The 55,164-nt window shown below is 72.4% G+C and carries 54 protein-coding genes (1 of these 54 only partly in view); 32 read left to right on the top strand and 22 right to left on the bottom strand.

All coding sequences use genetic code 11. The annotated features are described in order from the left end of the window. Positions 1 to 62 carry the 5' portion of a lysozyme gene (locus ACZ6WH_RS09595; RefSeq protein ID WP_469727288.1) on the bottom strand. The gene continues 757 nt to the left of window position 1, outside the view, so the window shows 62 of its 819 coding nt (coding positions 1–62); it begins with the start codon at positions 60 to 62; the stop codon falls past the left edge of the window. Between the two features lie 216 nt (positions 63 to 278). On the opposite strand from ACZ6WH_RS09595, the gene ACZ6WH_RS09590 reads away from it, so the two are divergent. From ACZ6WH_RS09590 to ACZ6WH_RS09580, 3 genes are all read left to right on the top strand, one after another. Next, on the top strand, positions 279 to 950 hold the full coding sequence (locus tag ACZ6WH_RS09590; protein WP_469727286.1) for a class II aldolase/adducin family protein: 672 nt from the start codon (positions 279 to 281) through the stop codon (positions 948 to 950). A 114-nt stretch (positions 951 to 1,064) separates the two neighbouring features. Beyond that, positions 1,065 to 2,192, top strand: coding sequence for an alpha/beta hydrolase (locus ACZ6WH_RS09585; protein WP_432852648.1), 1,128 nt, complete (start codon positions 1,065 to 1,067; stop codon positions 2,190 to 2,192). Between the two features lie 410 nt (positions 2,193 to 2,602). Further along, positions 2,603 to 4,243 (top strand): hypothetical protein, encoded by a 1,641-nt coding sequence (locus ACZ6WH_RS09580; RefSeq protein ID WP_469727285.1) that lies wholly within the window; start codon positions 2,603 to 2,605, stop codon positions 4,241 to 4,243. A gap of 29 nt (positions 4,244 to 4,272) precedes the next feature. Here ACZ6WH_RS09580 and ACZ6WH_RS09575 read toward each other — a convergent pair whose 3' ends face one another. Continuing rightward, positions 4,273 to 4,698, bottom strand: coding sequence for a VOC family protein (locus tag ACZ6WH_RS09575; RefSeq protein ID WP_469727283.1), 426 nt, complete (start codon positions 4,696 to 4,698; stop codon positions 4,273 to 4,275). Between the two features lie 294 nt (positions 4,699 to 4,992). Here ACZ6WH_RS09575 and abc-f point away from each other — a divergent pair, with 294 nt between their 5' ends. The 8 genes from abc-f (at position 4,993) to amaP (ending at position 10,961) form a co-directional block, all read left to right on the top strand. Next, a complete protein-coding gene (gene abc-f, locus ACZ6WH_RS09570; RefSeq protein WP_432852639.1) occupies positions 4,993 to 6,591 on the top strand; it encodes a ribosomal protection-like ABC-F family protein in 1,599 nt (532 codons plus the stop codon). A gap of 385 nt (positions 6,592 to 6,976) precedes the next feature. Continuing rightward, positions 6,977 to 7,198, top strand: coding sequence for a helix-turn-helix domain-containing protein (locus ACZ6WH_RS09565; protein ID WP_006606369.1), 222 nt, complete (start codon positions 6,977 to 6,979; stop codon positions 7,196 to 7,198). Positions 7,199 to 7,327: 129 nt separating this feature from the next. Continuing rightward, on the top strand, positions 7,328 to 8,107 hold the full coding sequence (locus ACZ6WH_RS09560; RefSeq protein WP_469727281.1) for an enoyl-CoA hydratase/isomerase family protein: 780 nt from the start codon (positions 7,328 to 7,330) through the stop codon (positions 8,105 to 8,107). Positions 8,108 to 8,314: 207 nt separating this feature from the next. Next, positions 8,315 to 8,785: an Asp23/Gls24 family envelope stress response protein gene (locus ACZ6WH_RS09555; protein WP_432852632.1), complete on the top strand. Its 471-nt coding sequence runs from the start codon at positions 8,315 to 8,317 to the stop codon at positions 8,783 to 8,785. A 117-nt stretch (positions 8,786 to 8,902) separates the two neighbouring features. Beyond that, positions 8,903 to 9,103, top strand: coding sequence for a hypothetical protein (locus ACZ6WH_RS09550; protein ID WP_469727280.1), 201 nt, complete (start codon positions 8,903 to 8,905; stop codon positions 9,101 to 9,103). Positions 9,104 to 9,106: 3 nt separating this feature from the next. Next, positions 9,107 to 9,658: an Asp23/Gls24 family envelope stress response protein gene (locus ACZ6WH_RS09545; RefSeq protein ID WP_469727278.1), complete on the top strand. Its 552-nt coding sequence runs from the start codon at positions 9,107 to 9,109 to the stop codon at positions 9,656 to 9,658. A 34-nt stretch (positions 9,659 to 9,692) separates the two neighbouring features. Then, positions 9,693 to 10,346 carry a DUF6286 domain-containing protein gene (locus ACZ6WH_RS09540; protein WP_469727277.1) on the top strand — a complete coding sequence of 218 codons (654 nt, stop codon included), beginning with the start codon at positions 9,693 to 9,695 and terminating at the stop codon, positions 10,344 to 10,346. A gap of 9 nt (positions 10,347 to 10,355) precedes the next feature. Beyond that, positions 10,356 to 10,961, top strand: a complete 606-nt coding sequence (amaP, locus tag ACZ6WH_RS09535; RefSeq protein WP_469727987.1) for an alkaline shock response membrane anchor protein AmaP — start codon at positions 10,356 to 10,358, stop codon at positions 10,959 to 10,961. Positions 10,962 to 11,063: 102 nt separating this feature from the next. Here the strand turns inward: amaP and ACZ6WH_RS09530 are convergent, their stop codons facing one another. The 5 genes from ACZ6WH_RS09530 to ACZ6WH_RS09510 all read right to left on the bottom strand — a co-directional run bounded on the left by ACZ6WH_RS09530 (position 11,064) and on the right by ACZ6WH_RS09510 (position 16,112). Beyond that, the gene (locus ACZ6WH_RS09530) at positions 11,064 to 11,831 is read right to left on the bottom strand and encodes an SDR family oxidoreductase (protein ID WP_469727275.1); all 768 of its coding nucleotides are present in this window, start codon (positions 11,829 to 11,831) and stop codon (positions 11,064 to 11,066) included. A gap of 4 nt (positions 11,832 to 11,835) precedes the next feature. Next, positions 11,836 to 13,665 carry a glycoside hydrolase family 15 protein gene (locus tag ACZ6WH_RS09525; protein ID WP_469727273.1) on the bottom strand — a complete coding sequence of 610 codons (1,830 nt, stop codon included), beginning with the start codon at positions 13,663 to 13,665 and terminating at the stop codon, positions 11,836 to 11,838. A gap of 104 nt (positions 13,666 to 13,769) precedes the next feature. Further along, positions 13,770 to 14,603, bottom strand: a complete 834-nt coding sequence (locus ACZ6WH_RS09520) for an SURF1 family cytochrome oxidase biogenesis protein (RefSeq protein WP_469727271.1) — start codon at positions 14,601 to 14,603, stop codon at positions 13,770 to 13,772. Positions 14,604 to 14,683: 80 nt separating this feature from the next. Beyond that, positions 14,684 to 14,917 carry a hypothetical protein gene (locus tag ACZ6WH_RS09515; RefSeq protein ID WP_399707715.1) on the bottom strand — a complete coding sequence of 78 codons (234 nt, stop codon included), beginning with the start codon at positions 14,915 to 14,917 and terminating at the stop codon, positions 14,684 to 14,686. A gap of 169 nt (positions 14,918 to 15,086) precedes the next feature. Then, on the bottom strand, positions 15,087 to 16,112 hold the full coding sequence (locus ACZ6WH_RS09510) for a DEDDh family exonuclease (RefSeq protein WP_469727270.1): 1,026 nt from the start codon (positions 16,110 to 16,112) through the stop codon (positions 15,087 to 15,089). A 445-nt stretch (positions 16,113 to 16,557) separates the two neighbouring features. Here ACZ6WH_RS09510 and ACZ6WH_RS09505 point away from each other — a divergent pair, with 445 nt between their 5' ends. The 3 genes from ACZ6WH_RS09505 (at position 16,558) to ACZ6WH_RS09495 (ending at position 19,588) form a co-directional block, all read left to right on the top strand. After that, a complete protein-coding gene (locus ACZ6WH_RS09505) occupies positions 16,558 to 17,844 on the top strand; it encodes an amidohydrolase family protein (RefSeq protein ID WP_469727268.1) in 1,287 nt (428 codons plus the stop codon). Between the two features lie 137 nt (positions 17,845 to 17,981). After that, positions 17,982 to 18,872, top strand: coding sequence for a sterol desaturase family protein (locus ACZ6WH_RS09500; RefSeq protein ID WP_469727266.1), 891 nt, complete (start codon positions 17,982 to 17,984; stop codon positions 18,870 to 18,872). Then, positions 18,869 to 19,588, top strand: coding sequence for a lysoplasmalogenase (locus ACZ6WH_RS09495; RefSeq protein ID WP_469727265.1), 720 nt, complete (start codon positions 18,869 to 18,871; stop codon positions 19,586 to 19,588). The genes ACZ6WH_RS09500 and ACZ6WH_RS09495 overlap by 4 nt, the downstream gene beginning before the upstream one ends. Positions 19,589 to 19,743: 155 nt before the next feature. On the opposite strand, the gene ACZ6WH_RS09490 is transcribed toward ACZ6WH_RS09495, so the two are convergent. Then, positions 19,744 to 21,255: a S8 family serine peptidase gene (locus ACZ6WH_RS09490; protein ID WP_469727263.1), complete on the bottom strand. Its 1,512-nt coding sequence runs from the start codon at positions 21,253 to 21,255 to the stop codon at positions 19,744 to 19,746. A gap of 541 nt (positions 21,256 to 21,796) precedes the next feature. On the opposite strand from ACZ6WH_RS09490, the gene ACZ6WH_RS09485 reads away from it, so the two are divergent. From ACZ6WH_RS09485 to moaA, 3 genes are all read left to right on the top strand, one after another. After that, positions 21,797 to 22,201: a DUF485 domain-containing protein gene (locus tag ACZ6WH_RS09485; protein ID WP_469727262.1), complete on the top strand. Its 405-nt coding sequence runs from the start codon at positions 21,797 to 21,799 to the stop codon at positions 22,199 to 22,201. Then, complete coding sequence (locus ACZ6WH_RS09480; protein ID WP_469727260.1) at positions 22,198 to 23,841, top strand: solute symporter family protein; 1,644 nt, start codon at positions 22,198 to 22,200, stop codon at positions 23,839 to 23,841. Before ACZ6WH_RS09485 ends, ACZ6WH_RS09480 begins: the two co-directional genes overlap by 4 nt. A gap of 149 nt (positions 23,842 to 23,990) precedes the next feature. Further along, a complete protein-coding gene (moaA, locus tag ACZ6WH_RS09475; protein WP_469727259.1) occupies positions 23,991 to 24,980 on the top strand; it encodes a GTP 3',8-cyclase MoaA in 990 nt (329 codons plus the stop codon). Positions 24,981 to 25,048: 68 nt separating this feature from the next. On the opposite strand, the gene ACZ6WH_RS09470 is transcribed toward moaA, so the two are convergent. Then, positions 25,049 to 25,318: a hypothetical protein gene (locus ACZ6WH_RS09470; protein ID WP_432852594.1), complete on the bottom strand. Its 270-nt coding sequence runs from the start codon at positions 25,316 to 25,318 to the stop codon at positions 25,049 to 25,051. Between the two features lie 197 nt (positions 25,319 to 25,515). Continuing rightward, positions 25,516 to 25,890, bottom strand: coding sequence for a DUF3099 domain-containing protein (locus ACZ6WH_RS09465; protein ID WP_469727257.1), 375 nt, complete (start codon positions 25,888 to 25,890; stop codon positions 25,516 to 25,518). Positions 25,891 to 26,107: 217 nt separating this feature from the next. Between ACZ6WH_RS09465 and ACZ6WH_RS09460 the strand changes: the two genes are divergently transcribed. After that, the gene (locus tag ACZ6WH_RS09460; protein WP_030618968.1) at positions 26,108 to 26,392 is read left to right on the top strand and encodes a GlsB/YeaQ/YmgE family stress response membrane protein; all 285 of its coding nucleotides are present in this window, start codon (positions 26,108 to 26,110) and stop codon (positions 26,390 to 26,392) included. A 124-nt stretch (positions 26,393 to 26,516) separates the two neighbouring features. Here the strand turns inward: ACZ6WH_RS09460 and tyrS are convergent, their stop codons facing one another. The 3 genes from tyrS to ACZ6WH_RS09445 all read right to left on the bottom strand — a co-directional run bounded on the left by tyrS (position 26,517) and on the right by ACZ6WH_RS09445 (position 31,031). Then, positions 26,517 to 27,923 carry a tyrosine--tRNA ligase gene (gene tyrS / locus ACZ6WH_RS09455; RefSeq protein ID WP_469727255.1) on the bottom strand — a complete coding sequence of 469 codons (1,407 nt, stop codon included), beginning with the start codon at positions 27,921 to 27,923 and terminating at the stop codon, positions 26,517 to 26,519. 145 nt (positions 27,924 to 28,068) lie between these two features. Further along, positions 28,069 to 29,472: a metallopeptidase TldD-related protein gene (locus ACZ6WH_RS09450; RefSeq protein ID WP_432852586.1), complete on the bottom strand. Its 1,404-nt coding sequence runs from the start codon at positions 29,470 to 29,472 to the stop codon at positions 28,069 to 28,071. Next, a complete protein-coding gene (locus ACZ6WH_RS09445; RefSeq protein ID WP_432864221.1) occupies positions 29,469 to 31,031 on the bottom strand; it encodes a TldD/PmbA family protein in 1,563 nt (520 codons plus the stop codon). Before ACZ6WH_RS09445 ends, ACZ6WH_RS09450 begins: the two co-directional genes overlap by 4 nt. Positions 31,032 to 31,232: 201 nt before the next feature. On the opposite strand from ACZ6WH_RS09445, the gene fabG reads away from it, so the two are divergent. Together fabG and fabI are read left to right on the top strand one after the other, a co-directional pair. Beyond that, positions 31,233 to 31,937 (top strand): 3-oxoacyl-[acyl-carrier-protein] reductase, encoded by a 705-nt coding sequence (gene fabG, locus ACZ6WH_RS09440; protein ID WP_030618957.1) that lies wholly within the window; start codon positions 31,233 to 31,235, stop codon positions 31,935 to 31,937. A gap of 5 nt (positions 31,938 to 31,942) precedes the next feature. After that, positions 31,943 to 32,713, top strand: a complete 771-nt coding sequence (gene fabI / locus ACZ6WH_RS09435; protein WP_361560023.1) for an enoyl-ACP reductase FabI — start codon at positions 31,943 to 31,945, stop codon at positions 32,711 to 32,713. A 405-nt stretch (positions 32,714 to 33,118) separates the two neighbouring features. On the opposite strand, the gene ACZ6WH_RS09430 is transcribed toward fabI, so the two are convergent. Beyond that, positions 33,119 to 33,793: a FadR/GntR family transcriptional regulator gene (locus ACZ6WH_RS09430; protein ID WP_469727253.1), complete on the bottom strand. Its 675-nt coding sequence runs from the start codon at positions 33,791 to 33,793 to the stop codon at positions 33,119 to 33,121. Positions 33,794 to 33,916: 123 nt separating this feature from the next. Here ACZ6WH_RS09430 and ACZ6WH_RS09425 point away from each other — a divergent pair, with 123 nt between their 5' ends. From ACZ6WH_RS09425 to ACZ6WH_RS09410, 4 genes are all read left to right on the top strand, one after another. Further along, on the top strand, positions 33,917 to 35,209 hold the full coding sequence (locus ACZ6WH_RS09425; protein WP_432852578.1) for a CynX/NimT family MFS transporter: 1,293 nt from the start codon (positions 33,917 to 33,919) through the stop codon (positions 35,207 to 35,209). Between the two features lie 102 nt (positions 35,210 to 35,311). Beyond that, positions 35,312 to 35,428: an SGM_5486 family transporter-associated protein gene (locus ACZ6WH_RS09420; protein WP_267881145.1), complete on the top strand. Its 117-nt coding sequence runs from the start codon at positions 35,312 to 35,314 to the stop codon at positions 35,426 to 35,428. Positions 35,429 to 35,671: 243 nt separating this feature from the next. Further along, entirely contained in the window at positions 35,672 to 35,875 is a 204-nt protein-coding gene (locus ACZ6WH_RS09415) for a hypothetical protein (RefSeq protein WP_469727251.1), read from the top strand. A gap of 83 nt (positions 35,876 to 35,958) precedes the next feature. Next, positions 35,959 to 36,477, top strand: a complete 519-nt coding sequence (locus ACZ6WH_RS09410) for a SixA phosphatase family protein (protein ID WP_469727249.1) — start codon at positions 35,959 to 35,961, stop codon at positions 36,475 to 36,477. Between the two features lie 218 nt (positions 36,478 to 36,695). Here the strand turns inward: ACZ6WH_RS09410 and serB are convergent, their stop codons facing one another. Both serB and ACZ6WH_RS09400 read right to left on the bottom strand, forming a co-directional pair. Further along, positions 36,696 to 37,940 (bottom strand): phosphoserine phosphatase SerB, encoded by a 1,245-nt coding sequence (serB, locus tag ACZ6WH_RS09405; protein WP_469727248.1) that lies wholly within the window; start codon positions 37,938 to 37,940, stop codon positions 36,696 to 36,698. 216 nt (positions 37,941 to 38,156) lie between these two features. Continuing rightward, complete coding sequence (locus tag ACZ6WH_RS09400; RefSeq protein WP_469727246.1) at positions 38,157 to 39,959, bottom strand: streptophobe family protein; 1,803 nt, start codon at positions 39,957 to 39,959, stop codon at positions 38,157 to 38,159. Positions 39,960 to 40,192: 233 nt separating this feature from the next. On the opposite strand from ACZ6WH_RS09400, the gene ACZ6WH_RS09395 reads away from it, so the two are divergent. Continuing rightward, entirely contained in the window at positions 40,193 to 42,760 is a 2,568-nt protein-coding gene (locus tag ACZ6WH_RS09395; RefSeq protein ID WP_469727245.1) for an ABC transporter ATP-binding protein/permease, read from the top strand. A 107-nt stretch (positions 42,761 to 42,867) separates the two neighbouring features. Here the strand turns inward: ACZ6WH_RS09395 and ACZ6WH_RS09390 are convergent, their stop codons facing one another. Both ACZ6WH_RS09390 and ACZ6WH_RS09385 read right to left on the bottom strand, forming a co-directional pair. Next, positions 42,868 to 43,653 (bottom strand): transglycosylase SLT domain-containing protein, encoded by a 786-nt coding sequence (locus tag ACZ6WH_RS09390; RefSeq protein WP_432852563.1) that lies wholly within the window; start codon positions 43,651 to 43,653, stop codon positions 42,868 to 42,870. A 339-nt stretch (positions 43,654 to 43,992) separates the two neighbouring features. Further along, positions 43,993 to 44,694, bottom strand: coding sequence for a nitroreductase family protein (locus ACZ6WH_RS09385; RefSeq protein ID WP_469727244.1), 702 nt, complete (start codon positions 44,692 to 44,694; stop codon positions 43,993 to 43,995). A 327-nt stretch (positions 44,695 to 45,021) separates the two neighbouring features. Here ACZ6WH_RS09385 and ACZ6WH_RS09380 point away from each other — a divergent pair, with 327 nt between their 5' ends. Both ACZ6WH_RS09380 and ACZ6WH_RS09375 read left to right on the top strand, forming a co-directional pair. Further along, positions 45,022 to 46,179: a GAF domain-containing sensor histidine kinase gene (locus tag ACZ6WH_RS09380; RefSeq protein ID WP_469727242.1), complete on the top strand. Its 1,158-nt coding sequence runs from the start codon at positions 45,022 to 45,024 to the stop codon at positions 46,177 to 46,179. Beyond that, positions 46,172 to 46,837 (top strand): response regulator, encoded by a 666-nt coding sequence (locus ACZ6WH_RS09375; RefSeq protein WP_432852553.1) that lies wholly within the window; start codon positions 46,172 to 46,174, stop codon positions 46,835 to 46,837. Before ACZ6WH_RS09380 ends, ACZ6WH_RS09375 begins: the two co-directional genes overlap by 8 nt. Before the next feature lie 301 nt (positions 46,838 to 47,138). On the opposite strand, the gene ACZ6WH_RS09370 is transcribed toward ACZ6WH_RS09375, so the two are convergent. Beyond that, on the bottom strand, positions 47,139 to 47,945 hold the full coding sequence (locus ACZ6WH_RS09370; protein WP_469727240.1) for a hypothetical protein: 807 nt from the start codon (positions 47,943 to 47,945) through the stop codon (positions 47,139 to 47,141). Positions 47,946 to 48,034: 89 nt separating this feature from the next. On the opposite strand from ACZ6WH_RS09370, the gene ACZ6WH_RS09365 reads away from it, so the two are divergent. The 4 genes from ACZ6WH_RS09365 to ACZ6WH_RS09350 all read left to right on the top strand — a co-directional run bounded on the left by ACZ6WH_RS09365 (position 48,035) and on the right by ACZ6WH_RS09350 (position 51,326). Further along, entirely contained in the window at positions 48,035 to 48,844 is an 810-nt protein-coding gene (locus ACZ6WH_RS09365) for an ABC transporter ATP-binding protein (RefSeq protein ID WP_432852548.1), read from the top strand. Between the two features lie 127 nt (positions 48,845 to 48,971). After that, entirely contained in the window at positions 48,972 to 49,385 is a 414-nt protein-coding gene (locus ACZ6WH_RS09360) for an NfeD family protein (protein ID WP_432864218.1), read from the top strand. Positions 49,386 to 49,516: 131 nt separating this feature from the next. Next, a complete protein-coding gene (locus tag ACZ6WH_RS09355) occupies positions 49,517 to 50,455 on the top strand; it encodes an SPFH domain-containing protein (protein WP_030618909.1) in 939 nt (312 codons plus the stop codon). 103 nt (positions 50,456 to 50,558) lie between these two features. Then, the gene (locus tag ACZ6WH_RS09350) at positions 50,559 to 51,326 is read left to right on the top strand and encodes a sulfite exporter TauE/SafE family protein (RefSeq protein ID WP_469727238.1); all 768 of its coding nucleotides are present in this window, start codon (positions 50,559 to 50,561) and stop codon (positions 51,324 to 51,326) included. A gap of 66 nt (positions 51,327 to 51,392) precedes the next feature. Here the strand turns inward: ACZ6WH_RS09350 and ACZ6WH_RS09345 are convergent, their stop codons facing one another. From ACZ6WH_RS09345 to ACZ6WH_RS09335, 3 genes are all read right to left on the bottom strand, one after another. Further along, positions 51,393 to 51,896 (bottom strand): HNH endonuclease, encoded by a 504-nt coding sequence (locus tag ACZ6WH_RS09345; protein ID WP_469727237.1) that lies wholly within the window; start codon positions 51,894 to 51,896, stop codon positions 51,393 to 51,395. Positions 51,897 to 52,366: 470 nt separating this feature from the next. Then, positions 52,367 to 52,912: a YbhB/YbcL family Raf kinase inhibitor-like protein gene (locus ACZ6WH_RS09340; RefSeq protein ID WP_469727235.1), complete on the bottom strand. Its 546-nt coding sequence runs from the start codon at positions 52,910 to 52,912 to the stop codon at positions 52,367 to 52,369. Positions 52,913 to 53,033: 121 nt separating this feature from the next. Beyond that, positions 53,034 to 53,816: a sporulation protein gene (locus tag ACZ6WH_RS09335; protein ID WP_432852536.1), complete on the bottom strand. Its 783-nt coding sequence runs from the start codon at positions 53,814 to 53,816 to the stop codon at positions 53,034 to 53,036. A gap of 215 nt (positions 53,817 to 54,031) precedes the next feature. On the opposite strand from ACZ6WH_RS09335, the gene ACZ6WH_RS09330 reads away from it, so the two are divergent. Beyond that, positions 54,032 to 54,682 (top strand): DNA-3-methyladenine glycosylase, encoded by a 651-nt coding sequence (locus tag ACZ6WH_RS09330; RefSeq protein ID WP_469727233.1) that lies wholly within the window; start codon positions 54,032 to 54,034, stop codon positions 54,680 to 54,682. The last annotated feature ends 482 nt before the right edge of the window (positions 54,683 to 55,164 follow it).

The following is a 55,164-nucleotide window of genomic DNA, read 5'->3' as shown; positions in this document are numbered from 1 at the left end:
GTCGGGTCGGGTGCCGGGTCGCTGGTACGGGTACTAGGAGTCGGTTTGCGGTCACGAGCCATGATTCCCCCCGGATGGCGACGTGCATGACAAAACATCCTGAGGCTAGGGGAAGATCCCGAGATGCCGGATCGGCTCCGGCCAATCACTGGCCAAAGCCGAAATGCTCCGCTTTGCGGGATACCGAAGGGGAATGGTCCGCCTTACAGTGCGGCGGCTGCGCGGGGTACCCCCGGTACGGTGCGCAGCGCGGGGGTTCCAGGAGGGAGCGGGGCGGCATGACGGATCGCGGGCCGGGACCGGCGGAAGAGGTGACGGAGGCGTGGGCCGCCCTGGTGGCCGCCGCGCGGCGCACGGTGACGGACGGACTGGTGGTCGGCACGTCGGGCAACGTGTCCGTGCGCGCCGGCGGGCTCGTGCTCGTCACGCCCAGCGGCGTCCCGTACGACCGGCTGGGCCCGGACGACCTGGTGGCGGTGGACCCGGCGGACGGGCGGCAGGTGGCCGGTGAGCTGAGGCCGACGAGCGAGCTGCCGATGCACCTCGCGGTGTACCGCCACACCGGCGCCACCGCTGTCGTCCACACCCACGCGGTGCACGCCACCGCGGTGTCCACACTGGTCCCGGAACTCCCGCCGGTGCACTACATGACCGCGGCCCTCGGGGGTACCGTCCGGGTCGCCCCCTACGCGACGTACGGCAGCCAGGAGTTGGCCGACAACATGCTGCACGCGCTGCGCGACCGCACGGGCGTGCTGCTGCAGAACCACGGGACGCTCACCTACGGCGACACCCTCGACCAGGCGTACGACCGCACGGCGCAGCTGGAATGGATGTGCCGGCTCTGGCTGACCGCCTCCTCCGTCCCCGGGCGCACGCCGTCCCTGCTCTCCGACGGCCAGCTGGCCGAGGTGGCCGAACGGCTGCGGGGGTACGGACAGCGGGGCTGACCCCGCGCGACGGAGGGCGAAACGCACGGCAGCCCGGCACCGGGCGGCCCGTTCCGTCACTCGGGCGCGCGGGCCCACTGGCCACGGGCCGCGGCGCTCCCCAGACTGGGGAGGGTGCGCCTGGGTACCGCGGCGGCAGCGGCCGTCACCACTGTGATCGGTACCGGTGCGGCCGCGCTCGCGGCCGGCCGGTACGCCAGCGACGTCGCCCTGCGGCCCGCCCCCGACCGGCCGTTGCCGGGCGACGGGCGGCTGACGGTGCACGCCACCACCGCCGACCGGATCACCCTCACCCGCAGCATCTCCGCGCTGCGGCCGGGCCGGTACGGGCTGACGGGCCGCGGCTGCCACGCCGTCGTCGGCCCGGTGACCGACGACGTGCCGCACGCGGCGGACACCGTCGTCCGGCGCCTGGAGCGGGTCACCCACGGCACCCTCGGGCGCGGCACACACGTGTGGCTGACCCCGCAGGTGCACCTCGGCAACCCCTCCGACGCGCTCGGCCTGGAGTGCGCCGACGTCGACGTGCCCGGCGAACTGGGCGCGCTGCCCACGTGGTTCCTGCCGGGCGAGCGGGAGACCTGGGTCATCACCGTGCACGGCCTCGGCACGACCCGGGAGCACCCGATGGTCGTCATGCCGTTCCTGCACCGCCACCGCTTCCCGGTGCTCGCCCCGGCCTACCGCAACGACCAGGGCGCGCCGCGCACCGCCGACGGCAAGGCCCATCTCGGTGACGCCGAGTGGCGCGACGTGGACGCGGTGATCCGGTACGCCCTCCGGTACGGCGCGCGCCGGGTGGTCCTGCACGGCTGGTCCACCGGCGCGACGATGGCGCTGCACGCCACGGCGCACTCCGCGCTGCGGGACCGGATCGCCGGACTGGTGCTGGACTCGCCGGTGCTGGACTGGCGCGCGACGGTACGGGCGCTGGCGGCGGCCCGGCGCGTGCCGCGTCCGCTGCTGCCGCTGGCGGTACGGGCCGCGGAGGGCAGCACGGGCCTGCACTCCGACCGGCTGGCCGAGGCGTGCGACCCGGCACTGCTCTCCGTCCCCACGCTGATCCTCCACGGCCCCGGCGACACCGTCGCGCCGTGGTCCGCCTCCCGCCGCCTGGCGGCCGCCCGGCCGGACCTGGTCAGCCTGCACACCGTCAGGGACGCCCCGCACGCCGCCATGTGGAACGCCGGGCCCGAGGACTACGAAGAGACGCTCCGCCGGTTCCTGACGCCGTTGATGTAGTGGATGCAGAGGCCTTTCCCGTGCGGCTGATGAAGGGCCGCTAAGGGCCGCTGACGAAGGGGTGCTGCCGCAGCGGCCGGCGCGGCGTCGGTGAGCGGTCCGCCCGGTGTGTGCAGGGGCGTGGCACGCAGGGCCGACGGCGTGGCACGGGGTGCCGCGGGGAAGGGGGCGATCGCGGGCGGATCGGGCACCAAGGGCCCTTCCGGAGAACGCAAGCGGACTTCCGATTGGGTTTTCGGGCCCACAGGAGCAAGACTGCTCCTGTGACGTCCCGTACTCCGCGCGACTCCCGGCTCCGCCTCGTCCCCAGACAACCGATCGCCGCCGCCCGCCGAGCGGTGAGCACGCGGTCCACCAGGCCCGCGCCACGGCCGCCCGAGGGCACTCCACCGCCCGCGGAGCTGGCCCGGATGGCACGCGGCGCGCTGGCGGGCGCCGTCCGGGTGGCCCGCTGGGCCGCCCGCGAGCGGGGCGAGGGCACCGGCGCACGCGCCGCCGCCGACGGCTCGCTCCCGGACGGCGCCGCCGAGCAGGCAGCCGCCGCACTGGAACTGACGCCGCAGCAGGTCCGGGCCGACTGGGACCGGGCCCGGCTCGCCGGCCTCATCGAACTGCACGGAGGCGTGGCCCGCCCCGGCTGGCGGCTGCGCGCCTGGGACCGGGACGACTCCGCCGCGCTGCGCGGCTGGGTCGCGCTCTTCGACGCCTGGTCGCTGGCGCTCCCCGCGCCCGCTGACACCGGCCCCGGGGCGGTCGCCGAGGTGATCGAGGCGCTGCCGCAGGTGCTGTCGCTGCTCTATCTCTCGGCGGGCCCGGTCGAGGTGGCCGACCTCCTGGAACTCCTCGACCAGCGGATCGCCGAACTCCGCACGGAGCGCTGCGAGGTGCCGTACGAGCGCGCGGTCCGGAGCGAGCCGTCGGTTCGGGGCGAGTCGTCGGCCCGGAGCGAGTCGTCGGCGGCGGGCCCCGGCGCCACGGCGGGCCCGGTACCGGCCCCCGGGGGCGGGCAGAGCGCGGGCCCCGGCGTCGCGGCAGGTCCGGTGCCGGTCCCGGCGGCCGGTCAGGACACGGAGCCCGGTCAGGACGCGGAGCCCGGGCACGACATGCAGCCCGGCGGGCCGGACGGCGCCGTCGCTCCGAGCCCGGCAGCCGAGGGCGGCGCCGCCCCGGATGCCGGTGGCCAGACCACTGACCAGGCGCACGGCCGGCCGGCTCCCGGCGGCCCGGACGGCACGGCCGACGCCGGCGACGGCGCGGGGGCGTCGTCCGCGTCCCTGCTGGACTGGGCGCTGGAGGCGCTGGCCGCGGTCGGCGCGCTGGTCGTACCGGGCGGCGGCACCCGTGCGCGCGGTGCCGCGGATGCCGCCGCACTGCTGCGCGGCGGCGAACCGGCCGGTGAGCGTCAGGCCCGCCTCACCCCGCTCGGCAGCTGGGCGGTCTGGGTCAAGCTGGAGCAGATCTGCGTGGCCGCGCAGAGCCCCGCCGGCAACATCGAGCAGTCCGCCGAGGCGATGCTGCGCGGCTGCGCGCGGCTGACCCCCGGCCCCGCCCGGGCGGAGTACCGGGCATGGCTGGCCGCGCGCTCCGCCGGCAGCGCGGTCGAGGAGCTGCTGGCGGTCGCCCGCGGCGAGGACGCCCTGCTGCGCGGGCTCGCCTTCGAAGCGCTGCGCACGGTCGGCGCGCCGGCCGAGCCCGCCGTACGGGCCGCCGCCTCCGAGGCGGCGCTGCGGCCCTACGCCCTGCTGTGGCTGGTGGAGCACGAAGGGGGCGACCCCGAGACCGCGCCGGACGTGCTCACCCGTGAGGAGTCCACCTGGCTCTGGGTGGACACCGCGGCCGCCGTCGCCGACCACGGCGAGAGCCGGCTGCTCGTACGCCACTTGGACTCCGCCGTGCAGGGCTCCGTGCCGCGCCTCCTGGAGGAGGTGCGCGCCGTCGGGCACCCGCGCACCGTCCAGGTCCTCGTGGCGCTGGCCGCGGCTCACCCGGACCCGGCGCTCGCCAAGGCCGTCCGCCGCGCGGCGTTCCAGGTCCACACCGGCGGCGCCTGACCGCCGGCCCCGCGCCGGGCGGGCGCGGCTCAGGCGTCCGTGCCGTCGGCCTCCGTGGTCGTCGGGGCGTACGTGCCGAAGCTCCAGATGTTGCCCTCCTCGTCCCGCGCCATGTAGTCGCGTGAGCCGTAGTCCTGGTCGGTGGGCGGCACGAGGATCTCCGCGCCGGCCGCCGCTGCCCGCCGGTGATGGGCGTCGACGTCGGCCACGGCGACGTACACACCGGTCGGCCCGGCGTCGCCCATGGCCTCGGCGAAGACGCCGCCGCGGCCCTTCGCGCCGAGCATGATCGTGCCGTTGCCGTAGGACAGTTCGGCGTGCAGCACGGTGCCGGACTCGTCCTCGTACAGCGCGCCGCGGGTGAAGCCGAAGGCGGCCGTCAGGAGCTCGATCGCGGCCTTGGGATCGCGGTAGAGCAGGGTCGGACAGATCGAGGGGGACGGGGTGGCGGACATGGTCTCGGTCCCTTCGCGAGCCGGTGTGGCCTGACTCACATCAGTCTGCCAGTGGGGTCCGACAATGCCATGTGACCTGGGAGTACCCCCTGTCCCGAGGGAGCCGCGCGCAGGGCGTCGCGGCGCCGGTGACGGCGGGGAAATCTGCTTGCACACCACCGTTAGACTGGGTCCATGGCAATTCTCCTTGTGCATTAGACGGCGTCGGCCCGTCCGCGCTCCTCGTGGAGCGCGCCGCGTTGCGGCTTCTCCCGCCCGTCCGTTCCGCCGTCCACCCTGCCCTGGAGTCTTTCCGTGATCACCGCCTCCGGTCTCGAGCTGCGCGCCGGCGCCCGAGTACTCATCGAGTCCGCCTCGTTCCGCATCGCCAAGGGCGACCGCATCGGCCTGGTCGGCCGCAACGGCGCGGGCAAGACCACCCTCACCAAGGTGCTGGCCGGCGAGGGCATCCCCGCGTCGGGCACGGTCACCCGGTCCGGCGAGGTCGGCTACCTCCCGCAGGACCCGCGCACCGGCGACCTGGAGGTACTGGCCCGCGACCGCGTGCTCTCCGCCCGCGGCCTGGACGAGGTCCTGCGCAAGATGCGCGAGAACGAGGACCGGATGGCCAACGGCAAGGGCGCCACCCGCGAGCGCGCGATGAAGAAGTACGAGCGCCTGGAGACCGAGTTCCTGACCAAGGGCGGGTACGCCGCCGAGGCGGAGGCCGCGACCATCTGCGCCAGCCTCGGCCTGCCCGACCGCGTCCTCGGCCAGCCGCTGCACACCCTCTCCGGTGGTCAGCGCCGCCGCGTCGAGCTGGCCCGGATCCTCTTCTCGGACTCCGACACGCTCCTCCTGGACGAGCCGACCAACCACCTCGACGCCGACTCGATCCTCTGGCTGCGGGACTATCTCAAGACCTACCGCGGCGGCTTCATCGTCATCTCCCACGACGTGGACCTCGTCGAGACCGTGGTCAACAAGGTGTTCTACCTGGACGCCAACCGGTCGCACATCGACATCTACAACATGGGCTGGAAGCTGTACCAGCAGCAGCGCGAGGCCGACGAGAAGCGCCGCAAGCGCGAGCGCGCCAACGCCGAGAAGAAGGCCGCCGCGCTGAACACCCAGGCGGACAAGATGCGCGCGAAGGCGACCAAGACCGTCGCCGCGCAGAACATGGCCAGGCGCGCCGAGAAGCTGCTGGCCGGCCTGGAGGAGGTGCGGCAGTCGGACAAGGTCGCCAAGTTGCGCTTCCCGAAGCCCGCGCCGTGCGGCAAGACCCCGCTCACGGCGGAGGGCCTGTCCAAGTCGTACGGCTCGCTGGAGATCTTCACCGACGTCGACCTGGCCATCGACAAGGGCTCCCGGGTGGTCATCCTGGGCCTGAACGGTGCCGGCAAGACGACCCTGCTGCGGCTGCTGGCCGGCGCGGAGAAGCCCGACACCGGCCAGGTCACCCCCGGCCACGGCCTCAAGCTCGGCTATTACGCGCAGGAGCACGAGACGCTCGACCCGGACCGCACGGTCCTGGAGAACATGCGCTCGTCGGCCCCGGACCTGGACCTCGTGGAGATCCGCAAGACCCTGGGCTCCTTCCTGTTCTCCGGCGACGACGTGGACAAGCCGGCCGGCGTGCTCTCCGGCGGCGAGAAGACCCGGCTCGCGCTCGCGACGCTGGTCGTCTCCTCCGCCAACGTCCTCCTCCTGGACGAGCCCACCAACAACCTCGACCCGGCCAGCCGCGAGGAGATCCTCGGGGCGCTGCGCACGTACGAGGGCGCGGTGGTCCTGGTGACCCACGACGAGGGCGCGGTGGACGCGCTGGAGCCGGAGCGGATCATCCTGCTGCCGGACGGCGTGGAGGACCTCTGGGGCCCGGACTACGCGGATCTGGTGGCACTCGCCTGAGCCCCCGCCGCGGCCCCCGCGCGGTGCCCGGCACCGCGCGGCACAGGCCGTAGAGCATCTTGATCAACGCGGTATGGATCATTCGGCCGACGGGTGATCCATCATCTGAGTGAGAACGGCTCGTACCCGGCGCGCCACGCTGTGCGAGGGGCCGCGGACGGCCGCGTGGCTGCTCTTGTTCCACCCCGTACCCCCTGACCTGGCCCTTCTTCGCGCCGCTCGGCCGAGGCCGCTCAGTAAGGTCCTTGGAATCATTCATTCCGGGCGGCTGTGCGCCCTCCCGCGCGCCAAACGTTGTCCTACGGACCTTGCCGAATGGGTGGCCAGGACGGGCGGGAGGGGTGATCATGAGAGTCCAGAGCGCACTTCCCATGAGGAGGCACGGGTGGCCGAGACTCTGAAGAAGGGCAGCCGGGTGACCGGCGCCGCGCGCGAGAAGCTCGCGGCTGACCTGAAGAAGAAGTACGACTCCGGAGCGAGCATCCGGGCGCTGGCCGAGGAAACCGGCCGCTCCTACGGATTCGTGCACCGGATGCTCAGCGAATCCGGTGTGGTCCTGCGCGGTCGTGGCGGGGCAACGAGGGGCAAGAAGGCCGCCTCGGCCTGAACCGAGGCGGCCCGCGACTCCGAAGAGCCGACGGTGCCACCCGGTCGAAGAAGTGATCGACCGGGTGGTTACTGTTCAGTTAACTTAGCGGTTGCTGTGCAGTGACCGTTGAAGACTCGGAGGCGCTCGATGACCCTGCTCGACAAGGACGGTGTCCGGCTCACCGTTGACGACGCCGTCGCCACGGTGACCCTGACCAACCCCGCGAAGCGCAACGCCCAGTCGCCCGCCCTGTGGCGGGCCCTGGCCGAGGCGGGGCAGCAGCTGCCGGGGAGCGTGCGGGTCGTCGTGCTGCGCGGAGAGGGCAAGTCCTTCTCCGCCGGCCTGGACCGGCAGGCCTTCACCCCCGAAGGCTTCCCGGGCGAACCGTCCTTCCTGGACATGCGGCGCGGCCCGGAGCACGACATGGACGCGCTGATCGCCGAGTACCAAGAGGCGTTCACGTGGTGGCGGCGGAACGACATCGTCTCCATCGCGGCCGTCCAGGGCCATGCCATCGGTGCCGGCTTCCAGCTCGCGCTCGCCTGCGACCTGCGGGTGGTCGCGCAGGACGTGCAGTTCGCGATGCGTGAGACGAGCCTGGGCCTGGTGCCGGACCTGACCGGCACCAAGCCGCTCGTCCATCTGGTGGGCTATGCCCGTGCCCTGGAGATCTGCGCCACCGGGCGGTACGTCCACGCCGAGGAGGCCGAGCGCACCGGCCTCGCCAACCTCGTGGTGCCCGGCGACCAGCTCGACGGTGCCGTCGCCGACCTCGCCGCCGCGCTGACGGCCGCGCCCCGGGACGCCGTCATCGAGACCAAGGCCCTGCTGGCCGGGGCCGCCGCGCGCACGCTCGACGAGCAGCGCGCAGCGGAGCGGGCGGCGCAGGGCCGCCGGCTGCGCGATCTCGCCGGCGCGGGCGAGTAGCCTCCGCGTACCTCCATGTGCCCGGGGCGTGCTGAGGCGCGACCCGGGCACACGTGCGACTGCTCCGCGCCGTTCTTACGCCCCCGACCCGTCCAGTCGGCGTATCCCGGTGGCATCCCGGCGGCGGTCCGTGCCGACCACGCCTAATGTGGGCCCCGGAGCGCATGCCAGGTGTGCCCGCTCCTCCTCGAGGAAAGGGACGATGCGATGAGCGACACCGCACAGGGCGGCCGGCCGCAAGGCGAGGGCGCCGCCCGGAAGACCCTCGGCTCCGAGCGCGGCGGCGGTGACCCGGCGACCCGGGGACGCACGACCATCGCGGACGGCGTCGTCGAGAAGATCGCCGGAATGGCCGCCCGGGACGTCATGGGCGTCCACGCCATGGGCAGCGGCCTGTCCCGCACGTTCGGCGCGGTGCGCGACCGGGTGCCCGGTGGCAAGTCCGTCACGCGCGGCGTCAAGGCCGAGGTCGGCGAGGTACAGACGGCTCTGGACCTGGAGATCGTCGTCGAGTACGGCGTGGCGATCGCGGAGGTGGCCAGGGCGGTACGGGAGAACGTCATCGCGGCGGTCGAGCGGATGACGGGCCTGGAGGTCGTCGAGGTCAACATCGCGGTCAGCGACGTGAAGCTGCCGGACGAGGAAGAGGAAGAGGAAACGGAGTCCCGGCTCCAGTAGCGGTTCGAGCCGTCGGTCGGCCCGGCCGGCCGGACGGTAAGGATGCCGGCGGCCGGGTTCCGGCACTGTTCCGGCAGGTCAGCCATCCCGCCCGGGGTGGCAGCGAGGGAGTGCACGATGAGCATGGCCGTGGCCGGTCTGTTGGCCGGCATGGCACTGGGCTTCGCCGGGTACTTCGGCGGATTCGGGGCCTTCTTGCTGGTGGCCGCGCTGGGCGCGGTCGGGTTCGTGGCCGGCCGGTTCCTGGACGGCGACCTGGAGCCCGGCGAGTTCTTCCGGCGGCCGGGAGTCCGTGACCGCGGCGCCCGGCGGCGGTGAGGCGTGGCCGGACAGCTTCCGGAGCCCGTCGTCGAGGCGGGGCAGCGCGGCGCGACGCGGATCGCCGACCGGGTGGTCGCCAAGATCGCGGCGCAGGCCGCACGGGAGGCGCTGCGGCACGGCCCGGAGGGCGTGCCGGCGAACGGCAGCGGCGCGCACGCCGCCGGCCGTACGTCCCCCGGCGCGCCGGACCGCGACGCCGCGGACGCCGGTGACGCCCCGGCGCGCGAGGACCGGGCGCCCCACGACGCGGCCCCCGGAGACGGGTCGGCCGCCCGCGGCCCCCGTTCGCGTGACGTCCGTTCCGGTGACGCCGACGCCACCGTCGTCGTACGGCGGCACAACACCCAGGACACCTTCGGCGAGGCCCGCGTACGGGTCACCGTCGAGCTCGGCTACCCCGGCGACATCGGCGCGCAGTGCGGCGCCGTGCGTCGGCGGGTGACCGAACGGGTATGGGCGTTGGCGGGCATGACGGTGCCCGAGGTGGCGATCCAGGTGACCCGCCTGCACTCGCCGCATCTGAAGCGGGCCGGGCAGGGGAGAGTGCGATGACACGTACGGTGACCCGGGCGACGGGACGCGGGACATGAGCGAACCGGACACGACGCGACGTCTCCCGACGCTGGAGAAGACGGAGCGGGGCCCCGACGGCCCCGAGCAGTCGGCCTCCGCCGCCGCGTACACCTCCGCCGGCGGCGGCCGGGCGGGGCGCTTCTGGTCGGCCCGGCGGCTGCCGGCCGGACTGGTGGCGCTGGTGGTGCTCGCCGTGGCCGCACTGTTCCTCTACGACGTGGCCGCCGTACGTTCCGGACAGCCCGCGATGGCCTGGCGCCGGCGGCTGGCCGACGAGCTGGCGAGCCGCCCCCTGGAGAACACCTGGGTGCTGGCCGCCGCCGCGCTCGCCATGGCCCTGGGACTCTGGCTGCTCGTGCTCGCGGTGACGCCCGGACTGCGCGGCGTCCTGCCGATGCGGCCCGCGACGCCCACGGTCCGCGCGGGCCTGGACCGCTCGGCCGCGGCGCTGGTGCTGCGCGACCGGGTGATGGAGGTGCCGGGCGTGCAGGCCGTACGGATCACGATGTCCCGGCGCAAGGTCACGGCGCGCGCGGTCGCGCACTTCCGTGAGCTGGACGAGGTGCGCGGCGACGTGGACGCCGCGCTCGCCGAGGGCCTGGAGCGGCTCGGCCTCGCCCGCACGCCGGGCATGTCCGTCCACGTACGCCGCGCCGGGAAGAGGTGAGCGGTGGCGATGCGTCAAGTACGGCGGACCGTCAACCGGGTGCTGCTCGGGCTGACCGGACTGGTGCTGCTGGGGACCGGCGGGACGGTGCTCTTCGCCGGCCTCGCGCTGCCGGAGAAGTGGCACGCGGGGCTGCCGGAGGGCTGGCCGTGGGACGCGCCCGGTGACGTCCTGCTCCGGGCGCCGGACCGGACGCGCTGGACGGGTGAGGGCTGGTGGTGGCCGGCCGTGCTCGCCGCGCTGGCCGTGCTGGTGCTGCTGGCCCTGTGGTGGCTGCTGGTCCAGTTCCGCAACCGCCGGCTGCGGGAGGTCCTCGTCGACACCGGGGACGGCGAGGGGGCGCTGCTGCGCGGGCGCGCCCTGGAGGACGTCCTCGCCGCCGAGGCGGAGAGCGCGGACGGGGTGCACCGCGCCGTCGTGCGGCTGGCCGGCCGGCGCCGCGAGCCGCACGTACGGGTCCGCCTGCTGCTGGAGCCGCACGCGGACCCGGCCTGCGCCGTGCAGCTGCTGGGCACCCGGGCGGTGGCCGGGGCCCGCGAGGCGACCGGCCTGGCGGAACTCCCGGCCGAGGTGCGGCTGCGCGCCGTACGGCACCGCGCCGAACGGGTCACCTGAGCGTCGGCGCAGGCCCGGGAGTGCGGCCGGTCCGGCGGCACTCCCGGGCCTGCGGCACGGCGCCTGCGGGCCGGGCGAGGACGGCCGGCAGACGCGGGACGGTCAGAAGCCGTGCCGCGCGCCGCCGTCGACGGGCACCATGACGCCGGTGACGTAGGACGCCGCCGGGGAGAGCAGGAAGGCCGCGGTGCGGCCGAACTCCTCCGGCGAGCCGTAGCGGCGCAGCGGAATCGAGGCGGAGTTGCGGGTCCGCGAGGCCTCCGCGTCGCCCGACAGCTCGTCCAGCTGCGTCATGCGGTCGGTCGCGATGCGGCCGGGCAGCACGCCGACGACCCGGATGCCCTTCGGGCCCAGCTCGACGGAGAGCGACTTGGCGAAGCCGGCCAGGCCGGGGCGGAGGCCGTTGGAGATGGTGAGGCCGGGAATCGGCTCGTGCACGGAGCCGGAGAGCACGAAGCCGATCACGCCGCCCTCGCCGAGCGCCCCGGCCGCCGTACGGGCCAGCCGGACCGCGCCCAGGAAGACGGATTCGAAGGCGGCCTGCCACTGCTCGTCGGTGTTGGCCGAGTCCCCCGTGGCGCCGCTGCCGGGCGGCGGCCCGCCGACGCTGATGAGGATGCCGTCCAGGCCGCCGAAGCGGTCGCGGGCCGCGTCCACCAGGCGCTGCGCGGTCGCCGGGTCGGCGTTGTCCGCGCCGACGCCCAGGGCGCGCGGCCCCAGCTTCTCCGCGGCCGCGGCGGCGGCCTCGTCCGTACGGCCGGTGATCACGACGTTCGCGCCGTCGGCGACGAGCGCACTCGCGGTGGCGTGGCCCAGGCCGCGGGTGGCTCCGGTGACGATGTACGTCCGGTCGGTGAGTCCAAGATCCATGGGGTCAGTCTGCCTTGGGCCTGCCCGCCATGGTGAAGGCGGTACCGATCAGGCCGACATGGCTGAACGCCTGCGGGAAATTGCCGAGCTGGCAGCCGCTGACCGGGTCGAACTCCTCGGCCAGCAGCCCGAGGTCGGTACGGAGGTCCAGCAGCCGGTCGAACAGCTCGCGGGCCTCCTTCTGCCGCCCGGTGAGGTACAGCGCGTCGGCGAGCCAGAAGGAGCACACCAGGAAGGCGCCCTCCTCACCCGGCAGCCCGTCGGTCGCGTGCTCACCGTCGCCGTGCCGGGCGCTGTAGCGGCGCACGAGTCCGGTGGGGCCACCTCCCATGCCCTTGGGGCCATGGGGGAGCGTCAGCTCGCGGCGGACCGCGTCGACCGTGCCGATGACGCGCGGGTCGTCGCCCGGCAGGAAGCCGACGCGCGGGATGAGGAGCGTCGCGGCGTCCAGCTCCTCGGAGCCGTAGTACTGGGTGAACGTGCCGCGCTCCGGGTCGTACCCCTTCTCGCACACCTCCCGGTGCACCTCGTCCCGCATCTCGCGCCAGGCGTCCAGGTCCGCCTTCAGGCGGGGGTGCGCCTCGGCGGTGCGGATGGCGCGGTCGGCGGCGGCCCAGGCCATGACCTTGGAGTGCACGAAGTGCCGGCGCGGGCCGCGTACCTCCCACAGGCCCTCGTCCGGCTCCCGCCAGTTCTTCTGGAGGAAGGCGAGCAGGGCGCACTGGATGTTCCAGGCGTGCGGCTTGTCCTCCAGGCCCGCGTGGCGGGCGAGGAACAGGGAGTCCAGGACCTCGCCGTAGACGTCGAGCTGGAGCTGGTCGACGGCGGCGTTGCCGATGCGTACGGGCGTGGAGCCGGAGTACCCCTCCAGCCAGGGCAGCTCCGCCTCCGGGAGCCGGCGCTCGCCCGCCAGGCCGTACATGATCTGCAGGTCGGCGGGGGAGCCGGCCACCGCGCGCAGCAGCCAGTCGCGCCAGGCCGCGGCCTCCTCGGTGTACCCGGCGGAGAGCAGGGCGTTGAGGGTGAGGGTGGCGTCGCGCAGCCAGCAGTAGCGGTAGTCCCAGTTGCGGACGCCGCCGATCTCCTCGGGCAGGGAGGTGGTGGGCGCCGCGACGATGCCGCCGGTGGGCGCGTACGTCAGCGCCTTCAGCGTGATCAGGGAGCGGACGACGGCGTCCCGGTGCGGCCCCTCGTACGTGCAGCGCGCCGCCCACTGCTTCCAGTCGTCCAGCGTGCACTGGAGCGCCTCGTACGGGTCGATGCAGCGGGGGCGGGGCCGGTGGGAGGGGTGCCAGGTGAGGATGAAGGCGACCTTCTCGCCGGCCTCGACGGTGAAGTCCGAGCGGGTGCTGAAGCCCTGGCCGTACGTCGTCACGGCCGGCTCGGCGTGCAGCCAGACGGAGTCGGGCCCGGCGACGGCCACCCGGCAGTCCTCGACGTGCCGTACCCAGGGGACGACGCGTCCGTAGTCGAAGCGCAGCCGCAGCACGCCCCGCATCTCGACGCTGCCCTCCAGGCCCTCGACGATGCGGACGACGTCGGGCGCGCGGTCCCGCTGCGGCATGAAGTCGGTGACCCGGACGCGGCCGGTGCCGGTGGTCCACTCGGTGTCCAGCACGAGTGAGTCGCCCCGGTACGAGCGCTCCGCACGGGCCTCGTGGTCGGCGGGCGCGAGCCGCCAGTGGCCGTTGTCCCGGTTGCCCAGCAGCGCGGCGAAGCAGGCCGCCGAGTCGAAGCGGGGCAGGCACAGCCAGTCGATGGAGCCGTCGCGGCCGATGAGCCCGGCGGTCTGCAGGTCTCCGATGAGCGCGTAGTCCTCGATAGGTGGGTGCACGCTGTCACGACTGCCCGGAGCGGGCGGGGGCTATGCAGTAGCCGTTGTCCTGCGCACCGGCCGCCGGCGGGCCTGCGCGGCCCCCGGCAGGGCCCGGTGGCCGGCTAGTCCGAGGCGGCGGACCCGGCCGTTTCCTGGGCCCGCTCGGGCTCTGCCGGTGCGGTGGTGTCGTCGGCGGTGGCGGCGGCCGCGGCGCGGTCCCGGCGTTCGCGGCGTACGAGGATCACCCAGCCGACCGGTACCGCGGCGGCGAAGAGCCACCACTGAACGGCGTACGCCATGTGCGGGCCGATGCTGTCGTGGTCCGGTTCGGGAACCAGTTCGGGCTTGCCGCCGGCGGGCTCCGGGGCGGTCTGCTCGATGTAGCCGCCGAGCACAGAGCGGTGCAGCCGCTCGGCCGCCTGCTTGCTGTTGATCAGCATGACCTGGCGGTCGGGCAGGCCCTTGGTGTTCTTGATGCCGCTCTCGGCGGTGGTCTCGTCGGGGATCGCCCGTCCGGTGACGGTGACCGTTCCCTTCGGCGCCGGGGGCACGTCGGGGAAGGTGGTGAGCGCGCCGCCGCTGGGTGCGATCCAGCCGCGGTTGACCAGGACGGTGGAGCCGCCGGTCAGCCGCAGCGGGGTGAGGACGTAGTAGCCGATGCTCTGCTCGTCGGCGGCGGTGCGGTTCCGCACCACGACCTCGCCCTCGGTGTCGTACCGGCCCGTGGCCTTCACCGGGTGCCAGCGGTCCGCCTCCGGCAGGTCGCGCCCCGGCTTCGCGAGGTCGGTGACCGGTACCGGCTTCGCGTTCAGCGCCCTGGCGATCTGGGCGTTCTGCGCGACCTTGTGCTCGTGGCGGTGCAGCTGCCAGAAGCCCAGCTCGATCATCACAGGGATCAGGACGAGGGCGATGAGGGTGAGGATCACCCACTGCCGGGACAACAGGAAGCGGTACACGGTATTGACGGTACCTGTCACGATTCCGCCCACGACGGCAGGGTCCCGCCGTGGGCCGCCGGCAGCCCGGCGCCCGGCCGTCAGACCCGGTCGACGATGCCCACCTTCCCCTCCGCGCGGGCGCAGTGGGCGCAGCAGTACCAGTGGCCGTCGGCCTCGACGCCGTGGCCGATGACCTGGCACCGGCAGTGCTCGCAGATGGGCGCCATGCGGTGGATGGCGCAGGAGAAGCAGTCGAAGACGTGCACCGCGCCCTGCGCGTGCACCTCGAACGTCATGCCGTAGTCGTTTCCGCAGACCTCGCAACTTGCCATGCGCCCAGGGTGGGGCGCGGTTTTCCGACACGGGGTGCGGTGGGCGGGTGTGTTGTCCGGCTTCACCCGGACGGTGGCCAGGGCCCGCGGCTGCCCGCCGCGGGGCTTCGGCCGTCGCCCGGTGCTCCCGCCGTGCCGGCCGCTCGCGCGGTTCCCCGCGGTGCGTGGCTCAGTCCGCGGGCTGTACGTCCTGGAGGAGCTGCATGAAGGCGGCCTCGTCGATGACCGGGGTGCCGAAGGAGCGGGCCTTGGCGGTCTTGGACGTCGGGGAGTCCGGGTCGTTGGTGACCAGCAGGCTGGTCAGCCGGGAGACGCTGGTCGCGACGTGCAGTCCGGCCTCGACGGCGCGGTCCTCCAGCAGCTCGCGGTCGACGGAGGTGTCGCCGGAGAAGGCGACCCGCATGCCCTGCTTCAGCCGGCCGGCCGGTTCGTACCGCCCGGGGTTCGGATACGGGCAGGCCGGGCGCTTGCGGGAGGGGCGCCAGGTCGTCGGGCGGTACCCGCCGCCGTAACCGGAGCGCTGCGCGGGCGGGCGCGGCGCGTCGGACCACTCGGTCAGCGGCTGGCAGGTGAGCAGCGGCAGCCGGAGGTTCTCCCGGGCGGCCAGCAGGAGGCTGGGCCGGAACGCCTCGGCGAGTACCCGGGCGTCGTCCAGGGCGTGGTGCGCGTGCTCCTGTACGACGCCGTAGTGCGCCGCGAGGGACTCCAGCTTGTGGTTGGGCAGCGGCAGCCGCAGCTCCTTGGCGAGCGCGATCGTGCACAGCCGCTGGCGCACCGGCGCCTGGGCCTTCGCGCGGGCGTACTCGCGGGCGATCATCGACCAGTCGAACATCGCGTTGTGCGCGACGAGGACGCGGTTCTCCAGGCGCCGGGACAGCTCGGGGACGATCTCCGGAAAGAGCGGGGCGCTCTCCAGTACGTCGCTCGTGAGGCCGTGGATCCAGACCGGGCCGGGGTCGCGCTCGGGGTTGACGAGGGTGTACCAGCGGTCCTGGACCTCGCCACGGGCGTCCAGTTGATACACGGCGGCAGAGATGATCCGGTCGTCGCGGGCCAGGCCGGTGGTCTCCACGTCGACCACCGCGTACCCCTCGGGGTACGCGGTGGGCCAGGCGGCCTGTTCCTCCTGCGGGGCCGGCTGCCGCACGATCTCCGGGGAGAGCGGGCGGTCGGCTGCCGTGCGGTCTTCGAGCATGGTCCATGAGGATACGGGCCGGGACTGACAGCGCCGCCCCGTGGGGGCGCGCAGATTCGCGCTTGGGGATGTTTCGGACATCGTGCGCCCCCTGTGCGGGCGGCCCCCGAAAGGGCGTCAGGTCCCCTGCCCCACGTAGGTCGTGCGGGGGCCGACGGCGGGGCGCGCGCGTCCCCGTCCCCCTCGTGACGTGCGTCTTGTGGGGGTGCGCCTGCCGAGCGGGCCCCAACGTCCGCTTCCGCACGGCCCGTTGGCGGGATCCGGGTGCCGGGCCGGGGTGCGGCCGGTGGTACGGATCGCGCCACGGTGCCGTGACCCGTGCACGTCTCTTTACCCCTTGCGGTGGAGCGCTGTAACCCTGATGCAGCACGGGCACGACATGCACGCGACACGCGCGTGCGGGACCACCTCGAACGTTTCCTTCCGGACCGACCGAGGAGCCGCGATGACGGACCCGACCGACCCGTACCTGATCATCTCCGCCGCCTGCCACGCCGGGCTGCCTGCCGAGCAGTACCGGCCCTACCTGGAGGCCGCTCACCACCGGGCATTCGACGAACACCTCGGGCAGCGGGACGCCCGGCGCGCCGGCGCCGACCGGTGCGGTGCCCGGAACGGCACGTCCGCCATGAAGTGGTACGAGGACAACGAGGAGGGCCTGCGCGGCGGCTGGGACGCCGTTCAGCGCGTCAAGGAGCTGGACGGCGACGGGGTGGCCGGTGAGGTCGTGTTCCCCGACGCGGACACCGCGGACGGCGGTACCGCGCCGCCCTTCGGGGCGGGCCTGGCCCCGGCCGCCGGGCAGGACCCGGAGGCGGTCATGGCGGGCGCGCGGGCGTACAACCGCTGGCTCGCGGAGTTCTGCGCCACCGATCCCGAGCGGCACCGCGGCGTCGCCGTGCTCCCGGCCGCCGCCGACCCGGACGCGGTGGTCGACGAGATCCACCGGGCCGCGGAGTCGGGCCTCGGCGCGCTGCTGATCCCCGCGGAGTGGGGCGACGGGGCGCCCTACCACGACCGCCGGTACGACCCGGTGTGGGCGGCCGCCGCCGAGACCGCGCTGCCCGTCCTCACCCGTGCGGACACCGCGCCCCGGCCGGAGCACGGCGGCCACCTCGGCATCCAGCTCTCCGAAGCGGCGTGGTGGCCGGCCCGTCCGCTGTGGTTCCTGATGTGGTCCGGTGCCTTCGAACGCCACCCGGGGCTGCGCTTCGGAGTCGCGGGGGCCGGCTGCTGGTGGCTGCCGGACCTGCTGTGGCACATGGACCGGCTCTACGCCGGCGGGCACGGCGGCCGGAAACTCTCGCCGTTCGCCGCCCTGAAGCGCTCCCCGCACGAGTACCTCGACCGCCAGGTCTTCGTCTGCGCCACCGCGCCCTCCCGGCACGAGCTGGCGCGGCGCTACGAGATCGGCGTGGACAACATCCTCTGGGGCTCCGGCTTCCCGCACCCCGAGGGCACCTGGCCGCACACGGGGGAGTGGCTGCGCAGGGCCTTCCACGACATCCCGGTGGGGGAGACCCGCCGGATGCTGGGCGAGTCCGCCGCCGAGGCCTTCGGCTTCGACAAGCGGAAGCTCACGCCGGTCGCGCGCCGCATCGGTCCCACCCCGGACGACCTCGGGCAGCCGCGCAACCAGGCGCCGGTGGAGGCCTCCTGGCGGCGGGCCCGGGAGACCGGACGGCACTGGCTGACCGGCTTCGACTTCCCGTTCGTCGGCATGGGCGAGTGAGGCGGGTGGGCCGGCGCCGTCGAGGAGGTCCGAGGGGGCCGCGCCGGCCGACCTGAGCGTACCGGCGGTAACTTTGACCAATACTCGTTGGTAACAACCTCTAGCCGAGTCCCCGTACGCCGTCCTATGGTGCCCGCATGCCGCACCTGCCCGATGTCGTGTTGTGGTCGATACCGGCCTTCGTCCTGCTCACCGTCCTGGAGATGGTGAGCTACCGGCTGCACCCGGACGAGGACGCCGCCGGATACGAGACCAAGGACGCCGCCACCAGCGTCGGCATGGGGCTCGGCAGCCTCGTCTTCGACGCGCTGTGGAAGATCCCGATCGTGGCGATCTACTCCGCCGTCTACGCGCTGACACCGCTGCACATCCCCGTGCTGTGGTGGACGCTGCCCCTGATGCTGCTCGCGCAGGACTTCTTCTACTACTGGTCGCACCGCGGGCACCACGTCATCCGCATCCTGTGGGCCTGCCACGTGGTCCACCACTCCAGCCGCAAGTTCAATCTCACCACGGCGCTCCGCCAGCCCTGGACCTCCTTGACCGTCTGGCCGTTCTACCTCCCGATGATCGCCCTCGGCGTGCACCCGGCGGCCCTCGCGTTCTGCTCCTCGGCCAACCTCGTCTACCAGTTCTGGGTGCACACCGAGCGGGTCGACAAGCTGCCCCGTCCCTTCGAGTTCGTGCTCAACACGCCCTCGCACCACCGCGTCCACCACGCCTCCCAGGGCGGCTACCTGGACCGCAACTTCGGGGGCATCCTCATCGTCTGGGACCGGATGTTCGGCTCGTTCGTCGCGGAGACCGAACGGCCCGTCTTCGGGCTCACGAAGAACATCGACACCTTCAACCCGCTGCGCGTCGCCACGCACGAGTACGCGGCCATCGCCCGGGACGTACGGGCGGCGGGAAGCTGGCGGGAGCGCGCCGGGCGCGTCTTCCGGGGGCCGGGGTGGCAGCCCGCACGCGGCGGGGACGACGCCGCGCCCCGGGTGCCGGACACCAACGCCGAGGCGTCCGCCGCATGACCCGCGAGACCGCCGCCCGCGCCCTCCTCACCGCCTTCGGAGCGCTCACGGTCGTGCACCTCGGTGCGCTGCTCGCCGGAGCCGGGACGGTGGATGTGGTGACCAAGCCGGCACTGATGCCGGTCCTCGCCGCGTACGTGCTCGCCCGCGGCGGCCCCGTACTGCTCGCCGTCGCGCTGCTCTTCGGATGCGGCGGCGACACCCTCCTCCAAGTGGGCGGCGACACCGCATTCCTCGTGGGGATGGCGTCCTTCGCGGCCGGGCACGTCTGCTACCTGGTGCTGTTCGTGCGGCGGGGCGCCGCACCGGGGTGGGGCCGCCGGATTCCGCCGGCCGCGGTGGCCGCCGGGTACGCCGTGGCCTGGCTCGGCACCGTGGCGCTGCTGTGGCCGGGCCTGCCGGCCGATCTGCGCGGCCCGGTCGCCGGGTACAGCCTGCTGCTCACCGCGATGGCGTACGGGGCGCTGCGGGCCGGGCCCCGGGCCCTCCTCGGCGGCCTGCTCTTCCTGGGCTCCGACACCCTGATCGCGAGCGGCATCGCGCACTGGCCGCAGCCGCCGGCCCCGCAGTTCTGCATCATGGCCGGCTATATCGCTGCCCAGTGGCTGCTGGCCGACGGGGTGCTGCGGACCACGGGCCCGCAGGGGGCCGCACGCGCGGCCGCCTCGGGGGGAGAGGCGCGGCGCACCGTCGTACCGGGCGCCGACGCGGCCTGAGACGCTGCGCCCGCGGCACACGAAGGGCAGCGGGCGCAGCACATGCAGGGCAGCGGTGGCGGCACATCAGGGCCGCCGCGGTCCGCCCGCCTCAGGGACGGACGGACCGCCCGGCCGCCGGGACTCGGCTGCCACGGGCCCCGGCGCCGCTCCGATCAGCGCTGTTCGACGGCGTCCAGCGCGTCCACGATCCCGTACCCGTAGTGGCCGTTGACGTGCTGAGTACCGGTGCACGTCGCGTCACCCTGGGGACAGCCCGGGTTGTCGGCGTCCTTCTTCAGCAGCCACTGGATCTCCTGCGGGCTGCTCTTCGGGTGCGCGCTCTTCACCAGCGCCGCGACGCCCGCCACGTGGGGCGTCGCCATCGAGGTGCCCGCCAGGTAGGCCCAGTCGCCGCCCGGCATGGTGGAGAGGATGTTGCCGTTCTTCGCCGGGAGGTCGGGGACCTGCCGGCTGTCACCGCCCGGCGCGGCCACGTCGATCACGCCGTTGCCGTAGTTGGAGTAGTACGACTTGAGCTTCTTCACGCCGGTCGCGGCGACCGTGACGGTGCCCGGGAGCTGGGTGGGCACGTCCCAGCACTTGGCGGGGTCGATCTTCCGCTCCACCGGGGTGGTGTCGTTCGGGCTCGACTTGTCGGTGAGTTCCTTCGCCGCCAGGTCGAGGTTGGAGTTGCCGGCCGCGGCGACGTTGATCGCACCCTTGCGCTCGGCGTACTCGGCCGCCCGGCCCACCGCGTCGACGATCGCACCCTGGTCGGGGTCGTCCTTGCAGTTGAACATCCACGGGTCGACGTAGTAGCTGTTGTTGGTGACCTCGACGCCGTGGTCGGCCGCGAACACGAAGGCACAGACCACGCTCTCGGCGTAGAACAGGCTCGTCTTCGGCTCGCTGACCTTGATGGCGGAGATCTTCACGCCCGGCGCGACGCCGGCCACGCCGGCCCCGTTGCGCGCCGCGGCGATCGTGCCGGCGACGTGCGTGCCGTGGTAGTCCTCGGCGGGGTCGTACGGGCGCCAGGAGCCGCGGGTGGTGTCGGCCACGCCGCCCACGCAGTTCGCGGACTGTCCGGCGGAGAAGTTGGGCTTCAGGTCCGGGTGGGTGTCGTCCACGCCGGTGTCGATGACCGCGACGGTGACCTTCTTGCTGCCGGGGTTCACCTTCGCCGCCTGGTCGGCCTTGATGGCCGGCAGGTCCCACTGCAGGGACTCCAGGGGCTCCTCGCCCGCGGCCTTCGCCTTGGCGCCGGCCAGCTGTGCTGCCTTGCTCAGATCGGCCTTCTGCGGCTTCCCGATGTCGGTGGTGCCGCCGGCCTTCAGGGGGGCGGTGCGGGTGGCGCCGGCCGACTGGACGCCGCGCACCGTGCGTATCGCCTCCGCGAACTGCGGGTTCGCGGAGTGGGCGACTATCACGCCGATCTTCGCGTGGGCGACGACCACCGTGCCGCCGGCCGCGCGTATCGCCTTGCCGACCCTGGCCGCCGAGGCCTTGCCGGGCGTGGCGTTGACGACGTACGAAAGCAGCGGGCCGTCGGCCGCCGCCGTGGTGCGGGGTGCCTCCTGAGGAGCGGCGGTGGCCGCCTGCGGGAGGAAGCCGAGGGAGGCCACGAGGGCCAGTCCGACCGGTACGCCGAGCGCGCGCACCCGTCTGGATCTCCGATGTGCCATGGGTACTCCACATCATCTCTGACCGCTCGCGGGCAGGTCGCGCGCGAGCCGGTTCGTGACGAGTGAAGCTATCCGTGATCACTCGGACAGTTCAATGGCCGGTAAAGAAAACCCGCCGACCGGCGGGGAAAACCCGTCAACTGCCGCAGGTGCGGGGCCCGTCAGCCACTGCGGCGGCGGCGCAGCGCACCGATGCTCAGCAGTGGCAGCGTGATGCGCCGGCCGTCCCAGCCACGGGTGTCGTTCCTGGTGGAACGGGGTGGCGCCGGAGGAGGGACGGCGACCGGGAACGGCAACTTGACGGCGCCGTACGGCAGTCGGCCCGGTCCCGGTGGCTGGCGTGGCGGCGAAGGCGTCACACCCGGACAACGACCCGGCACCCGGCCGGTGGCGGTCGTACCCCCCGATTTCCTGGGGATTTCCGCCCCCGCCTCTGTCGTAAGGAGCCCGCGCACCTCTAGCATGCGTGATCCGCATCACTGATCTGGACTTTATGTCGCCGGACGCAAGCCGCCGGACATTGCGAGAAACAGGAGACCGCGTGAGCACCGCCGCCCAGCCGCCCGCCGATGACGGGCCGCACAAGGCCCACGAGGCGCCGCCCGACGCGCCCCATGCGACGCCGCCCTTCACCGAAGTGCAGTCCGGCGCGGAGTTCACCGAACTGCGCCGCTCGTACCGCTCGTTCGCCTTCCCGCTGACCATCGCCTTCGTGCTCTGGTACCTGCTGTACGTGCTGCTCAGCAACTACGCGGGCGGCTTCATGGGCACCAAGGTCGTCGGCAACGTCAACGTCGCCTTCGTCTTCGGCCTCGCCCAGTTCGTGACGACCTTCCTCATCGCCTGGTGGTACTCCCGGCACGCCGCCGCGAAGCTCGACCCCAAGGCCGAGGCGATCAAGGCCCGGCTGGAGAACGACGCCCCGCGCGGGGAGGGTGACGCATGAGCCTCACGTACCAGCTCGCCGCCGGGGCCCCGGCCCTGGCCGCCGAGGGCGCCGGCCAGCACCGCGCACTGATCATCACGATCTTCGCGGTCTTCGTCGCCGCCACCCTGGCCATCACCGTGTGGGCCGGCCGGCAGACCAAGGGCGCCGAGGACTTCTACGCCGGCGGCCGGCAGTTCTCCGGCTTCCAGAACGGCCTGGCGATCTCCGGCGACTACATGTCCGCCGCGTCCTTCCTCGGCATCGCGGGCGCCATCGCCCTCTTCGGGTACGACGGCTTCCTGTACTCCATCGGCTTCCTCGTCGCGTGGCTGGTCGCGCTGCTGCTGGTCGCCGAGCCGCTGCGCAACTCCGGCCGCTTCACCATGGGCGACGTGCTCGCGTACCGGATGCGGCAGCGCCCCGTCCGTACCGCGGCGGGCGTCTCCACCATCGTGGTCTCGATCTTCTACCTGCTGGCCCAGATGGCGGGCGCCGGCGCGCTGGTCACGCTGCTGCTCGGCATCACCAGCGAAGCCGGCAAGATGCTCGTCGTCGTCCTCGTCGGCATCGTGATGATCCTCTACGTCTCCATCGGCGGGATGAAGGGCACCACCTGGGTGCAGATGGTCAAGGCCGTCCTGCTGATCGCGGGCACCCTGCTCATCACGTTCCTGGTGATGCTCAAGTTCCACTTCAACGTCTCCGAACTGCTCGGCAAGGCCGCCGAGGAGAGCGGCAAGGGCGCGGCGTTCCTGGAGCCCGGCCTGAAGTACGGCGCCACCGCCACCTCGAAGATCGACTTCATCTCGCTGGGCATCGCGCTGGTGCTCGGCACCGCGGGACTGCCGCACATCCTCATCCGCTTCTACACCGTGCCCACCGCCAAGGCCGCCCGTAAGTCGGTGAACTGGGCCATCGGCATCATCGGCGTCTTCTACCTGATGACCATCGCGCTCGGCTTCGGCGCCGCGGCCCTGGTCGGCCCGAAGGCGATCACCGAGTCGAACCCGGCGGGCAACACCGCGGCCACCCTGCTCGCCCAGGAGATCGGCGGCGGCGCGGACTCCACCGGCGGCGCGATCCTGCTCGCCGTGATCTCGGCGGTCGCCTTCGCCACCATCCTCGCGGTGGTCGCGGGCCTCACCCTCGCCTCGTCCTCGTCCTTCGCGCACGACCTCTACGTCAACGTGATCAAGAAGGGCAACGCGTCGGAGAAGGAGGAGGTGCGGGCCGCGCGCTGGGCCACCGTCGGCATCGGCGCCGTCGCGATCGTCCTCGGCGTCTTCGCCCGCGGCCTGAACGTCGCGGGCCTGGTCGCGCTGGCCTTCGCGGTCGCGGCCTCCGCCAACCTGCCGACGATCCTCTACAGCCTCTTCTGGAAGCGCTTCACCACCTCCGGAGCGCTGTGGTCGATCTACGGCGGTCTGATCTCCTCCGTGCTGCTCGTGCTCTTCTCGCCGGTCGTCTCCGGCAAGGAGACCTCGATGTTCCCCGGCGCCGACTTCGCCGTCTTCCCGCTGGAGAACCCGGGCCTGATCTCCATCCCGCTGGGCTTCCTGCTCGGCTGGCTCGGATCCCTCCTCTCCAAGGAGGAGCCGGACGTGAAGAAGTACGCCGAGCTGGAGGTCCGGTCCCTGACCGGCACCGGAGCACACTGACCCGTACCCCGTCCCCACGGAGAACCGGCCGCGTCGTAGATCCCTACGACGCGGCCGGCCCCGCATCGTGACATCGGAGCCGTGCTCGTTGTCACACCTATCGCGTAGGCTCGACAACGTACTGATCCGACACCGGGGGAGGGGGCCTCGTGCTCATCGACACATACGGGCGGGTAGCCACCGACCTGCGGGTCTCGCTGACCGACCGGTGCAACCTGCGGTGCACCTACTGCATGCCCGAAGAAGGCCTGCAGTGGCTCGCCAAGCCCGACCTACTCACGGACGACGAGATCGTCCGGCTCATCGACATCGCGGTCACCCGCCTCGGCATCGAAGAGGTCCGGTTCACCGGCGGGGAACCGCTGCTCCGGCCCGGCCTCGTCTCGATCGTCGAACGCGTCGCGGCCCTCGCGCCGCGCCCGCAGATGTCCCTCACCACCAACGGCATCGGCCTGGAGCGCACCGCCGCCGCGCTGCGCGACGCCGGCCTGGACCGGGTCAACGTCTCGCTGGACACCCTGCGCCCGGACGTCTTCCAGGCCCTGACCCGCCGAAAGCGCCACACCGACGTGCTGCGCGGCCTGGAGGCCGCCCGCGCCGCCGGGCTCACCCCGGTCAAGGTCAATTCCGTCCTGATGCCGGGGCTCAACGCCGACGAGGCGCCCGACCTCCTCGCCTGGGCGGTGGAGAACGACTACGAGCTCCGCTTCATCGAGCAGATGCCGCTCGACGCCCAGCACGGCTGGAAGCGTGACGGCATGATCACCGCCGGTGACATCCTGGCCTCGCTGCGCACCCGCTTCGAGCTGAGCCCCGAGGGCCAGGAGGAGCGTGGCTCCGCGCCCGCCGAGCGGTGGCTCGTGGACGGCGGCCCGCACCGCGTCGGCGTCATCGCCTCGGTGACCCGCCCCTTCTGCCGGGCCTGCGACCGTACCCGGCTGACCGCCGACGGCCAGGTGCGCACCTGCCTGTTCGCCACGGAGGAGACGGACCTGCGGGCCGCGCTCCGCTCGGACGCGCCGGACGAGGAGATCGCGCAGATCTGGAAGGGCGCGATGTGGGGCAAGAAGGCGGGCTCGGGCCTGGACGACCCGAGCTTCCTGCAGCCGCAGCGGCCGATGTCGGCGATCGGCGGCTGACCGTGCCCGGCACCCGGGCGGCCGTCCGACTCCGGAGGCCGCCCGCGGCCGGACGGTTCCGGCGGGGCTCAGCCCTCCCGGGGTGACCCGTCCTGCTCCGGGCCGGACGGTTCGGCGCCCTCCTGCCGGGCCTCCCACTCCGCCAGTTTGACCACGTCCTTCAGGAAGCTGCGGACGTCGAGGAATTGGGCGAGGTGCTCGCGGTGCTCGTCGCACGCGAGCCAGGTCTTGCGCCGGTCGGGCGTGTGGATCTTCGGGTTGTTCCAGGCCAGCACCCACACCGCGGCCGCACGGCAGCCCTTGGCGGAGCAGATCACTGCGTTATCAGGGGAGTTCACACCCTCAACCCTACGTCGCCCCTGATCCCGGACATGGCGACGCCGGGCAGCCACGGGGGGAGCCGCCCGGCGTCGGTCCGTCGCTCCGACGGGGGATGCGGAGCGCGTACGAAGTATGTCATGGGGGACCGTGCCGGGTGCACCGGAACCACATGATTGATCTGAGCTTTTCTTGAGCTTTGCGTACCGTCGGAAGATCAGCCGTGGTCACCGCGGTGTTCGGCGGACTCGGTCCGCCCCGCTTCCGCCGCGGGTTCCGCCGGTGCATCACCCGAACGAGCGGTCAGCATAGGCCGCGACGGTGCCGCGATGAAGTTCGACGGGAGTGAAGTCGCGTTCTCCCGGCCCGCGTTGGCGATGACTACCGCAATGTAGGGCAGCACCAGACCCGCGATCAGGGTGATAATGGCGACGGGCCGCTCGACGTTCCAGAGCACGGCGGTGAGAATCACCGCCACCGTCCGCAGGGACATCGAGATCACGTAGCGTCGCTGCCGCCCACGGACGTCCTCGGTCAGCCCCTGGCGGGCTCCCGTGATCCGGAAAGTCTGGGCGCTGCTCTGCTTCCGCATCACGTTCCACCACCTGTTGTCATACCGGGCAACCCCTATGCCGGACCTGTCCCACGTTACGCCGGGCCTGCGCAGCGTTCGAGACCGGGGCGCGATGTCCCGGATCGGCCGCACAGCGGTCTCATGCGTACGGGCGGCTCCGACGTGCGCCGTACGGGTGGCGGTACGACACTGAACGATGCACGGCCTTGTACACCGCGCCCCACTGGGAGGCGACATGAATTGGTTGTGGGCCATCATTCTGGGTCTGGTCCTGGGCGTGATCGCGAGGGCCCTCATCCCCGGGAAACAGGCGATTCCGCTCTGGCTGACCGTGATCTTCGGCATGCTCGGCAGCGTGCTGGGGAACTGGGCGGCCACCGGCATCGGAGTCGAGGACACCAAGGGCATCGACTGGACCCGGCACCTGCTCCAGCTGATCGGCGCGGTGATCGTCGTCGGCGTGGGCAGTCGGCTGTGGGCCATGGTGCGCGGGAGGACACACCGGCAACAGCGGGTCTGATCCCACCGTCGTGAACCGTTCCGGCCGGCCTGACGAACAGGTCCGCCGGAACGGTACCGAGCCCGGGGCGCCGAGCGGGAAGACCCGCGCGCCCCGGGCGACTGTTGTTTCCGAAGGGCGGCGGCTACGCGTCGCCCTGGAGCTGGGCCAGCTTGCGGCCCGCCTTGAGGTACGGCGTACCGGGGGTGGCGGCCAGCTTCTCCGCCAGCACCTCGGCCAGCGGGCGGATGGCGTCCGCCTCGGCCAGCACCACCGTCTCCTGGCCCGACTCGGCCTCGATGACCAGCCGCAGGGCGTTCTGCTTCGCCAGCCGGCGGGCCGCCGACGCGCTCGGCGTGAACTCCAGCACCTGGGTGAGCACCGTGGCCACCGTGTCCGAGCCGTGCGCCGCGAGGTCCACCGACGGCAGCGTGCCGACATCGGCGAAGGACTTCTTGGAGAACTGCGCGACGAACCCGGCACGGGCCGTCATCGCCGCCTCGATGCCGTACAGCGCGGCCACGACCTCACCCGCGAGGACCTTCTTCAGGTCCATCGGGTGCAGCGTCTTCGCCTCGATGCGGGCCAGCGCCTGGGCGATCTCCTCGTCCGTCCACTCCGTCCACGCCTTGAGGTACGGCTCCATCAGCCGGTCCGGGACCGACATGATCTTGCCGAAGACGTCCTCGGCGGGCGCGTTCAGGCCGACGTAGTTGCCCTTGGACTTGGACATCTTCGCGCCGGTGCCGTCGGTGCCCTCGATGAGCGGCATCGTGACCACGAGCTGCGGCTGCTGGCCCTTGAGCTCCATGAGCTTGCGGCCCATCTGGAGGTTCAGCAGCTGGTCGGCGCCGCCCAGCTCCACGTCGCACTCCAGCGCCACCGAGTCCAGGCCCTGCGCGATCGGGTACAGCATCTCCGTCATGGTCAGGCCCGCGCCCGACGCGAGGCGGGTACGGAAGTCCTCGCGCTGGAGCAGCTGGGAGGCCGGCACCTTGGAGAGCAGGCTCAGCAGCTCGGGGAAGGTGTACGGCGCCAGCCACTCGCTGTTCTGCCGGAAGCTGACCTTGTCGAAGTCGAAGAACGGCCGGACCTGCTCGCGGTAGCTCGCGAGGTTGTGCGCGATGTCCTCGTCGGTCAGCGGCGGGCGCTCGGCCGTGCGGCCCGAGGGGTCGCCGATCTTGGCCGTGAAGTCGCCGATGATCAGCGTGACGTCGTGGCCGAGCCGCTGGAAGCGGCTGAGGATGATCAGGGGGACCGCGTGCCCCAGATGCACATCGGTCGCCGTCGGGTCGATGCCCAGCTTGATGTGCAGGCCCTTGCCGGCCGCCGTGCGCTCCTCGATGCGCTCGGCGAGCTGGTCCACGCCCGGCAGCACCTCGACCGTACGGGAGGCGATCAGCTCGGCCTGCTCCTTGGCCGGCAGGTCCGTCAGGTCGAGATAGCGCCGCGAGCCGGTCTCCTTCAGCAGCTCCGCGACGGTGGCGTCTGCGGAGAGGTCTGCGGAGAGCAGCGAGCTGGCGCGGGCGACGGATTCGCCGAGGCGTGTCATGGCGTTCCTGATCGGTCGTTGATCCCAAACGGGAGGACGGAACCGATTCTATTCGCCGTGCGCAGCGTGGCCGACCGAGTATCCACAGGCCGGCCACGCGGTACGACAAGTGCCCGCACCCTGGTGAAGCGGGGCACCCCCGCCCTCACACCCCCGGGCTCACCGAGCTCATGTTGAAGTCCGGGATCCGCAGCGCGGGCATCGCGGCGCGCGTGAAGTAGTCGCTCCACTCGCGCGGCAGGGTGCGCTCCGTACGGCCCGCCTCGGTCGCCCGCCCCAGCAGGTCCACCGGCGACTCGTTGAACCGGAAGTTGTTCACCTCACCGACCACCTCGCCGCCCTCCACCAGGTACACGCCGTCCCGGGTCAGCCCCGTGAGCAGCAGCGTCGCCGGATCGACCTCGCGGATGTACCACAGGCAGGTCAGCAGCAGCCCCCGCTCGGTACCGGCCACCAGCTCGTCCAGGGACTTGCTGCCGCCCGCCTCCAGCAGCAGGTTGTCGACGGCCGGGGCCACCGGCAGGCCGGTCAGGTCCGCACTGTGCCGGGTCGTGAGGAGCTGGTTCAGCGCGCCGTCCCGGATCCAGTCCGTCGGCTCCAGCGGCAGCCCGTTGTCGAAGACCGAGGCGTCGTCCCCGGAGCTGTGCGCCAGCACGAAGGGCGCGCACTCCAGACCCGCTGCCCCCGGGTCGCTGCGCAGCGTCATCGGCAGCCCGGAGAGCTTCTCGCCGACCCGGGTGCCCCCGCCGGGCGCCGAGAAGACCGTACGGCCCTCCGCTGCGTCCCGGGCCCCGGACGACCAGATCTGGTACACGAGCAGGTCGGCGACGGCGGTGGGCGGCAGCAGCGTCTCGTACCGGCCCGCCGGCAGCTCGATCCGCCGCTCCGCCCAGGCCAGCCGGCGTGCCAGCTCGGCATCCATGGCCAGCGGGTCGACGTCCCCGAAGTCCCGGGTGGCGCGGCCCGCCCAGGCCGAGCGGGAGCGGTCGGGCGACTTGGCGTTCAGCTCCAGCGTCCCGGTGGGCTGGTCGTGCCGGAGCCGCAGCCCCGTGGAGGAGCCCACGTACGAGGAGACCATCCCGTGGCTGGCGAACCCGTACAGCTCACGGCCGCCGTCCCGGGCCCGCCGGAAGGACTCGCCCAGCGCGGGCGCGAAGTCCGCGAAGACCTCGGAGGAGGTCTCGGCGGGCGGCTCGGTGAAGCCGGGCGAGGCGGCGCCGCCCGGCACGAGCGGCCGCGCGTCGTCGGCGGGCCCGGCGGCACCGGCGGCCGCCTCGGCGGCCCGCACCAGCGCCTCCAGGTCGTCGGCGGTCACCGCGGCCCGGGACACGACGCCCGAGGCGGTGCCCTCCTTGCCGTCCACGGTGGCGATCACCGTCAGGGTGCGGCCACGGGTGACGCCATTGGTGGTCAGCGCGTTGCCCGCCCAGCGCAGGTTGGCGGTGGTCGTCTCGTCCGCGATCACCACACAGCCGTCGGCCCGCGAGAGGGCCAGCGCGCGCTCGACGACCTCGTGCGGCGCGTTCGTCCGCGGCGTACGGGTGCTCATCGACCGGCCTCCTGGGTCGTGTTCAGGATATTGACGTCCGTGAAGAGGGCGGAGGGGCAGCCGTGCGAGACGGAGGCGACCTGGCCCGGCTGGGCCTTGCCGCAGTTGAAGGCGCCGCCCAGCACGTACGTCTGCGGGCCGCCCACCGCGGCCATCGAGCCCCAGAAGTCGGTGGTGGTGGCCTGGTACGCCACGTCCCGCAGCTGCCCCGCCAGCCGCCCGTGCTCGATCCGGAAGAACCGCTGCCCGGTGAACTGGAAGTTGTACCGCTGCTGATCGATCGACCACGACCGGTCGCCGACCACGTAGATGCCGCGCTCCACGCCCCCGATCAGCTCCTCGGTGGACGGGCCTTCGGGCGCAGGCTGCAAGGACACGTTGGCCATCCGCTGCACCGGTACGTGGCCCGGCGAGTCCGCGTACGCGCACCCGTTGGACCGTTCGAAGCCGGTCAGTTTCGCGATCCTGCGATCCAGCTGGTAGCCGACCAGCACACCGTCCTTGACCAGGTCCCAGGACTGCGTCCGGACGCCCTCGTCGTCGTACCCGATCGTGGCCAGCCCGTGCTCGGCGGTCCGGTCGCCCGTCACGTGCATGAGCTCCGAGCCGTACTTCAAGGTGCCCAGCTGGTCGAAGGTGGCGAACGAGGTGCCCGCGTACGCCGCTTCGTAGCCCAGCGCCCGGTCCAGCTCGGTCGCGTGCCCGATCGACTCGTGGATCGTCAGCCAGAGGTTGGAGGGATCCACCACCAGGTCGTACCGCCCGGACCGCACGCTCGGCGCCCGCATCTTCTCCGCGAGCAGCTCCGGCATCTCCGCCAGCTCCGCGTCCCAGTCGTACCGGCCGTCGGTCAGGTACTCCCAGCCCCGGCCGACGGGCGGTGCGATCGTCCGCATCGAGTCGAACTCGCCGGTGCGCCCGTCCACCGCGACGGCCGTCAGCTCCGGGTGCAGCCGGACCCGCTGCTGCGTGGTCGTGGTGCCCGCGGTGTCGGCGTAGAACTTGTTCTCCCGGACCGTGAGCAGCGAGGCGTCGGCGTGCGTCACGCCCGGCGCGGCCAGCAGCCGCCCGCTCCACTCCGCCAGCAGCCCGCTCTTGTCCGCGTCCGGCACGTCGAAGGGGTCCAGCTCGTACGAGGACACCCAGGTGCGGTCCGGATGGGCGGGCTCGTCGGCCAGCTCGACGACCTCCTCCGAGCCCGCCGCCTCGATCACCTTCGCCGACAGCTTCGCCATCGCGACGGCCTGCGCGGCGACCCGCGCCGCCGCGTCCATGGTCAGGTCGACGCCGGACGCGAAGCCCCAGGCCCCGCCGTGCACCACCCGCACCGCGTACCCCAGGTCGGTGGTGTCCGAGGAACCGGCGGTCTTCGCGTCCCGGAGCCGCCAGGACGCGTACCGGATGCGTTCCAGCCGGAAGTCGGCATGGGCGGCCCCCAGCGCCCGGGCCCGGGCGAGCGCGGCGTCGGCCAGCGCGCGCAGGGGCAGGGCGAGGAAGCTCTCGTCTACGGAACGAGGTGTAGCAGGCACGGCATCCCTCCCGTGGTCGGCGCCACGCATCATGCCGTGCCGGAGCCCCGGTGCGCAGGACGCCCTTCCGGTGCGCGGGGGTGTTCCACCGGGGTGCGGCGCGGTCGGTTCTGTAGGGACCCGACAGTGACCGGGATGTGCCCCTGTGCGAGGTCGATTCTCCGTATGGGGTCGCTGACCGCTAGTTTCGTAGGGAACACACGTCGGACAGGACACGGAAAGGGTGATCTCTTGAGCCGCTCGGTTCTGGTCACCGGAGGCAACCGCGGCATCGGCCTCGCCATCGCCCGCGCCTTCGCCGAGGCAGGCGACAAGGTCGCCATCACCTACCGCTCCGGCGAACCCCCGGCGGGGTTCTTGGCCGTGAAGTGCGACATCACCGACACGGAGCAGGTCGAGCAGGCGTACAAGGAGATCGAGGAGAAGCACGGCGCGGTCGAGGTGCTGGTGGCCAACGCCGGCGTCACCCGTGACCAGCTGCTGATGCGGATGTCGGAGGACGACTTCGCCTCGGTCCTGGAGACCAACCTCACCGGTACGTTCCGCGTGGTCAAGCGGGCCAACCGCGGCATGCTGCGGGCGCGCAAGGGCCGCATCGTGCTGATCTCCTCGGTGGTGGGCCTGCTGGGCTCGGCGGGCCAGGCGAACTACGCGGCCTCCAAGGCCGGCCTCGTCGGCTTCGCCCGCTCGATCGCCCGCGAGCTGGGTTCCCGCAACATCACGTGCAACGTCGTGGCCCCCGGCTTCGTCGACACGGACATGACCCGCGCGCTCACCGACGAGCAGCGCGAGAACATCGTGAAGCAGGTGCCGCTCGCGCGTTACGCGCAGCCCGAGGAGATCGCCGCCTCGGTCCGCTTCCTGGCCTCCGACGAGGCCGCGTACATCACTGGAGCCGTCATTCCCGTCGACGGCGGATTGGGCATGGGTCACTGATCGATATGAGCGGAATCCTCGCCGGCAAGCGCATTCTGATCACCGGTGTGCTGATGGAGTCCTCCATCGCCTTCCACGCGGCCAAGGTCGCGCAGGAGCAGGGCGCCGAGGTCATCCTCACGGCCTTCCCGCGGCCCACGCTCACCGAGCGCATCGCGAAGAAGCTGCCCAAGCCCGCCAAGGTCATCGAGCTGGACGTGACCAACCAGGAGCACCTGGACGGTCTGGAGGCCAAGGTCCGCGAGGAGCTCGGCGGCCTGGACGGCGTCGTCCACTCCATCGGTTTCGCCCCGCAGGACGCGCTCGGCGGCAACTTCCTGAACACGTCCTTCGAGTCGGTCTCCACGGCCATGCACGTCTCGGCGTTCTCGCTGAAGGCGCTGACCATGGCCTGCCTGCCGCTGATGCCGGAGGAGGGCGGCGCGGTGGTCGGCCTGACCTTCGACGCGCAGTTCGCCTGGCCGCAGTACGACTGGATGGGCCCGGCCAAGGCCGCGCTGGAGGCCACCAGCCGCTACGTGGCCCGTGACCTCGGCGCGCGGAACGTCCGCTGCAACCTGGTCTCCGCCGGCCCGATCGGCTCGATGGCCGCCAAGTCCATCCCGGGCTTCTCCGAGCTCGCCAAGGTGTGGGACACCCGCTCCCCGCTGAACTGGGACATGGGCGACCCGGAGCCGGCCGGCAAGGGCGTCGTCGCGCTGCTCTCGGACTTCTTCCCGAAGACCACCGGAGAGATCGTGCACGTCGACGGCGGCGTACACATGATGGGCGCCTGACCTACTCGGCTGTAACCACTCGGCTGTGAGTGCGGGCCACCGGGCCCGTGAGTGAGTGCGGGCTACCCGGCTCGTGAGTGAGGGCTGCGGCCCGTTCCGTACGCGACGTACGGAACGGGCCGCAGCCCTTCTTCGTTTGCGGGGCGGCCTTCGGGTCTTCGGGGCTTCGCTCGCGCGGCCGCCTTCGGCGCTTCGTTGGCGCGGCCGCCTTCGGGGCGAATCGAACGAGATCGTCCCCCCAGCAGGGGGTTACCCAAGGGGTGGGGGCGGGAACCGCCGGGTGGAGCGGGCGGGCGGGAAACCGCCGGTCGCCTCGGAGCGGATGCTGTCCTCGGAGCGGATGCTGCCCTTGCACCGGACGCTGTCCTTGTACCGGGCACGCTGTCCTCGGGCCGGCCGGTCGCCTCAGCCCCGGCCCAGTCGGCAGCCGTACGGGTGGGCGCTTGCTTCCGCTGCCGCGCGGTCGCCGTCACCGTCGCGGATCGCGTCCACCAGCCGGGAGTGGTCCAGGTGCGACTCCGGGCGCAGTTCGTCGCCCACGTCGGCGCGGAGGAACTCCCGCAGCACGCCGCCGAGGTCCGCGTACAGCTCCGCCAGTACGTCGTTGTGCGAAGCCGCCACGATCGCCATGTGCAGGTTGGCGTCCGCCTCCACGAAGGCCGCGGCGGCGCCGGACTCCCAGGCCTGCTCGCGCCGCTGCAGGGCCGCGTCCAGCTGCTTGAGATCGGTCTCCGAACGGCGCTCCGCGGCCCGCCGGGCGGCCTCCGCCTCCAGCGCGCTGCGCAGCTCGGCGACGTGCCGCGGGTCGGCGTCGGCGAACCTGCGGTTCATCACGCCCGCCAGTTCACTGGTGGCGACCACGTACGTGCCGGAGCCCTGGCGGATGTCCAGCAGACCGTTGTGGGCCAGTGCCCGGACCGCCTCGCGGACGGTGTTGCGGGCCACGCCGAGCTGCTCGACCAGCTCGGGCTCGGTGGGGATGCGCGAGCCGACCGGCCACTCGCCCGAGGTGATCTGGGCACGCAGCTGTGCGATCACCTGGTCGGCCAGGGCGGAACGCCGGGGCGAGGTCAGCGGCATACGAGCGCTCCCGAGGACACGAGCAAGGATTCGGCATCGCTGATGCTAAGCCTTTCCCGGCCGGTCACCGGGAGGCGAGAATCACCTGGACAAGCATTCATCCCATGATTCTATGATGTACGTATGGCAGACGACGACCTCGCGACCCTCGGCACCGTCACCGAGGCACCTCAGACCACCGGGACGCCCGGCGGCGACCCGCTCGACCGCGCCCCCGCGCGCGTACCGCGCTGGCTCGGCGCGGTCCTGACCGCCGGTCTCGTCCTCGCCGCGCTCAACCTCCGCCCGGCCATCACCAGCCTGGGCGCCCTCATGGAGGAGGTGCGGGACGGACTCGGCATGAGCGGCACCATCGCGGGCCTGCTCACGTCCGTGCCGGCCCTGTGCTTCGCCGTCTTCGGCATCGCGGCGCCGCGGCTGGCCCGCCGCTTCGGCCCGGGCGCCATCGTGTGCGCCGGCATGGCCGCGATCACCATCGGCGTCGTGGTGCGGCCCTTCGCCGGAGGTACGGCCGGCTTCCTCGTCGCCAGCGCCCTCGCCCTCGCCGGTATCGCGGTCAGCAACATCCTGCTGCCCGTCGTCATCAAGACCTTCTTCCCCGACCGGGTCGGCTCGATGACCGGGCTGTACTCCATGGCCCTGGCGCTGGGCACCTCGCTCGCCGCCGCGCTCACCGTGCCGGTCACCGGCGCGCTCGGCGGCGGCTGGCAGGCCGGGCTGGCGATCTGGGCGGTGATCGGCGCCCTCGCCATCGTGCCCTGGCTCGCCGTGCTGCGGCACCGCGCGCCGCAGACGGCTCCGCAGGCGGCCGGTGCGCCGCGGGAGGACGCCCCCGCCATCCGGATCAGCCGCTCGCCCACCGCCTGGTCGCTCGCCGTCTTCTTCGGCCTCCAGGCCACCGCCGCGTACATCACCATGGGCTGGCTGCCGCAGATCTTCCGCGACGCCGGAGTGCCCGCCGGGACCGCGGGCGTCCTGCTCGCGATCACCATGGCGATGGGCATCCCGCTGTCCTTCCTGCTGCCGCGGGTGGCGGCCCGGATGCGCCATCAGGGGCCGCTGGCCGTGCTTCTCGGGGCCTGCGGGCTCGCCGGGTATGCGGGCCTGTGGCTGGCGCCCGCCGCCGGCGCGTGGGGCTGGGCACTGCTGCTCGGCATATCGAACTGCGCCTTCCCGCTGGCCCTCACCATGATCGGCATGCGTGCCCGCAGCGCCGCCGGCGTCGTCAAGCTGTCCGCCTTCGCCCAGTGCATCGGCTACCTGATCTCCATCCCGGGCCCGCTCCTGGTGGGCGCGCTGTACCAGCACAGCGGCGGCTGGGGCCTGCCGATCGCGCTGATGGCGGGGCTGATGGTGCCGCAGATCGCGGTGGGCACGCTGGCCGGCCGGGACCGCCGCATCGAGGACGAGAAGTAGACGAGAGGTAGGCGAGCGGTGGGCGAGCGGTGGGGGACCGCCCCGGCCCCCTTGGCCGGTCCTGCCGACCGGTGGTCCGGAGCCGTTTGCGACACTGGGCACATGCCAGTGCTCGAACCGAATCCGCAGGGCGGACAGAAGAAGCTGCTCCTCGTCCTGGGCGCGATGCTCGCCGTCACCGTCGTCGTCGGGATCATCGCCAGCATCGCCGCTCCGTGACCCGGCGTCGTATCGCCGCTCCGTGACCCGGCGTCGTATCGCCGCTCCGTGATCCGGCGCCGCGGGGCGCACGGTGGGGCTGTCCCCACCGTCCCCTAGGGGGCCAGGGTCAGGGGCAAGTGGGTGGTGCACCTGATGGGCCGTGCGGACCGGGAACCGTAGGTTCGAAGGACACCGCCCCGCAGCGGTGGGCGCGGCCCGCGACAAGGCCGCGCGGCCGCTCGACCGCACGGAGGCGATCCCATGTCCGCCGCTCACCCCAGGCACGCCGAGAACGGCGCCCGGTCCGTGCGGCTGCCGTGGTGGGCCGTGGCCCTGCCGGTGGTCTCGTTCGTGACGCTGCTCTTCGTGATGACCCCCGCCGCGGAGGCCGAGGCGGCCGGTGCGCCGCCCGCCGTGCTGTCCGTGGTCCACTTGCTCGCGCGGCTGGTCGGCGCCGGAGTGTAGTCGCTGGTTCCGCATCCCGCCTCGTGGGACGAGGCTGTCAACACCCCGCGCCCCGCGCTGCGTTTCATGCGAAGCTGGGACACATGAGCGTCGATTCTCCTCGCCGGATTGTTCTTCTCCGACATGCCAAGGCCGAGTGGTCGCAGGAGAGCGACCACGAGCGGCCGCTCGCCGAGCGCGGCCGCCGGGACGCCCCCGTCGCCGGACGATGGCTCGCGGGAGCGGGCGTCAGCCCCGACCTGACCCTCTGCTCCACGGCACTGCGCACCCGCGAGACATGGAAACTCTGCGTCCAAGAACTCCCTCAGCGCCCCAAGACCGTCTACGACGAGCGGCTGTACGAAGCCTCGCTCGGCGAGCTGATCGCGGTGGTCAACGAGACCTCGGACGAGGTGGGCGACCTGCTGCTGGTCGGCCACAACCCCGGCATGCACGCGCTCGCCGACGCCCTCGCCGGCGAGGCGGACGGCGACCTGCTGAACCGGATGAACCGCGGTGGCTTCCCGACCGCCTCCATGGCGGTGGTGTCCTTCAACGGCTCCTGGAAGTCCGTCGAGCACGGCGTCGGCCGTCTGGTCGCGTACTGGACGCCGCAGGGCTGACCCGCCCCGGCCCTGCACGCCGAAGGGCCCCTGCACGCCGAAGGGCCCCGGCACGCTCCGTGCCGGGGCCCTTTCGTATGCCGTGTGCCGTCTGCTCCGCTTCGTGCCGTGCGCTCCGCTTCCGCGGCCGCGTACGGAGGGTGACCGTTCAGTCCGCCGCTGTGTCAGTCCGCCACCGTGTCAGTCCTGCGGCGGGCGGGCCGGGCGGCGTCACCGAGTCAGTCCGCCATCGTGTCGGCGGCCTCGACCTCTTCGCGGGTGATTCCGAGCAGGTACAGCACGGTGTCCAGGAACGGCACGTTCACGGCGGTGTGCGCGGCCTCCCGTACGACCGGCTTGGCGTTGAAGGCGACGCCCAGCCCGGCGGTGTTCAGCATGTCCAGGTCGTTGGCGCCGTCGCCGATCGCGACCGTCTGCGCCAGCGGGACGCCGGCCTGCTGGGCGAAGGAGCGCAGCAGCCGGGCCTTGCCCGCGCGGTCCACGATGTCGCCGGTGACCTTGCCGGTGAACCGGCCGTCCACGATCTCCAGGGTGTTGGCCGAGGCGAAGTCCAGCCCCAGTTCGTCCTTGAGCGCGTCGGTGACCTGCGTGAAGCCGCCGGAGACCACGCCGACCTGGTACCCCAGGCGCTTGAGCGTACGTACCAGGGTCCGCGCGCCGGGGGTCAGCCGCACCTCCTTGCGCACCTGCTCCACGACCGAGGCGTCCAGCCCCGCCAGCAGCTCCACCCGGGCGTGCAGCGACTGCTCGAAGTCCAGCTCGCCGCGCATCGCGGCGGCGGTCACCTCGGCGACCTCGTTCTCGCAGCCCGCGTGCGCCGCGAACAGCTCGATGACCTCGTCCTGGATCAGTGTGGAGTCCACGTCCATGACGACCAGGCGCTGCGCCCGGCGCTGCAGCCCGGAGGCGCTCACGGCGATGTCCACGCCGAGCACGGCGGCTTCGGTGGCGAGCGCGGTGCGCAGGACGTCGGTCGGGGTGCCGGAGACCGCGAACTCCACCGCGGTCACGGGGTACTTGGCGAGCCGGAAGATACGGTCGATGTTGCCGCCGGTGGCCGTTATGGCGGCGGCGATGGCGGAGGTGGACTCGGCGGTGAGCGGGTGGCCGAGCACGGTGACGTGCGAACGCCCCGTGCCGCGCGGGCGGTTGTCGCCGGTACCCGAGATGATCTCGGCCTGGAGGTGCAGCGACTCCGCCCAGCTGTGCACGGTCGCGCGCAGGTCGCCTTCGGAGGCGCCGTTCGACGCGCTCCCCTTCGGCGTAGTGACCAGGGCGCACAGCACGATGCGGCCCCGGGTCACGACCTGCTCGATGTCGACGACGTCGACGGAGTAGGCGGCGAGGGTGTCGAAGAGGCCGGCGGTGATGCCGGGCCGGTCCTTACCGAAGATCTTGACGAGGAGGGTCGGTACGTCGTCGCCCGGTACGGCGGTGGCAGGCGGTGTCTGCGATGCGCTCATGGTGCTCTTACGGTATCCGGCTCCGCCACGGGACCGTACAGGTGTCCCGCCGAGTGGACGTCCCCCACCACGCGGCCGAGTGGGACTCAAGGGACGTACGGGGCGTTCCGCCGCCCGTGTCGCGGGGGTCCCGACGCGTCCGGCGGCGCGTCCTCGGGACCCTCGGGGGGCCGTCGCGCTCCGCGCGCTTCCGGGGCGCTCGCGCTCGCCGGGCCCTCAGCGGCCGGCGCCGGGGCGTCCGGGTGGCGGCGGGGGCTCCGGCGGCGGATCGTCCCATCGCCGCTTCGGACGGGCAGGCGGCCGGCCGGGGCGCGGCAGCGGAGCGCCGCTCACGGTCGGCGCCGAGGCGGTGTCGCTGCCGTGCGGGGGCGGCCCGGCGGGCGGCGGACGGTCCGGCGGGGGCGGTGTGCCCGGTGGCGTGCCGGGCGGAGGCCCGTCCGGCGGGGGCGGCACGCGGTGCTCCGGCTCCCGGCGCTGGAGCGTCCGCAGGTACGGATTGGTGTCCGGGTTCGGCGGCCGGTAGGGACGGGACGGCGTGTACGGTCCCGGGCCGCCGCCCGGCCCCGGCCCGTACGGCGACGGCACGTGCCCCGGGCCGGCCGGGGCCGTGGCGCGTCGCCCGGCCAGCCCGGTCCCGGCCGCCAGCAGGGCGCCCACCAGCCCCGCAGCGCCGCCCCAGAGGGCTCCCAGGACCGCTCCGGTGCCGAGGCTCCCGTGCAGGGTCAGGCCGGTCTCGTGGACGCCGATACCGAAGAGGCTCAGCCGGACGGCCACCGCCGCCTCCGTCAGCCGCACCAGTAGGGGCACGGCGAGCGCGGTGGCCACGCCCAGCCGCAGCGCGCAGCCGCCCGCATACGCCAGGAGACCGGCCTCCGTGCGGGCCGTACGCATCGCCGTGAGCACCCCGGCCAGCAGCATCAGCACCACCGCCACCAGCGCCGTCGCCCACACCCCAGGGGTCTGCTCCGCCAGCCGCGACAGGGTGACCGGCCGCTCGCCCCCACCGCCGAGCAGCTCCCGCAGGGACGCGGGCAGCACGTGGAGCAGTGCGCCGCTCGCCGAGCCGTACCAGGGCACGAGCAGGCCCAGGGGCAGCGCGAGCCACGCCCCGTTGGGCGCGCCGAGCAGCGCGGCGCCCAGCGCCCGCAGTGGCTGTCCGCCCTCGGTGACGCCGTACAGCCCGGCGGCGAGCCCCAGGAGTACCGCGACGAGCAGCACCTGGGTCAGCGCGGAGGCGGCGGGCCGGACGACGCGGTCCGCGCCGGCCAGCGCGCGGGGGAGAGGGGTGCGCCGGGAGGCGGCGAGCGCGATCAGCAGGACGCCGAGCGCCCACAGTGCGCCCGCCACGAGCGAGGGCCCTGCCGCCACCGCGAAGTCCACCCGGAGCCGGGCGTCCGCGAGGCCGGGCAGCAGCCCCGGCAGGCCGCCCGCCGCGCCCTGGCCGCCGAGGCCGGGCAGCCCGCCGAGGTCGCCGAGGCCCGGCAGGTCGCCCAGGCCCGGGAGGTCACCGAGGCCGGGCAGCCGGTCGAGCGGCCCGCCGCCCCCGCCGGCCGGCGCCGGGATCAGCTTCCGTGCCGGGATCGTTACGGAGTCGTGCCCGGCCCAGGCGAGGCCGCCGACCAGCGCGGTGAAGAGCGCGACGACCGCTGCCGCGCGGGCCGCCAGGCCGCCGGACGTGGCCCCGCCCGGCACGGCCCGCAGCGACCGGAGGAACAGCAGCCCCAGCAGCAGCGCGCCGACCACGGAGACGCCCAACGGCACGATGTCAATGGCGGTTTCGGCCGTGACGCCGGACACCCCGAAGGCCGATACGTCACCGTGCGGGGAGACGGTTCCGCCGACCGCCAGCACCACGACGGCGGCCGTCATCGGGCCCAGCGAGCCGTACGCGTCGGCGCCCAGCAGATGCAGCCCGAGGGCCGCGACCCCGGTCATCGCCAGGAACGCCCAGCAGACCGTGGCGACGGCGGAGAGCAGCACAGCGGCCGCTCCGGTGTGCGGAGTCGCGGTCACGCTCATCGCAGCCCCCGATCGATTCCGGGTTGCCCGCATCGCGTGGCATCCGTACGGATCCGTGGGTTTCTCCCACTCTCCGGGGGGCTTTCGGCGGCGTCAACGCTGTCCGCTTCATGCTCTTGCCACGGCCCGGCTTTCGGTCGTGGCCCTCTGCCTGGAATAGTTCCTCACGATGTTCACCATCCCTAGACTTCCCGTGCAGGGGGTCACTCGGGGGACAACTAGTGGGGCATGGAGTGCCTGAACTCGTACTCGAAATCAATGGAATGACCTGGACGCTCGATCCGTCCCGGTCGTACGGCCTGGGCCGTGATCCGCAGGGCGACATGGTGCTGGACGACGCGAGGGTGTCGTGGCGGCACGCGACCGTGCGCTGGGGAGGGCGCAGTTGGGTCATCGAGGACCACGGCAGCACCAACGGCACGTACGTGCAGGGGCAGCGGATCCACCAGATGGAGATCGGCCCCGGCTCGACCGTGCACCTCGGCAACGCCACCGACGGTCCCCGGCTGACCCTCAGCGGCACCGCGGCCGCTGCCGCCGCCGACGCCTACGCCGCGCAGCCCACGGCCCCGGCCAACGCCGCCCAGCCGGCCGCCGCGGCCCCCGCCCAGCAGGGCGCCCCCGGCTGGGCCGGAGCGCAGCAGCCGCCGGCACAGCAGCAGGGATGGCAGGGCGCGCCGCCGCAGCAGGGTCCGCCGCCCCAGCAGGGCCCGCCCTCGTACGGCGCCGGCGTCCCGCCGCAGGGCGGACCGCAGCAGCCCCCGGCACAGGGCGCCGCGGTCCCGCAGCCGTCCGGCGACCGCAGCCCGACCACCTTCCACCAGCTGGACCTCGGCCGTGTCATGCGCATCGGCCGTGCCCTGGAGAACGAGCTGGTCGTCTCCGACCTGCAGGTCTCCCGGCACCACGCGGAGTTCCGGGCCACACCCGACGGCCGCTTCGAGATCCACGACCTCGGCAGCCACAACGGTACGTACGTCAACGGCCAGCCGGTCCCCAAGAGCGGTTCGGCGCTCATCGGCCCGAACGACACCGTCGGCGTCGGCCACTCCACGTTCCGGCTGGTCGGCGACCGCCTGGAAGAGTTCGTCGACACCGGTGCGGTCTCCTTCTCCGCGCGCCACCTCACCGTCACGGTCGACGGCGGCAAGCAGATCCTCAAGGACGTCTCGTTCGGGGTGCCGGAGAAGTCGCTGGTCGCGGTCATCGGCCCGTCCGGTTCCGGAAAGTCCACGCTGCTCAAGGCGCTCACCGGTTACCGCCCCGCCAACGAGGGCGACGTCCTCTACGACAACCGGAACCTCTACAAGCAGTTCGCCGAGCTGCGGCAGCGCATCGGGCTGGTCCCGCAGGACGACATCCTGCACAAGGAGCTGACCGTCCAGAAGGCGCTGCGGTACGCGGCCAAGCTCCGCTTCCCCGGTGACACCGCGACGGCCGAGCGCGAGGCCCGCATCGACGAGGTGCTGCACGAGCTCAAGCTGCACGTGCACAAGGAGAAGAAGGTCACCTCGCTCTCCGGCGGCCAGCGCAAGCGCGTCTCGGTCGCCCTGGAGCTGCTGACCAAGCCGTCGCTGATCTTCCTGGACGAGCCGACCTCCGGCCTCGACCCGGGCATGGACCGCGACGTCATGAAGCTGCTCCGCGACCTCGCCGACGACGGCCGTACGGTCCTGGTCGTCACGCACTCCGTCGCCGAGCTCGCGCTCTGTGACAAGCTGCTGGTCATGGCGCCGGGCGGCGGTGTCGCCTACTTCGGCCCGCCCGAGGAGGCGCTGAACTTCTTCCAGTACGAGTCCTGGGCGGACGTCTTCTCGGCGTTCGAGAACTACCGCGACTACGACTGGATGGGCCGCTGGCGCGGCTCCCCGCACTACCAGATGTACGCGGCCGACCTCGACGCCGTCGCGCCGCAGTCGGTCGACGTCCAGGCGCCGCCGGCCCGCATGCAGAAGTCCCAGAGCTGGGGCTCGCAGCTGTGGACCCTGATGCGCCGGTACGTCTCCGTGATCGCTTCCGACCGCGGCTTCCTCGGGCTGATGCTGATCCTGCCGGCCGTGCTCGGCGTGGTCTCCATGCTGATCCCGAGCGACTTCGGCCTCGGCTACGGCCCGATCGAGCGGGCCCGCACCAACCGCGACGCCGCGACGATCATGCTGATCCTCACGGTCGGCATGTGCTTCTCCGGCGCGGCCAACTCGGTACGAGAACTGATCAAGGAACGCGTCATCTACGAGCGCGAACGGGCCACCGGCCTGTCCCGCTCGGCGTACCTGATGTCGAAGGTGATCGTGCTCGGCGTGGTCACCGCCGTACAGGGCGTGATCATCGCGGCGATCGGCTTCTCGACCCGCAAGATGCCCGCCGAGGGCCTGATCGTGCAGGATCTGCCGGCCGTCGAGATGACCGTGGCGATCATCGCCCTGGGCTTCACCTCGATGATGTTCGGCCTGATCATCTCCGCGCTGGTCAAGACCGCCGAGAAGACCATGCCGCTGCTGGTCATGTTCGCCATCGTGCAGGTCGTCTTCACCGGCGTGCTCTTCCAGCTCTTCGACACCCCGGGCGTCGCCCAGCTCTCCTGGCTGATGCCCTCGCGCTGGGCGGTCGCCGCGCTGGGCGCCACCGCCGACCTGAACACCCTCCTCCCGTGGGAGAAGGGCAACCCCGACCCGCTGTGGCAGCACCAGACCGGTGTCTACGTGATGGACATGGTCTTCATGCTGGCGCTCGGCGTCGTGCTCGCCTTCGCGGTGGCGCGCCTGCTGCGCCGCCACGAGCCCGAGGTCATGCGCAAGTAGGCCCCGCCGTCCGCACGACGACAGCCGCGAGGGGCGGCACCCTGTCCGGGTGCCGCCCCTCGCGGCGTTCATCGTCCGGCGCCGGAGCTCCGGCGCGCAGCAGTGGCTCAGTACGCCGAGTCGACGTTGTCCATGGAGCCGTACTTGTCGGCCGCGTAGTTGCAGGAGGCGACGATGTTGGCGACCGGGTCGTACTGGTCGTTCGCCGTGCCGTCGACGTGGTACTGGTCGAAGGTGGGCTTGATGATCTGCAGCAGGCCCTTGGACGGGATACCCATCTGGGCGTTCACGTCCCAGTTGTTGATCGCCCGCGGGTTACCGCCGGACTCACGCATGATGTTGCGCTTGATGCCCTCGTAGGAGCCGGGGATCCCGTGCTTCTTCATGATCGACATGGATTCCTTGATCCAGCCGTCCAGGTTGTTGGCGTAGGTGACCGGCTTGCGCTCGGCGGACCGGCTGGCGGCCTGCGTCGTGGTGCGCTGCTGGTCGGCCTTGTTCTTGGCGGCCTCCTTGGCCTGGGCGGCCGCGTCGGCGGCAGCCTTGGCCTTGGCCTGAGCGGCGGCCTTGGCGTCGCCCTCGGCCTGCTTCTTCGCGGCGAAGGCCTCGTTGCCGGCCTGCTCGGCGGCGCGCGTGCTGTTCTGGGTCAGCTCGGCGTTCTGCGCCTTGGCGGCGGCGTTGTCGACCAGGCTGTAGGCCGAGGAGTCGTCGACCACGTGGTAGGCGACGGGCTTGACGTTCTGGGCCGACGCGGAGTGCGCCGGCTCGGCGTTGGCCGAACCCGGAACGACGGCGATGACGACGGCGGCGGCACCGCCCGCGGCCACGGCAGCGGCGGAGAGCTTGTGATTCCGGTTCAGGCGGCTGTAGCCAGGAATGGCGTGCAGGGGCATGCGGAAAGAACCTCTTCCAATGGGGGACGTCGCGTGGGCCGGAATGGCGCGAGAACGCCGAGATCCTTTTCCACGGCGCCGGGCGACGTCAGCCATTGTTAGCGGTCGGAATTTGGCGCTGCAATCATGTGACGTACGAAGCTGTTTAGTGGAACCGGGGGTCGCCGAATTGCGTCCCGTTCCGTTCTCTCCAAGGGGTGACCCGGATGCGATCCCGCCGCTGCCCGCATTCGCATACCACTAACATTCTTCGTAAGTGATGTACGCCCTATGTGCGGGCTCACATGTTTACGGGGGGCGTATGGCGTTATGTCATCGCGGCGGCACGCACCGTGAGCGTTATCGCTCCACCAGAACCTGGTCCAGCGATTTGCGCACCAGATCCGGCACCTCGCAGTCCGCCGCGGGGTGCCCCACCGGGATCACCGCGAACGCCTTCTCGTTGACCGGCCGCCCCAGCTCCGCCCGCAGGAAGCCCATCGGGCTGGGGGTGTGCACCAGCGCCGCCAGGCCCGACAGGTGGAGCGCGGACAGCAGCATGCCCACCGCGATCCCCACCGATTCGTCCACGTAGTAGTGCTTGCGCTTGGTGCCGTCCGGGCCCAGCCAGTAGCGCTGCTGGAAGACCACGATCAGATGCGGCGCGTCGGTCAGGTGCGGCTTGACCTCGTCGGTGCCCAGCGGCCGCAGCGCCGTCAGCCACTCCTCGCCCAGCCGCCCGTCGTACGAAAGGCGCTCCTCCGCCTCCGCGGCCGCCCGGATGCGCCGCCGTACTTCCGGATCCTTGACCAGCACGAACGTCCAGGGCTGCTGATGTGCCCCGGAGGGCGCGGTGGCGGCGCACGCTATGGCGTCCCTGATCACCTGCTCGGGCACCGGATCGGGGGCGAAACGGCGTACCGTACGGCGCTCCGCCATCCGTTCCCGCAGTTCCGCCGCGCGCGCCCGGGATTCCGCGGCCGGCATCCGCGCGGGCCGGTGGGGGACGGGACGGTACGGCTCGCCGTGGACGGGGGACCAGCTTTTCCGTGAAGTCGTCATGGCCGGGAGTGTGGCCCGTACCGGGCGACCGCGAAAGACCGCCTCGGGCGCGCGCGAAAGACTGTCTTCGGGCGCGCGCGAAACACCGCCTTCGGGCGGACGTGAAAGAACGCCTTGAGCAGGCGCAATAGGCCGCCGTTCCTTTCCCCTATATATAGGGGGCACAAAGTCCCGCTTCCGGAGCGGCCATGGTCCCCTGTGGCCGGGGCGGAAATGCCCACCGGATCCGGCTCCCGGCACCGGGACTCCGGACCTACGTCCCGGGACCCGGCCGGGGCCCCGCCGCGGGCCGATACGGACCGTGCGGCCCACCGGTACCGTGAGTGCATGACCAACGGACCAGGGGCGGAGCGGGGTGCCGGGCTCTCCGCGGTGAGCAGCGCCATCCTCGCCATGAGCCGGCACCTGGAGGTGCGCGACGTGCTCAAGACGATCGTCGCCTCCGCCCGCGAGCTCCTGGACGCCGAGTACGCGGCGCTGGGGGTGCCGGACGATCACGGTGGCTTCGCGCAGTTCGTCGTGGACGGGGTGAGCGAGGAGCAGTGGAAGGCCATCGGCCCGCTGCCCCGCCAGCACGGCATCCTCGCCGCGATGCTCAAGGACGCCACCCCGCAGCGTCTCGGCGACGTCCGCAACGACCCCCGCTTCGAGGGCTGGCCCAGCGCCCACCCCGACATGTCGGACTTCCTGGGCATGCCGGTGGCCGACGGCGACGAGATCCTCGGCGCGCTCTTCCTCGCCAACAAGCGGTGCCCGCTGCCGACCGGCGGCTGCAACTTCACCGCCGAGGACGAGGCGCTGCTCGGCATGCTCGCCCAGCACGCCGCCATCGCCCTGACCAACGCCCGGCTCTACGAGCGGAGCCGCGAGCTGACCATCGCGGGGGAGCGCGCCCGGCTGGCCCACGAGCTGCACGACGCGGTCTCCCAGAAGCTCTTCTCGCTGCGGCTGACCGCGCAGGCCGCCACCGCGCTCGTCGACCGCGACCCGGCCCGCGCCAAGGACGAGCTGCAGCAGGTCACCCGGCTCGCCGCGGAGGCCGCCGACGAGCTGCGCGCCGCCGTCGTGGAGCTGCGGCCGGCGGCCCTGGACGAGGACGGGCTGATCGCCACACTGCGTACCCAGATCCAGGTCCTCGACCGCGCGCACAACGCCAAGGTCACCTTCGCCGCCCACGGGCTGCGGGCGCTGCCCGCCGCGCAGGAGGAGGCGCTGCTGCGGGTGGCGCAGGAGGCGCTGCACAACGCGCTCCGGCACGCCGACGCGCAGCGTGTCGACGTGACGCTCGCCCGGCACCGGCAGGGCGCGGTACTGCGGATCGCCGACGACGGCCGCGGCTTCGACCCCGGCGCCGTCCGCCGCGCCGGGCGCCATCTGGGCCTGGTGTCGATGCGGGACCGGGCGAGTGGCGTCGGCGGCACGCTCACGGTGGAATCGGGGCCCGGCAAGGGCACCGCTGTCGAGATGGAGGTCCCCGGTGGCTGACGGAGACAGGGGCTCGCTCGGCGGCCCCATCAAGGTGCTGCTCGTCGACGACCACCAGGTCGTGCGGCGGGGCCTGCGGACGTTCCTGGAGGTCCAGGACGACATCGAGGTCGTGGGCGAGGCCGCCGACGGCGAGGAGGGCGTCGCCGCGGCCGAGCGTCTCGGGCCGGACGTCGTCCTGATGGACGTCAAGATGCCCGGCATGGACGGGGTCGAGGCGCTGCGGCTGCTGCGTGAGCAGCGCAACCCGGCCAGAGTGCTGATCGTCACCAGCTTCACCGAGCAGCGGACCGTGATCCCGGCGCTCCGGGCGGGCGCCGCCGGCTACGTCTACAAGGACATCGACCCCGACGCGCTGGCCGGCGCCATCCGGTCCGTGCACGCCGGGCACGTCCTGCTGCAGCCGGAGGTGGCCGACGCGCTGCTCAGCCAGGAGGAAGCGAGCAACGGCCAGGGCCGCGGCGGCTCCCTCACCGACCGGGAGCGCGAGGTACTGGCCCTGATAGCGGACGGCCGCTCCAACCGCGAGATCGCCCGTGCCCTGGTCCTCTCCGAGAAGACCGTGAAGACCCACGTCTCCAACATCCTCATGAAACTGGACCTGGCAGACCGCACCCAGGCAGCCCTCTGGGCGGTCCGCCACGGCGTGGGCGCATAAGCGCCACAAAGGGGCGCGGGGAACGGCGCGAGCAACCACGTCGGTGGTGCACCCGGCTGCGTACGGGAAGGCCCACGGCGGGCCGCCGGCTTGAGGGGCGCGGGGAACTGCGCGCCCGGCCACGACGGTGGCGCGCCCGGCCGCGTACCGAAAAGTGTACGGCGGGCCGCCGGCTTAAGGGGCGCGGGGAACTGCGCGCCAGGCCACGACGGTGGCGCGCCCGCCATCGCACAGCACCCCTACGGCGTTCGGCCGGGCGCTCCGCCGCCCAGACCGCAGCCCCCGTCGGAGATCCGGCCCCCTAGGGGGCCCTCCGTTCCCGTTCCTCCACGAACGAGTCGTACGCCGCCACCTGCGCCCGCCGCGCAGTCCGCTCCACCGGACGCAACGCGTCCATCCGTGCGGCGATCTGCGACGAGCTGACCGCCGCCCCGTGCTCCCGCCCGTCGCCGCCCGCGGGGCCCCGCGCGATGTCGATCAGCGCCCCGACCTTCTGCGCCAGCTCCAGCACCCGCACCGCGCGCGGCGGGTACCCCGGCGCGAGCAGCTGCCGGCCCGCCTCGGCCCGCGCCCGGTACGCCTCCAGCGCCGCCGCGGCGACCGGTCCGGATCCGGCCACGTCCAGCTTCGCCAGCAGCTCCGTCGCCTCCCGCAGCGCCTCGGCCAGCTCCCGCTCCGCCTCGCCCAGCGAGGGGACGTCGGCCGGCGGCGCGTCCCGGACGGTCGTGCAGTGCCACACGACCTCGACGTGCACATCGCCCTCGGGCCCGGCCTCGTGCACCTCCGGCACCAGGCCCAGCGCCACCCCGCAGGCGATCACCGCCTCCCCGGCCGCCAGCGCCCGCGCATTGAACTCCGGCGGGCCGCTCAGCCCCAGCGGGTGGCCCGGCACCGGCAGCGCCACGCGCAGGCCGGTCGCGCCCAGCGCCCGCAGCCGGCCCAGCGCGAGCGTCAGCCCCACCGGCCCCGATTCGCCGGGCAGCCCGGTGACGCGGTGCACCGCGTCACCCTCCGCGATCCGCTCCGCTGCGTCATCAGGTGGGACCAATCCGGCCAAAAGGGCATTTCCCCACGCGGCCAGCCGTCCTGAGCGAGGTTCATCGAGCATGGACCCAGCCTAAGGACAGGCACTGACAATGGGTGGCGTAGGTTTGCAGGGGGGCTGCGCCTACAGGTGCACGCGAGGACCGAGATGCAATGGGAGACAACGCGCTCATGAGCGATGTTCTGGAGCTGGTGGACGTATCCGTGGTCCGCGAGGGCCGGGCTCTGGTGGACCAGGTCTCCTGGTCGGTGAAGGAGGGAGAGCGCTGGGTGATCCTGGGCCCGAACGGCGCCGGCAAGACCACCCTCCTCAATGTCGCCTCCAGCTACGTCTTCCCGACCACGGGCACCAGCACGATCCTGGGAGAGACCCTCGGCAAGGTCGACGTCTTCGACCTCCGGCCGCGCATCGGCATGGCCGGTATCGCGCTCGCCGACAAGCTGCCGCGCCGCCAGACCGTGCTGCAGACCGTGCTCACCGCCGCGTACGGCATGACCGCCACCTGGCAGGAGCACTACGACGAGGTCGACGAGCAGCGCGCCCGCGCCTTCCTCGACCGGCTGGGCATGACGGCCTATCTCGACCGGAAGTTCGGCACGCTCTCCGAGGGCGAGCGCAAGCGGACCCTCATCGCCCGCGCGATGATGACCGACCCCGAGCTGCTCCTCCTGGACGAGCCGGCCGCCGGCCTGGACCTCGGCGGCCGCGAGGACCTCGTACGCCGCCTCGGCCGGCTCGCCCGCGACCCGTTCGCGCCGTCGATGATCATGGTCACGCACCACGTCGAAGAGATCGCGCCGGGCTTCACCCACGTACTGATGATCCGTCAGGGCAAGGTGCTCGCCGCCGGCCCCATCGATCTGGAGCTGACCTCCAGCAACCTCTCGCGCTGCTTCGGCCTCCCGCTGGTCGTCGAGCGCAACGGCGACCGCTGGACGGCTCAAGGTCTGCCGCTCGCCTGACAGTTGACGCGGCGCGGGGCCCCGGCGCGCGGCCGGGGCCGAAAAGCCCCGCACGATCCGGCCGCGATCGATCGGACCCTGTCCGCGGGGCCGCCCGCCGATCTACCATGACACCGTGGATGCATGGGTGTGGTGGCTCATCGCCGCCGTAGGGCTGGGTATTCCTCTCGTCGTCACCGCGATGCCGGAATTCGGGATGTTCGCTGTCGGCGCCGTGGCCGGTGCCGTCGTGGCCGCCCTCGGCGGCGGCACGGTGATGCAGGTCATCGTCTTCGCGGCCGTCTCGGTCGCGCTCGTCGCGGTCGTCCGCCCGATCGCCAACCGCGCCCGCTCACGGCCGGCCGCCATGGCTTCCGGCGTCGACGCCCTGAAGGGCCGCCAGGCCACCGTCCTGGAGCGGGTCGACAGCTCCGGCGGCGGCCGGATCAAACTGAACGGCGAGGTGTGGTCCGCGCGCGCCCTGGACGAGAGCCAGGTCTACGAGCCGGGGCAGAAAGTGGACGTCGTGGACATCGAGGGAGCAACCGCCGTCGTGATGTGACGCTCTTGATCAACAGGCCCTCGCGGGACCGGAGAACGGCCTGCACAAGAGGGTGAGTCTCTGAAAGACTCGATCAACGACACGCCGGGCGGGACCGGCCGACAGCTACGAAAGGGACACGGGGAGCCACTGTGGAACCGATCATCATCGTCCTGATCATCCTGGTGGTGCTGGTGTTCGTCGCACTCATCAAGACGATCCAGGTCATTCCGCAGGCCAGCGCCGCCATCGTCGAGCGTTTCGGCCGCTACACCCGCACCCTGAACGCGGGCCTGAACATCGTCGTGCCGTTCATCGACTCCATCCGGAACCGCATCGACCTGCGTGAACAGGTCGTCCCGTTCCCGCCGCAGCCGGTCATCACCCAGGACAACCTGGTCGTGAACATCGACACGGTCATCTACTACCAGGTGACCGACGCCCGCGCCGCGACGTACGAGGTCGCCAGCTACATCCAGGCGATCGAGCAGCTCACCGTCACCACGCTCCGGAACATCATCGGCGGCATGGACCTGGAGCGCACCCTGACCTCCCGTGAGGAGATCAACGCGGCACTGCGCGGTGTCCTGGACGAGGCCACCGGCAAGTGGGGCATCCGCGTCAACCGCGTCGAGCTCAAGGCCATCGAGCCGCCGACCTCCATCCAGGACTCGATGGAGAAGCAGATGCGCGCCGACCGTGACAAGCGCGCCGCGATCCTCCAGGCCGAGGGTGTCCGGCAGTCCGAGATCCTCCGCGCCGAGGGTGAGAAGCAGTCCGCGATCCTGCGCGCCGAAGGTGAGGCCAAGGCCGCGGCCCTGCGCGCCGAGGGTGAGGCGCAGGCGATCCGGACGGTCTTCGAGTCCATCCACGCCGGTGACCCGGACCAGAAGCTGCTCTCCTACCAGTACCTCCAGATGCTCCCGAAGATCGCCGAGGGCGACGCCAACAAGCTCTGGATCGTGCCCAGCGAGATCGGCGACGCGCTCAAGGGCCTCGGCGGCGCCATCAACAGCTTCGCCCCGGCCGGCGGTGCCCCCGCGGCCCCGGCCCCGGCGGCCCCGCCCCGCCAGCAGCCGCCCATCGACTGACGCCCCACCGCGGCCGTCTCGGACCGTGGTCCCGCAGCACACCCACCGAACCCCTGGTGCATGATCGGTTCATGACGCATCGATCACGCGCCAGGGGTTCGGCATGACTGTCTGGGAAGCCCTCGCCGTCCTCGCCGCCGGTATGGGCGCCGGCGCCATCAACGTCGTCGTCGGGTCCGGGACGCTCATCACCTTCCCCGTACTGCTCGCCGTCGGCCTGCCGCCCATCACCGCCAACGTCTCCAACAGCCTCGGCCTCGTACCGGGCTCCGTGAGCGGCGCCATAGGCTACCGGCGCGAACTGCGCGGCCAGCGCCGCCGCGTCGTCCGCTTCGGTATCGCCGCCCTCCTCGGCGGCCTGGCCGGGGCCGTGCTGCTGCTCGCCCTGCCCTCCGACGCCTTCGACGCGATCGTCCCCGCGCTCATCGCCGTCGCGCTCGTCCTCGTCGTCCTCCAGCCCCGGCTCTCCGCCGCCGTCAAGGCCCGCCGCGCCCGCAACGGCACCACACCGCACCGCGACGGCGGCCTCGGACTGCTGACCGGACTGCTGCTCGCCAGCGCGTACGGCGGCTACTTCGGCGCCGCCCAGGGCGTCCTGTACATCTCCCTGATGGGCCTGTTGCTCGACGAGGACCTGCAGCGCCTCAACGCCCTCAAGAACGTGCTCGCGCTGCTCGTCAACGGCGTCGCCGCGCTCTTCTTCCTCTTCGTCGCCGACTTCGACTGGACCGCCGTCGTACTGATCGCCGTCGGCTCCGCGCTCGGCGGCCAGCTCGGCGCGAAGATCGGCCGCCGGCTGTCGCCCACCGTCCTGCGCGGCGTCATCGTCACCGTCGGCATCGTGGCGATCGCCCAACTCCTGCTGCGCTGAGGCACGCGTACGACGAAGGGGCGCGGGTCTCCCCGCGCCCCCTCACACGCACCAGTGCGCCCGCCCCTACGCCGGCTGCGCCAGCCAGTCCGGCAGCGCCTCCCGCGCGGACACCCCCAGCGCCGCCAGCATCGTGTCGGCCGGCGTCGGCACGAACGGCCGCCGCAGCAGCTCCATCCCCGCCTGCTCCGGCGTACGGTCCGCTTTGCGGTGGTTGTCCGTGGCACACGACGCGACCGTATTCAGCCAGGTGTCACCGCCCCCGTGCGCCCGTGGCACCACGTGGTCCACCGTCGTCGCGCGCCGCCCGCAGTACGCGCAGCGGTGCTGGTCCCGCACCAGCACACCCCGCCGCGACCACGGCGCCTGTCTTCGGAACGGCACCCGTACGTAGTGGCTCAGCCTGATCACCTGCGGCACCGGAAGATCCAGCGAGGCGGCCCGGACACGCAGTCCCGGGTGCGCCTGCTCGACCACGGCCTTGTCCTGCATGACCAGCACCACCGCGCGCCGCAGCGACACCGTCGACAGCGGCTCGAAGCTCGCATTGAGGACCAGCGTCTCGCGCATCCCGACCACCTCCCGCATCCGTCCGCCGCTCGGCGAAGTGGCTCCACTGTGCAGTTCCAGTGATCCCCTGGACAACGCAATTTCCGTCTGCCGCAAGGGAGATGGCAGGTGAGCGAAAGGCGAACGAACGGCGAACCGGGAACGGGAGCGCGAGGCCGGGGAAGGGAGGGGAGAAGCGCGGGGAGAAGAGAGGGCAAGGGAACGCTCCGGGCCCCACCCCCGTGACAAGGGACCCGGAGCGCCCACGGCAGCCGGCGCGGACGTCCGACACGAAGCGGACTCCGGCAGGCAGCGAGGAGACACACCTGCGCCCCGCCGCCCCCGCCACTGCGGTGCCGACTGCCCGACGGCCATGTGGCAACCGTCGGCCGAACACCACTGTGCGATCCGGGGCGCCGGGGCGCAACGGAATTACGGACGCACGGACCCGCGCACGGCATGCGGGCGGGTACGCGCGTACGGAACCGCGGTCAGCTCTCGGCGGGAATCTCGTACTCGCCGATCAGCTGGGCCCGGCCCAGCGTGTGGAACCGCAGGTTGAAGCCCACCACGGCGGGCGAGGCGTCCGCGTCCGCGTCCGGACCGAGCTTCTCCTGGTCCACCGCGTACACGGTGAAGACGTAGCGGTGCGAGCCGTCACCGGGCGGCGGCGCGGCGCCCCCGAAGTCCCGCGTCCCGTAGTCGTTGCGTACGTGGACCGCACCCTCGGGCAGGCCCTTCATGTCACCGGAGCCCGCACCGGCGGGCAGCTCCGTCACCGACGCCGGGATGTCGAACACCGACCAGTGCCAGAAACCGCTGCCGGTCGGCGCGTCCGGGTCGAAGCAGGTGACGGCGTAACTGCCGGTGCCCTCCGGGGCACCCTCCCACCGCAGGTGCGGCGAGGTGTTCCCCGCGCTGAACACCTGGGCGTCCGCCAACGTCCCGCCCTCCTGCAGATCGTCGCTCACCACCGTGAACGAGGGCACCTGCGGATGAAAGTCGTGCGGGAGCGGCCGGCGCTTCTGCTCGGACACTTCGACACCTCCTGATCGCGTTCGGAGACCGTCCGGCCAGGTTAGAACCTCTTCGCGACAGAACCGGTGCCCGGCCCGGCGGATCTCATGCCCGCGGGCCGGACACCGATGCGCTGTCGGCTCAGAACCAGTTCCGCTTGCCGCCGACCTCGGCCAGCCACTGGTTCAGGTACGCCGCCCAGTCCGTGTTCTGGAAGTCGTGCAGCCCCACCTCGAAGGAGCGGAAGGTGTCGCTGCCCTCGGTGAACAGGCCCGGCTTCTTGTCCATCTCCAGGACGACGTCCATCGCCCGGTCGTCCGCCACGAAGGACAGCTCGACCTGGTTCAGGCCCCGGTACTGCTGCGGCGCGAAGAACTCGACCTCCTGGTAGAAGGGCAGCTTCTGCCGCGTCCCCCGGATGTGCCCGCGCTCCAGGTCCGCACTCTTGAACCGGAACCCGAGCTGCCCGAAGGCGTCGAGGATCGCCTGCTGCGCCGGCAGCGGGTGCACGTTCACCGGATCGAGGTCACCGGAGTCGACCGCACGGGCGATCGCCAGCTCCGTGGTGACGCCGACGTTCATCCCGTGCAGGTGCTGCCCGAGGAACATCGTGACCGGCGTCTCCCACGGGATCTCCAGCCCGAACGGCACCGCGTGCGTGGCGCCGGCCTGCACCTCGAAGGCGCCGCCCAGCTTCTGCCGGGTGAACTCGATGTCCTGCTTGTACTCCTGGTCCTGCCCCTCGACCTCGACCCGGGCCTGCAGACCGACCGACAGGCCCTCGATCTGCTGCGCGACCGATCCGCCCTGGATGCGCACCTCACCCTGTACGACGCCGCCGGGCACGACGTTCTCCTCGAAGAGCACCGTCTCCACGGACGCGCCCCCCGCACCCAGACTCGCCAGCAGCTTCTTGAACCCCATTGATCGTCCTCCCCAGGCACGTGCCTGTACTCCGTTGTTCTCCGGCCGCGACGATCCCGCCCGGCCCGGGCTTGACCCCTACGAACGCGAAACGGCGTACGGCGGTTCCCCCGGCGGCCGGCCGCCGCACGCCCACACCCTGCCAAGACGCGGTGCTCACCGGCCACTCCGGAGCCCCGGAAGAAACGCCCCGAGGTCCATTACCCTGGGAACGCATGATCTCCGAACCCGCACGAATGCCGCTGCCGCGGACATTCTTCGACCGTCCCGTCCTCGAGGTCGCCCCCGACCTGCTCGGCCGCACTCTGGTGCGCAACACCCCCGAGGGCCCCGTCGAGCTGCGCCTCACGGAGGTCGAGGCGTACGACGGGGAGAACGACCCCGGCTCGCACGCCTATCGGGGCCGTACGGAGCGGAACGCATCGATGTTCGGCCCGCCCGGACACGCGTATGTGTACTTCATCTACGGCATGTGGTTCAGCCTCAACCTCGTGTGCGGCCCCGACGGCTACGCGAGCGGTGTCCTGCTGCGCGCCGGCGAGGTGCTGTCCGGCACGGACCAGGTGGCGGAGCGTCGCCCCAAGTCCCGCCGCGAGAGCGAACTGGCCCAGGGCCCGGCCCGGCTGGCCACCGGCCTGGCCGTCGACCGGCAGCTGAACGGCACGGACGTGTGCGCGGGCCCGGATGCGCCGCTCTCCGTCCTGACGGGCACTCCGGCGGACCGGGACCGGGTGCGCAACGGCCCGCGCACCGGAGTCGGCGGCGAGGGGGCGACCCACCCCTGGCGCTTCTGGATCGAGGGCGATCCGACGGTCAGTCCGTACCGCGCGCACGTCCCGCGGAAACGACGGACCAGGGCTGCTTGACTCTGCCGCAGCACGCCCGTAATGTAGCCCGAGCCGCTTGAGACGGGCAGCGCTATGTGCGCACGCCGCAGGCGGCACCACCATCACTTCGAACGATTCCCTCAACCGGGTTCATTTTCGCGTTGCCGAAAATCGGATTTCGGTTGTATCGGGCCGACCAGGTCGACGCCGATTATGAGCAATCAAGGGAATCCGCTAAAGTGGCGGCACGCCGAAAGGCGTAACCCCTCCCGACAGGGAATCGGAAACGAATTCGAGCCGGAAAAGGCACGGACCAGGATCTGATAGAGTCGGAAACGCCGAAAGGGAAAGCCCGCAAGGGCCCGACCGGAAAGCAACCCCGCTCCAGCAGGGGGCCGGATCACCGAAAAGGATCTGGTAAGGTTGGAAACACCGAAGGGAAGCGCCCGGAGGAAAGCCCGAGAGGGTGAGTACAAAGGAAGCGTCCGTTCCTTGAGAACTCAACAGCGTGCCAAAAGTCA

This window comes from Streptomyces sp. NPDC050806, assembly GCF_055586425.1.
The sequence above is the reverse complement of the archived record's forward strand: the minus strand, read 5'-3'. Positions and strand labels throughout refer to the sequence as shown.

Coding starts and splice junctions, on each gene's coding strand:
- ACZ6WH_RS09465 (WP_469727257.1), bottom strand. CDS start 25,890: ATGCGGAAGCAGAGCAGCGCCCAGACTTTCCGGATCACGGGAGCCCGC.
- ACZ6WH_RS09510 (WP_469727270.1), bottom strand. CDS start 16,112: ATGCTCGAAGACCGCACGGCAGCCGACCGCCCGCTCTCCCCGGAGATC.
- ACZ6WH_RS09330 (WP_469727233.1), top strand. CDS start 54,032: ATGATCTCCGAACCCGCACGAATGCCGCTGCCGCGGACATTCTTCGAC.
- ACZ6WH_RS09345 (WP_469727237.1), bottom strand. CDS start 51,896: ATGCGCGAGACGCTGGTCCTCAATGCGAGCTTCGAGCCGCTGTCGACG.
- ACZ6WH_RS09530 (WP_469727275.1), bottom strand. CDS start 11,831: ATGGATCTTGGACTCACCGACCGGACGTACATCGTCACCGGAGCCACC.
- ACZ6WH_RS09540 (WP_469727277.1), top strand. CDS start 9,693: ATGAGCGAACCGGACACGACGCGACGTCTCCCGACGCTGGAGAAGACG.
- ACZ6WH_RS09415 (WP_469727251.1), top strand. CDS start 35,672: ATGTCCGCCGCTCACCCCAGGCACGCCGAGAACGGCGCCCGGTCCGTG.
- ACZ6WH_RS09590 (WP_469727286.1), top strand. CDS start 279: ATGACGGATCGCGGGCCGGGACCGGCGGAAGAGGTGACGGAGGCGTGG.
- ACZ6WH_RS09515 (WP_399707715.1), bottom strand. CDS start 14,917: ATGGCAAGTTGCGAGGTCTGCGGAAACGACTACGGCATGACGTTCGAG.
- ACZ6WH_RS09505 (WP_469727268.1), top strand. CDS start 16,558: ATGACGGACCCGACCGACCCGTACCTGATCATCTCCGCCGCCTGCCAC.
- ACZ6WH_RS09460 (WP_030618968.1), top strand. CDS start 26,108: ATGAATTGGTTGTGGGCCATCATTCTGGGTCTGGTCCTGGGCGTGATC.
- ACZ6WH_RS09490 (WP_469727263.1), bottom strand. CDS start 21,255: ATGGCACATCGGAGATCCAGACGGGTGCGCGCGCTCGGCGTACCGGTC.
- ACZ6WH_RS09420 (WP_267881145.1), top strand. CDS start 35,312: ATGCCAGTGCTCGAACCGAATCCGCAGGGCGGACAGAAGAAGCTGCTC.
- ACZ6WH_RS09495 (WP_469727265.1), top strand. CDS start 18,869: ATGACCCGCGAGACCGCCGCCCGCGCCCTCCTCACCGCCTTCGGAGCG.
- ACZ6WH_RS09380 (WP_469727242.1), top strand. CDS start 45,022: ATGACCAACGGACCAGGGGCGGAGCGGGGTGCCGGGCTCTCCGCGGTG.
- ACZ6WH_RS09560 (WP_469727281.1), top strand. CDS start 7,328: ATGACCCTGCTCGACAAGGACGGTGTCCGGCTCACCGTTGACGACGCC.
- ACZ6WH_RS09555 (WP_432852632.1), top strand. CDS start 8,315: ATGAGCGACACCGCACAGGGCGGCCGGCCGCAAGGCGAGGGCGCCGCC.
- ACZ6WH_RS09480 (WP_469727260.1), top strand. CDS start 22,198: ATGAGCCTCACGTACCAGCTCGCCGCCGGGGCCCCGGCCCTGGCCGCC.
- ACZ6WH_RS09550 (WP_469727280.1), top strand. CDS start 8,903: ATGAGCATGGCCGTGGCCGGTCTGTTGGCCGGCATGGCACTGGGCTTC.
- serB (WP_469727248.1), bottom strand. CDS start 37,940: ATGAGCGCATCGCAGACACCGCCTGCCACCGCCGTACCGGGCGACGAC.
- ACZ6WH_RS09410 (WP_469727249.1), top strand. CDS start 35,959: ATGAGCGTCGATTCTCCTCGCCGGATTGTTCTTCTCCGACATGCCAAG.
- ACZ6WH_RS09400 (WP_469727246.1), bottom strand. CDS start 39,959: ATGAGCGTGACCGCGACTCCGCACACCGGAGCGGCCGCTGTGCTGCTC.
- ACZ6WH_RS09365 (WP_432852548.1), top strand. CDS start 48,035: ATGGGAGACAACGCGCTCATGAGCGATGTTCTGGAGCTGGTGGACGTA.
- amaP (WP_469727987.1), top strand. CDS start 10,356: ATGCGTCAAGTACGGCGGACCGTCAACCGGGTGCTGCTCGGGCTGACC.
- ACZ6WH_RS09425 (WP_432852578.1), top strand. CDS start 33,917: ATGGCAGACGACGACCTCGCGACCCTCGGCACCGTCACCGAGGCACCT.
- ACZ6WH_RS09445 (WP_432864221.1), bottom strand. CDS start 31,031: ATGCGTGGCGCCGACCACGGGAGGGATGCCGTGCCTGCTACACCTCGT.
- ACZ6WH_RS09335 (WP_432852536.1), bottom strand. CDS start 53,816: ATGGGGTTCAAGAAGCTGCTGGCGAGTCTGGGTGCGGGGGGCGCGTCC.
- ACZ6WH_RS09450 (WP_432852586.1), bottom strand. CDS start 29,472: ATGAGCACCCGTACGCCGCGGACGAACGCGCCGCACGAGGTCGTCGAG.
- ACZ6WH_RS09350 (WP_469727238.1), top strand. CDS start 50,559: ATGACTGTCTGGGAAGCCCTCGCCGTCCTCGCCGCCGGTATGGGCGCC.
- fabI (WP_361560023.1), top strand. CDS start 31,943: ATGAGCGGAATCCTCGCCGGCAAGCGCATTCTGATCACCGGTGTGCTG.
- ACZ6WH_RS09430 (WP_469727253.1), bottom strand. CDS start 33,793: ATGCCGCTGACCTCGCCCCGGCGTTCCGCCCTGGCCGACCAGGTGATC.
- ACZ6WH_RS09500 (WP_469727266.1), top strand. CDS start 17,982: ATGCCGCACCTGCCCGATGTCGTGTTGTGGTCGATACCGGCCTTCGTC.
- ACZ6WH_RS09385 (WP_469727244.1), bottom strand. CDS start 44,694: ATGACGACTTCACGGAAAAGCTGGTCCCCCGTCCACGGCGAGCCGTAC.
- tyrS (WP_469727255.1), bottom strand. CDS start 27,923: ATGACACGCCTCGGCGAATCCGTCGCCCGCGCCAGCTCGCTGCTCTCC.
- ACZ6WH_RS09580 (WP_469727285.1), top strand. CDS start 2,603: ATGGCACGCGGCGCGCTGGCGGGCGCCGTCCGGGTGGCCCGCTGGGCC.
- ACZ6WH_RS09370 (WP_469727240.1), bottom strand. CDS start 47,945: ATGCTCGATGAACCTCGCTCAGGACGGCTGGCCGCGTGGGGAAATGCC.
- ACZ6WH_RS09575 (WP_469727283.1), bottom strand. CDS start 4,698: ATGTCCGCCACCCCGTCCCCCTCGATCTGTCCGACCCTGCTCTACCGC.
- ACZ6WH_RS09390 (WP_432852563.1), bottom strand. CDS start 43,653: ATGCCCCTGCACGCCATTCCTGGCTACAGCCGCCTGAACCGGAATCAC.